Raw genomic sequence first — 57,671 nt, forward strand, 5'->3', positions numbered from 1 at the left:
ATTATTCTTTAAATTTTTAGCTTCGTTCTTAGCACAAATAATTACGGTAAGTGGTATGTGCTTTTTAAATTTGGTTTGAGCGGGCTTTCCAGAAAAAGCGTAAAGAAAGACTGTATAATAAATAGCTTGAATACTAACAACAACTATAAAAGTTATGAATAGTGCAGTAGCAAGACTCATTAAAACCTAAGAGTGTTGAGGTTCAGTACAGTTTTTGAATTGATCTGGAGTTTTTCCGCAAAATCCACAAGCTTCACCTTCTTTATTTAACATAGGATTTTGGCTTGCACATGTACCAGCAAATTCACCATCTTTTTTTGCCCAAATTTTTATGGCAATTCCGGCAAAAGCTACAGCTAACATTCCTAAAGTAAGAAGTAATAATTTCATTTTGCTTTAAAGTTTGGTGCAAAGATAAGGCTTTCAAATAAATTTGGTGGATTAATATTATGTAGTTTTTTATCCAAAATTGATTTGGCAAAACCTTAAACAAAAAAGAGACATGATTCATGTCTCTTTATATATTTATGGAATCTAATTTTAGTTATTCTTTAGAGAAATTTCTGCTACTTCCGTATTATTTTCGTTGGCTTTGTCACCATCCTTACCAATTTTAATACTCAAAGCTAAAGCGTCTTCCATGTATGGGATTTGCTTCAATTTACGGTCAGACTCGTCCAAAATTCCTAAATTAACCATTCTGTCTTGTAACTCAGCCCAAATCTGATAATGCTGATCCTCAGGTAGCTCAGGCAGTTTAACAACATCTATCATCGACGTTTTCTCCACGGGATTAATGTAGGCTACTGTCTTAAGGTCCTTCGCTCTATCATTACCATTAATGATATATTTTCTGGCATCAGGATCGTTCAATCTGTTTAGCTCTACCGATAGCTCGGACAACATAGCATTGTTCTTTGCTATATCGCTTCTCAGGTCATAAATCTCATCAATCACCACATTATTTTCATCTAACAAAATCTGATTTTTTTGGTAAAGGAAGAAGGTTGAAGCTGCAAATAAAACCGCAGCAGCCGTTGCCGCAATGCTAAACCATGAGGTCTTTTCGTGTTGTACTAACTGAATAACCTTAGTGTTGTTGGTGTCATCCAGTGCTTCTAATATGTTTCCTAAGATATGTTTAGGAACATCAACAGCACCTGCCTTAGCAATGATTTCTAGATTATTCTGTAGCTTTTCGTAAGCTTCTTTGGCTTTAGGATAATTACGAATAAAAAACTCTACTTCCTCAGTTTCTTTTTGGGAAGTTTCGCCTACTAAGTATTTATTTAGTAGGTCCGAATTTAAAAAGGTATGTAATTTTGTTTCCATAATTAATGCTATTCTGGATCATAAACTTTTTTAAGTTCTCGTAATCCAATTTTTAATCTCGATTTTATGGTACCTAACGGAATGTTTAGTTCGTCGCTTGCTTCTTGTTGCGTCATACCTTGAAAAAACAAGGCTTCTAACACAATTTGATACTTTTTATCGAGTCGTCCAACATGCTCTTTAATATCCAAGACATCTTGGTTTAAATTACTTGAAGGTAAGATATATACGTTTGATTTATCGATTTGGACTTCTTTATGATATCGATTATTAAAACTTCGTAATTTATCTATAGCTGTATTTCTTGCAATTCTGAACAACCAAGTAAATAATTTGGCCTTACTGGAATCGTATTTGTGCGCATTTTTCCAAACTTTAATAAAAGTTTCCTGCAAGGCATCTTGAGCAATTTCTTCGTTTATGGTTATTTTTAAAATAACCCCATAAAGGCTATTAGAATAATTTTCGTACAACAAGTCCAAGGCGTGTTTATCGCCATTGTCTAATAGTTCGATTATTTTCTGCTCGGTTGGTGTGATACTCAAAATGTTAAAATCTTGTTTATTTGATTTTTAAAACATCCAAAAGGGATTAATAGACGTAAATATACTTAAATACAGCGATATAGGTATTTATCATAAAATTAGAATAATCATCTTTTCAGAGATTGGTTAATAGCATAAACACAAGGTTATTCTATATTCAAAAGTCGTAATGAAAATTGCGGCTTTTGTTTTTTAAATAATATTCACTTCTGTTTCTATACTTATGTTGAACAATCGTTCTACGGTGTTCTGGATTAATTTAGCCAACTTTTTAATATCACTGCCTTTGGCATCACCATAATTAACCAAAACTAAGGCCTGTTTATTGTGTACACCATAATTTTTAAATCGCTTCCCTTTAAATCCAGCTTGTTCAATAAGCCATCCCGCAGGTACTTTTACTAAAGTATCAGAAACTTTATAGAAAGGTACTTCAGGGAAATTGGTTTGTAATTGTTCAAACTGACTAATAGAAATCACAGGGTTTTTAAAAAAACTCCCACTATTGCCAATATCCTTTGGATCAGGTAATTTACTTTGTCTAATGGCAATCACTGCATTAGAGACATCCTTTATCGTAGGGTTTTTTATGCCCAATGCACTAAGATGTTCTTGTATGGCACCATAGTTTGTGTGAAGTTTATGGTTGTTTTTACTTAATCTAAACGTAACACTTGTAATAATATATTTACCTTTGAGATCTTGTTTAAATATGGATTCTCTATAGCCAAATTTGCAATCCTCTTTTTTGAATATCCTTTTTTCTTGATTCGAGATATTAATAGCCTCGCAATTTTCAAAGACATCCTTAAGCTCGGTACCATAGGCACCAATATTTTGAATAGGAGAGGTGCCTACATTACCAGGAATTAATGATAAATTTTCAATGCCACCATAGTTGTGTTCTAAACACCATAATACAAACTGATGCCAGTTTTCGCCTGCCATTGCCTTAACAAAAACGCTGTCATCTATATCTTTTATAATTTCTATGCCTTTTAGGTTAATGTGAAGGACTAAGGCATTAATATCTTTGGTCAGTAACATATTACTGCCACCACCTAGAACAAATAACGCTTGGTCTTTCTCATTTTTTAAGACATCAATTAGCGTTGTTTCGTTTGTAATATTACAGTACGATGTTGCTCTGGCATGAATGCCAAAGGTGTTATAAGGTTGTAGTGAAACATTGTGTTCTATAAGCATTAGTCTTTGTAAACTTTTAAGGCTTCTTCTAAAATTTTAATAGCTATTTTAAGACTGTTTTCATTTAAGACATACGCAATTCTAATTTGATTGCGTCCAACTCCTGGTGTGGAATAAAATCCTGCAGCAGGTGCTACCATAACCGTGCTGTTTTCGTATTCAAAGGATTCTAATAACCAACGTGCAAAGTCGTCTGAGTTCTTTACGGGTAATTCTGCAATACAATAAAAGGCACCATTTGGCTTGGCCACTTTTACCCCTGGAATATTTTCTAAACCTTCAATTAATATATTTCTTCGTTTTACATATTCTGCTTTGACGTCGTCAAAATAGCTTTGAGGGGTTTCTAGAGCAGCCTCACTTGCTATCTGAGCTAAAGTTGGTGGGCTTAATCTTGCCTGAGCAAATTTTAATGCTGTTTTTATGACCTCTCTATTTTTAGAAACCAAATAACCAATACGTGCACCACACATACTGTAGCGTTTAGAAACAGAGTCTATAACAATGGCGTGGTCCTCCAGTCCTGGTTCTTGTAAAATGGAATAATGCTCAATGCCATCGTAAACAAACTCTCTGTACACCTCATCTGCAATTAAAAACAAATCATGTTTCTTTACGATTGTTGCTAACTTATTGATTTCCTCTTTAGAGTAAAGATAACCAGTTGGATTACCAGGATTGCAAATAAGAATAGCTTTGGTTTTTGGGGTTATTAATTTTTCAAACTCTTCTATTGGTGGCAAGGCAAAGTTATCCTCTATTTTAGAGATTACAGGAACTACTTTGATACTGGAAGCCGTAGAAAAACCATTATAATTAGCATAAAATGGTTCCGGAATAATAATTTCATCTTCTTCGTCCATGATACTACCGAAGGCAAAAAGCAAGGCCTCACTACCTCCTGTCGTAACAATGATGTCATCGTGCTCTACTTCAATATTATTTTTTAAATAATACTTTGCAATTTTCTTTCTATACTCTTCAGACCCTTCAGATCTTGAATAGGCAAGGATATCAAGCGAGTGCACTTTAACGGCATCTAACGCAATGGTTGGAGTCTTAATATCTGGTTGACCAATGTTAAGGTAATATACGGTCTTTCCTTTTTTGTGTGCTTCTTCGGCATATGGAACCAATTTTCTAATTGGCGATTCTGGCATATTGATGCCTTTTTCAGAAATCTTTGGCATGATAAAATTTTTAAAGGTGCTAAGTTCCGAAATTTCTTAAAGTTTATGTAAAAATAGTATTGAAAAAGACATAGTTTAATAAAGATTTGTAAATTCATTTAAAACAAGGCCTCATTGAATAGACTAAATAAGCATATCATTTTACTTCTTTTAGTATTGAGTAGTAGTCTTTCCATTGCTCAGGGTCAATTTTTTTTGAAAGACAAGGTCAGTCAAAAAATAAAATTTGAATTTGCAGCTAACCTTATCATAATTCCGTTAGAAATAAATGGTGTTGAGCTTTCTTTTGTATTGGATACAGGTGTAAGTAAACCTATTTTATTTAACCTTTCGCATAATGATTCACTTGATTTAAAAAACACAAAAACATTTTATCTGCATGGTTTGGGTGCAGAAGGCAAAATTGAGGCTCTAAAATCTAGTTATAATCGATTTAGACTTGGAGATGCTGTTGGAAATAATCAGGATTTATACGTTGTTTTTGATTCTACTATTAACTTCACACCTCGATTGGGAATTGTAGTCAATGGCATTATAGGTTATGATGTTTTTAAAGATTTTGTTGTTGAAATTAATTATGCATCCAAATTTTTAAGATTACATAAACCCGAAACGTTTAGACCAAAAAAATCAAAAAAATGGAAACAAATTCCAATTGAAATCTACAGGAAAAAACCATATTTAGATGGGCAGGTAGTATTGAAAAGTAATGTTGAATCCGTAAAACTACTTATGGATACAGGTAGTAGTGATGCTTTGTGGCTGTTTGAAAATAAAGAGAAGGGTATTTTGCCCAACGACTCATTATTTTTTATGGACTATCTGGGTAAAGGGCTTAGTGGGTCTGTTTATGGTAAACGATCTAAAATAAAGAATTTTAGGATAAGTGATTTTAGTTTAGATAATGTGAATGTTGCTTATCCAGATTCTTCGTCCATAGATATCAGTAAGATTTATAAAGACCGAAATGGTAGTATTGGTGGTGATATTCTTAAGCGTTACAATATGTTTGTGGATTATGGTAATGAAATGTTATATCTTAAGAAGAATAGCTATTTCAAAAAGCCTTTTACATACAATAACAGTGGCATCGTTCTAGAGCATAATGGTACTATGTTTGTAAACGAACGTATAAAACTTCCTTCAAGTGATGGCTATACTAAGAGCCATAATCCAAATGCTGTAAAAATTGACCTCTCTATCAGTCACAGAATGTTACTCAAGCCAATGTACAAAGTAGTTGAGCTGCGCAAATCTTCTAACGCTTTTGCTGCTGGTCTTCGCGTAGGTGATATTTTATTGGCTATTAATGGTAGGGAAGTTTATAATCTTAAATTAAATCAGATCAATGAGATTTTACATGGTGACACTGGGCGATCAGTTAGGTTAAAAATTGAACGTTATGGTAAAGTAAAAATCTTCAGATTTAAATTAGATAATGCCTTTAAAAAAAATGAGCCTTCAAATTGAAGGCTCACTAATTTATTGAATTTACCTTGAGCTTATTGCTCAATCATACTCTTTTCTTTCTTTTCTAAAACACTCGTCTTACTAGGATCTACAACTAAACCCTTAATTTTAAGTGCAACGGTTGGAGTTTCAGCATTAGAATAAACAGTAATTGTTTTTCTAATAGGATTAACTCTATTAGTATCGTATTTTACTTCAATCTCACCGGTTTCGCCAGGCATGATTGGCTCTTTTGGTTTTTTTGGTACTGTACAACCACAGGTTGATTTTACATTAGAAATTACTAATGGTGCGTTTCCAGTGTTTGTAAATTCAAATGTTCTTACCCCATCAGAACCCTTTTCAATCGTTCCATAATCAATAACGGTGGTCTTAAACTCTATCTTAGCTACTTTCTTATCCTGAGCAGAAGCACCGAAGCCAATTAAGCCTACAAATAGAATTGCTATTAAATTTTTCATCATTTAAGTTTTAAATTGATATTACCAAAACTACTTACTTTTTTACTCTCCTCAAAATTAATTAGATGTATAACATGCTATTTAACAAAATTCAAACGCTTATAACTATATAAAACAGTCTAATAATTTTTCAAAAAAAGAAATATAAGTACTTTTGTCAGTTACTTAGCAAAAACAATACCAAAACATGGAAATTCCATCAAAATATAATGCATTGTCAGTAGAGAAGAAGTGGTATGACTACTGGATGAAGCATAATTTTTTTCATTCTACACCAGATGTAAGAGAACCTTATACTATAGTAATTCCACCACCAAATGTAACGGGAATTTTGCATATGGGTCATATGTTGAATAATACCATTCAGGATGTACTCATACGCCGTGCAAGATTATTAGGGAAAAATGCCTGTTGGGTACCTGGGACAGATCATGCTTCTATTGCAACTGAGGCTAAAGTGGTAGCCAAATTAAAGGCAGAAGGTATTGATAAGAATGATTTAACTCGAGATGAATTTTTGAAATATGCTTGGGATTGGACGCACGAGTATGGTGGTGTAATATTAGAACAATTGAAAAAACTGGGGTGTTCTTGCGATTGGGATAGAACCAAGTTTACGATGGATGACGATATGTCTGAAGCTGTAATCAAAGTATTTGTTGATTTGTATAATAAGGGCTTGATATATAGAGGATACCGAATGGTCAATTGGGATCCTGATGCTAAAACAACCCTTTCAGATGAGGAGGTAGAGTACGTTGAAAAACAAGGCAAGCTTTACTACGTAAAATATAAAATAGAAGATTCCGACAAAACCTTAACTATTGCTACGACGCGACCTGAAACTATTTTAGGAGACTCAGCAATTTGCATCAATCCTGAAGATCCTAGACATCAAGACCTTAAGGGCAAAAAAGCTATAGTTCCAATTTGCAATCGCGTAATTCCAATTATTGAAGATGATTATGTTGATGTAGAATTTGGTACAGGATGCTTAAAAGTTACACCTGCGCATGATGAAAACGATAAAGTCCTAGGTGATAAACATGACTTAGAAATTATTGACATCTTTAATGAAGATGCGACATTGAACAGTTATGGATTGCATTATGAAGGTCAAGACCGTTTTGCAGTACGAAAGGCCATTGTTAAGGAATTACAGGACTTAGGTCATATAGAAAAAATTGAAGATTACACCAATCGTGTCGGTATCTCAGAGCGTACCAAAGCCATAATAGAACCACGTTTAAGCGATCAATGGTTTTTAAAAATGACAGATTTGGCAAAACCTGCTTTAGATGCTGTTCTTAAAAACGGTGAGGTCAAATTGTTTCCAAAAAAGTTTGAAAACACGTATCGTCATTGGATGGAAAACATCAGGGATTGGAATATATCTCGCCAACTCTTATGGGGACAGCAAATTCCTGCTTACTATTATGGTGACGGAAAAGAAGATTTTGTAGTTGCTGAAAACATCAATGAGGCACTTGAATTGGCTAAGACTAAGACTAACAACCAACACCTAGCAGCTAATGATCTGCGTCAGGAAACTGATGCCTTAGACACCTGGTTTTCTTCTTGGTTATGGCCGATAAGCGTTTTTGACGGAATTCGTAATCCTGAAAATGAAGATATCAACTACTACTATCCAACTAACGATTTGGTCACTGGTCCAGATATTTTATTCTTCTGGGTAGCACGTATGATTGTGGCTGGTTATGAATACAGAGGGGAACGGCCATTTGAAAATGTATATCTAACAGGTTTAGTTAGAGATAAGCAAAGGCGTAAAATGTCCAAGTCGCTTGGTAATTCGCCTGATGCCTTAAAATTAATTGAACAGTATGGCGCTGATGGGGTACGAGTTGGGTTGTTGTTGAGTTCTGCAGCTGGTAATGATTTGTTGTTTGATGAAGACCTGTGTCAGCAAGGAAAACAGTTTGCGAATAAAATATGGAATGCCTTTAGATTAATTAAAGGATGGGAAGTGGATGCAAGCATTGAACAACCAAAATCTAGTACAATAGCTTTAGAGTGGTATGAGTCTAAATTTCAAAAAACGATTGACGAGATAGAAAATCACTTTAGCAAATATCGCCTTAGTGATGCTTTAATGGCAACTTACAAATTGATTTGGGATGATTTTGCGTCTTGGTTATTGGAAATTATAAAACCAGCTTATCAAAAACCAATTGATAAGGAAACCTATGACGATATTATTAGATTGTTTGAAAGCAACTTAAAAATTCTTCATCCGTTTATGCCATTTTTAACCGAAGAAATTTGGCAATATATTGATGAGCGTTCACCAGAACAAGCCTTGATTGTTTCAAGATGGCCAGATAAAAAGGCGATTAATGAAACCTTGATTTCGGAATTCGATTTTGCGTCAGAAGTTATTTCAGGCATTAGAAATATTAGAAAGCAAAAAAATATCGCCTTTAAGGATGCGATTAGTTTTTCAGTTGTAAACAACGAAAATACGGCTTCAACTTTTGATGAGGTTATCGTAAAAATGGGAAATCTAAAGCACTTTGATTATGTAAAAGAACCTGTAGATGGTGCATTAACTTTTAGAGTAAAGTCTAATGAGTACTTCATCCCAATAGAAGGAAGTATTGATGTTGAGGCTGAAATTAAAAAGCTAACGGAAGAATTAAATTATACTCAAGGATTTTTAAAATCGGTGCAGAAAAAGTTGTCGAATGAACGCTTTGTAAATAATGCTCCAGAACAAGTTGTGGCTTCCGAAAAGAAAAAGGAGGCAGATGCCCTGGCAAAAATCGAAACCATTAAAGCAAGCTTAGAAAGCTTAAATTAATTAGGATAAAATTTTAGTGAAAAAGCGGCTATTACAAAATAGCTGCTTTTTTTTACCATTCATTTATTTTATTACTATCTAACTTTACAAAAATGAAAAGTAAGATGGTAAAGCCCCAGAGTCCTGAGCCACCATAACTAAAGAAGGGGAGCGGTATGCCTACAGTGGGTATTAAACCCATAACCATTCCTATATTAATTGTGAAGTGCACAAATAGAATAGAGGCTACACCATAACCGTAAACGCGGCTAAACTGTGATTTTTGGGCTTCGGCTAAGTATAAAATCCTAATAATTAGAAAAACAAATAACAGTACAACGGCACTACTGCCAAGAAAACCCCATTCTTCACCAACAGTACTAAAAATATAATCTGTTTCCTGTTCTGGAACAAACTTTCCGGTAGTTCTTGTCCCTTCAAGAAAACCTTTGCCTGTAAGTCCACCAGAGCTTATAGCCTCTTCAGATTGGATAAGATTGTAAGCTTCGGCTTTCCTCATTTTTTCAAGTTTAATAGGATCTTTTTCTAAACGTAACCATAAACTAATTCTATTTTGCTGATGTATTTTCAATCCGTGATCATAAAAAAGCTTTACGCCATAAGCAAAGCCAACGGCCATTAATAGTACCGTGACATACTGAATCAAAGATGCACGTTTTTTTTGTCTCATGAAATAGCGAATGGTGAGGACCAAGGTTGTAAGTGCAGCGGTTATTACAATTCCAAATTTTAATGAAAGTACGGCTAGAAGGATAAGTGATATGGCGACGATTAAATAGATCTGCTGTAAGCCTTCCCTATAAAAAACAAAAAAGAATGCAAAATATACGATGGTACTCCCAGCATCATTTTGAAGTAAAATAAGCAGTGCCGGTATAAAAATGATTGCCGCAACGCGAATTTGGTCTTTTAAAGTTTTCATGTTTGTTTGCAAGTCGCTAATATATTTGGCGACGGCCAACGCTGTAGCGAATTTAGCAAACTCACTTGGTTGAATGGTCATGCTTCCAATACCATACCATGAGCGTGCGCCATTAACATCCTTACCAAAGATGAACAAACCAACTAAAGATAAAATTGCCACTACGTATATGATACTTGAAAACCGTTCATAAAACTTGGCTTCGAGGGATAGAATTAAAACAATAATGACAAAAGTTAGACCAATAAATACAAGTTGTTTTCCATAAAGTTCGGACATATTTAAGTAGCTCGTTACCTCACCATCATGAGAGGCGGAAAGAATATTTACGTAACCAAAACCAACCAATAAAAGGAAGAGGATAATCGTAATCCAGTCAAATTTAAAGCGTCTTTGGTTTTCTCTGAGCATTAATTATTATTTTAAGGATTTGGCTCTTCAGGTTTTATGGCATAATTATCAATAACCTGAAGTGTGGTTTCCCCATTTATTTTAAAAGATTCGCCAGAAAGCGGTTTGGCATATTCATTTTCAAGGCTATGCGTCAGAATCCAGTTTTCTAAGTCTGTTCTGGTTATGTGCCCTTTAATATATTTTTCAATCATTAAACTGGCCATTCTTCCCGCAAAACGACTTCCCCAATACCCATTTTCGACAAAAACTGCAATAGCTATTTTAGGATTATCTTTAGGTGCAAAAGCTACAAATATAGAATGGTCTGTTAACTGAGTTTTTTTTCCATCAATAATTGCAAAGTTTTCTGCAGTACCCGTTTTTCCACATATGTCTATACCTTCAACTTTAAGTGCTTTTGCTGTTCCGTCGTTAAATACGTCAAACATGCCTTGAATGACAGGTTCAAAATGTTGTCTGTCAATAGTAGTATATTTTGGAGTTGTAAATTCAGATGGGATCGTATCACCTTCAATATTTTTTATGATATGAGGAGTGTAATAATACCCGCGATTTCCAATGGCAGCAGCCATGTTAGCCAATTGAATGGGTGTAGCCTCTACCTCGCCTTGACCAATAGCATTGGATACAATGTATGTAGAGCCCCAACGATTATCACCGTAAGCGCGATCATAGTAATCTCCATCTGGTATGCGACCAGGGCGACCTACTGATAAATCATTATTTAAAAAATTACCCAATCCAAAACTTTTGGCGTGTGCCGCCCACTTGTTCATACCTTCGCCTGCATCATCATATTTATCTATGATACGCCTATAAACATTAATGAAATAAGCATTACAAGATTGAGCAATGCCCATATTCATATTTACGGGACTTCTGTGGTGATGACAGCCAGTTAGACGTCTGCCGCCATAGTAATAACCCATTCTACAAGTAAACGTATCATGCTCATCTACAACACCTTCTTGCAAACCTATCAAAGCATTGATGACTTTAAAGGGTGAGCCAGGCGGATATTGGGCTAGCAAACCTCTATCGAAGAGTGGTTTAGCAATACTATCATAATGGAGTTTGGTATAATTTTTCGATCGATTTCTACCAACCAAAATATTTGGATTGTAACTTGGGCCTGTAACCATAGCCAAAATTTCACCACTGCTGGGCTCGATAGCTACAATCCCACCGCGTTTATGTTTCATTAAAAGTTCACCGTAGGCTTGAAGTTCTGAATCGATAGTGATTTTGATGTCCTTGCCAGGAACAGGCAGTGTATCTAAAATACCTTCTTTAAAAGGACCAATATTTTTGTTGAATCTGTCCTTTTGAATAAACTTAATCCCTTTTGTACCGCGCAGAACTTCTTCGTAAGATTTTTCAACACCTTCTTTTCCTATTAAATCGCCTAGTTTATAATAGGGTTCTCTTTTTATGGTAGATCGATTTACTTCTCCTATACTGCCTAATACGTTAGCTCCAATAGACGTCTGATAAGATCGTAACGAGCGTTTTTGTATGTAAAAGCCTTCGTATTTTCTCATTTTTTCTTGCAGTACAGCGTAATCTGATTTTGATAATTGAGGCACAAAAGGAGACGGTAGTCTAGGTGAGTAGTTATTGGCGCGTTCTAATTTTTTACGAAATTCTTCTTCAGTGATTTTTAGCAGGTCACAAAACTCCTTTAGATTTGACGAATCCATCAATTTAACCTCTCTAGGGATGACCATCACATCATAGGAAGGTTGGTTGGCTACTAATAATTTACCATTCCTATCATACACATAACCACGTTTTGGGTAAGTATATTCGGTTTTGATAGCTGTATCCTCAAAAATATCGTATTCATAACCTCCATAGACTTGTAGATAGAAGAGGCGTGCTAAAAACACAAGGCCAACAAGTATAACAGTGGTTAAGAGTAATAGTTTTCTCATTTTTTGTTTCTACTAAATAGAATTATAATCAGGATACAAAGTATTATAGTGAAAATACTAGAGAATAACGTTTTTTTTAAGATTAAAAGTATACTAGTTACGCTAAAAACTTCTAGCGAAAAGAGCATGATATGATGAGTTAAAGTGCCAAGTGTAATGTAAGTAATTAAACTACCTAATTCTGTATTAGTGAATTTAATACTTTGATGCTCATACAACATCCCAAACGATGTCTTTAGAAATACGGGCCTTGCATATGCCAATAATACAGAGGCCGTTGCATGCACACCGCCTGAATCTAAAAATATATCTACCAATAGACCCAACAAAAAACTAATTACCAGCAGTACCAATCGATTTTCTCTAATTGGAAACAGAAAGACAAATATGATATAGATGTAAGGATTAATGTAGCCCATAAAATTTATATGACTACAAATAATCACTTGCGCGAGCAGTAGAATGACAAATCGAATACTATTTGCACTGAGTATATTATTCATTCCCGCTTCTTTGAAGTGTTAACATCTCATCTCTATCTAAATTTTGAAGAATATATATTTTTCCAATATTAGTCATGTCATTGAACAATCTTACTTGTATGGTATAAGTATCGCCACTAATATCAGTTTCAAAACTATCAATAGAACCTATGTTAATTCCTTTTGGAAATATTGAAGATTGTCCGCCTGTAACTATGGTATCACCAACTTTTACTGGAGCAAATGTTGAAACATCTACAAGTTGCACAAACTCTGGTGACTTTCCATTCCATATTAGAGAACCAATATGATTGGATCTCTTTAGCTTTGCATTAATCCTGCTCTTTTTACTTAAAATGGAGAGGACTCTGGCATAATTGCTTGAAGTGGCATCGATAATGCCTATTATCCCTTTTGATGTAATAACACCGAAATCTTGTTTAATGCTATCGGTCGTACCTTTATTTATGGTCAAATAGTTATTGGTTAGTGAGTAACTATTTTTATAAACTTCAGCGATTGTTATTCGGTATGTTTCATTTGAAAATGACGAATCCACCACAAAATTAGCTTGTGAATCACTCCTATTGAAAAGTTGCTCACGTAGATATTTGTTTTCTTCAGCTAAAATTTCATTCTCCCGCTCTAAACTGAAATATTTATCAATGGAATTTACGGTTCCATAAACTCCGCCCGATAACGAATTTGCAGAATTTATAAACTTGCTTTTATGATAGGAATGTGATTGAATAGTTAGTGCTAAACCAACACAAAAAAGGAATAAAAACAACAGAAAAGTTTTGTTTCGTATAACAAAATTGATGATTTGTTGCATTTATTAACCTTTTATTTTATCAATACGCTTTTGTATTTAGCTAAGTTTTTAAGTACAATTCCCGTACCTCGTACTACGGCTCTTAATGGATCTTCAGCAATATATACTGGTAAATCTGTTTTTTGGGACAGACGCTTGTCTAAGCCTCGTAACATGGACCCGCCACCTGCAAGATAAATACCTGTATTATAAATGTCAGCTGCCAATTCTGGTGGGGTTTGTGATAGGGTCTCCATTACGGAATCTTCAATTCTTAAAATAGACTTATCCAGAGCTTTAGCAATCTCTCTGTATGAAATTTGAACTTGCTTTGGTTTACCTGTCAGTAGATCACGTCCCTGAACGCTCATATCCTCAGGTGGTAATTCTAAATCTTCTGTTGCTGCACCAATTTGAATCTTTATTTTTTCAGCAGTTCTGTCACCCACGTATAAATTGTGTTGGGTGCGCATGTAGTAAATGATATCATTTGTAAATACATCTCCTGCCACTTTTACGGATTTATCACAAACAATCCCACCTAGTGCGATAACTGCAATTTCTGTAGTACCACCACCAATATCCACAATCATATTACCTTTTGGTTGCATGATGTCAACGCCAATACCTATAGCTGCAGCCATGGGCTCATGAATAAGATAAACCTCTTTTCCATTAACACGTTCACAAGATTCCTTTACAGCTCGCATTTCAACTTCGGTAATTCCCGAAGGGATACAAACCACCATTCGTAGCGCTGGGTTAAAAAACTTTTTCTTTAAGGCAGGTATGTTCTTTATAAACATACTAATCATCTGCTCAGAGGCATCAAAATCTGCAATAACCCCATCTTTAAGAGGTCTAATGGTTTTGATATTCTCATGCGTTTTACCCTGCATCATATTGGCTTCCTTGCCAACTGCAATTATTTTGCCGCTAATGCGGTCTCTTGCAACAATAGACGGGTTATCTACAACAACTTTGTCGTTGTGTATTATTAAAGTGTTTGCGGTTCCTAAATCAATGGCTATTTCTTCCGTTAGGAAATCAAAAAATCCCATGCGCGTTTATAATATTAATTTGGGTTATTCTAGTCAAAGTTAATGACTATGCGTAAATGTAATAAATTATACGTTATTTCTGCGACTATAGATGTTTTTACTAAATATATTTTTTAATGCTTAAAATGACGTGTGCCTGTAAAGACCATAGCTACATCATTTTCATTACAATAATTGATACTCAGCTCATCTTTGATGGACCCTCCAGGTTGAATCACCGCTTTAATACCTGCTTTATCTGCGATCTCTACGCAATCTGGAAAAGGAAAAAATGCATCACTCGCCATTACTGCTCTATCTAAATCAAAATTAAATGACTTAGCCTTGTGAATGGCCTGGTTTAAGGCATCTACACGACTTGTTTGCCCAGTGCCACTAGCGCAAAGTTGTTTGTTTTTTGCCAACACAATAGTATTGGACTTGGTGTGTTTACATAATTTGGAAGCAAAAATTAAATCGTCTATTTGCTCAGGTGTCGGCGCAACCTTGGTCACAGTTGTCAAATCATCTTTGCCATCAGTCTTGGCATCACGTTCTTGCACTAAAACACCATTGAGACAGTTTCTTACCGTAGTTTTTGGAAGCTCTACATCGTTTAATACTAAAAGAATTCGGTTTTTCTTTCCTTTCAAAATTTCAAGAGCATCTTGACTAAATGAAGGAGCAATGACCACTTCACAGAACAGTTTGTGAATTTCTTCTGCGGTCACCTTATCTATTTCAGTATTACAAATCAAAATACCTCCAAAAGCGGATACAGGATCTCCTGCCAACGCATCTACATAAGCTTGATGGACGGTTTCACGTTGTGCAAATCCACAAGCATTATTGTGTTTTAAAATGGCAAATGTTGGCGCTTCACCTTTAAATTCTAAGATAAGATTTACAGCGGCATCAACGTCTAAAAGGTTGTTATAGCTTAGTTCTTTACCATGAAGTTTTGTGAACATAGCATCGAAATCACCAAAGAAAAATCCTTTTTGATGAGGATTCTCACCATAGCGAAGTACTTTACCTTTGGTTTCACTAATCTTTAAGGCAGCTTCATCGTGGTTTTGATTGAAATAATTAAAGATGGAGGTGTCGTAATGTGAAGACACATTAAAAGCCTTAGTTGCAAAACGTTTACGATCGTCCTCAGAAGTCTCTCCGTTTTTTGATTCTAGTAATTCTAAGAATTCGGCATAATCGTCTACAGAGGATACACAAGTCACATCTGCATAGTTTTTTGCAGCTGCCCTGATAAGGGAAATACCACCAATATCAATTTTTTCAATAATATCTTGATTGCTCGCTCCAGAAGCTACCGTTTTTTCAAATGGATATAAGTCTACAATAACCAAATCTATTTGTGGAATATCAAACTCAGCAAGTTCGGCAACATCACCTTCATGATTTTGACGATTTAAAATACCACCAAAAACTTTTGGATGAAGTGTTTTAACGCGGCCACCTAATATTGAAGGGTATGAGGTAACATCTTCTACGGGTACGACATTAATACCTAAATCTTTAATAAATTTTTCTGTTCCACCTGTAGAATAAATGGTAACGTTAAGATCATTTAATTTTTTTACGATCGGTTCTAATCCGTCTTTACTAAAAACTGAAATTAGTGCTGAGGATATGGTTTTGTTGCTCATAGTGTTGTGTTGTGATTTTGATGCTGCAAAAATAAAATAAACCATAGGATTATCCTGTGGCTAATATGAGTTTCTTTAAGTTTTTTGTAACAATAAATTGTTGAAAACGTCCTATCTTTAAATTGTTTCAAAACAACTGGATTCATGCTTGTTTATTTAAGAGTAATCAAAGAGAGTTTTTCTTTTGCATTAAATGCCTTAAGAAATAATAAGTTGCGCACTTTTTTATCCCTTTTAGGGGTTACTGTGGGTATCTTTTCTATTATTGCGGTTTTGGCCGCTGTTGATTCCTTAGACAGAGACATCAAGGAAAATCTGTCTGGATTAGATAAAAATACCATGTACCTCACCAAATATTCTTTTGGGCCGACTAATGTGCCGAGATGGAAACGTGATAACTTTCCGCAAACCGAATATGATGATTACGAGTTTGTAAGACGAAATATACCAGATATTGAAGAGTCTGCCTACGTAATTTTTGGCGGTATGGAAACAATTAGGTATCAGGCTGAAACCCTTAGTAATGTTGAGGTTACGCCTATTTCTCATGGGATTTATACTATTGATGATTTAAAAGTTGAAAAGGGGCGATTTTATTCAGAGTTAGAATCAGATACTGGTGCTCCTGTAATTGTGATGGGTTCTGAGCTAGCCGAAAATTTATTTGGTGAGTCTAACCCAATAGGAAAAGTAGTGAGAGTCTACGGACGAAAATTAACAGTTATTGGTGTGCTTAAGAAGTATGGTGCTGGCTTGGGAGATTCTCCAGACGGCAAAGCCTTTGTTCCCGCAAATTTTGTAAGACAGTTTAGAAATGGTGGAGTAAACGGTCTTCCAGGTGCCATAGTTATAAAACCAAAAGCGGATGTAGATATAGGTGCTTTTGAGAGTGTATTAAAGCAAAAATTCAGAAATTATAGAGGGCTCAAAGCAGATGAAGATGATAATTTCTTTGTGAATAAATTATCGGGATTGGTATCTTTTGTAGATGCAATCATAGGTACACTTAATTTAGTTGGTTGGGTGATTAGCGGTTTTTCGCTCTTAGTTGGTGGCTTTGGGATTGCAAACATTATGTTTGTTAGTGTTAAGGAACGTACCAATCTTATTGGAATACAGAAATCTCTAGGTGCCAAAAATCGTTTTATTTTATTTCAGTTTTTGTTTGAAGCCGTAATCTTAGCTGTTGTTGGTGGTTTAATTGGACTGTTTCTAGTATGGATGACGGCTTTAATAATGAATGGGGTTGTGGGTGATGACTTTACCTTTGTCCTTTCTTTTGGAAATATGTTTTTAGGTTTTGCACTATCAACGTTTATCGGATTACTGTCTGGCGTCATACCAGCATTTTCTGCTTCGAGATTAGATCCTGTTGAGGCTATACGTACAGGAATGTAAATTTAAATTATTAAAAATAAAGATCTTCCAATTCCGTAATTACTTTAGAAGCGTTTATCTTTAGGCATTGTATAAAAAAACTTTATGCTTTTATATTTACGCCTTCTTAGAGAGAGTTTCTCGTTTGCAATAAATGCATTGAGAAACAATAAATTAAGAACTTTTTTATCGCTATTGGGTGTTACAGTTGGTATTTTCTCAATAATTGCGGTTTTAGCGGCTGTTGATTCTTTAGACAAGACGATAACCTCTCAGCTTAGTGCCTTGGATAGTAATACCATGTATCTTGCCAATATTTCATTTGGCCCAACACAAGTTCCACGTTGGAAATATGAACAATTTGATGAAATATCCTATAATGAATACAGAAGTTTAAAGTCATCTTTGACCGAGGCAGAACACGTTGCTTTCCAAATTTTTGTAAGAAGAGAGAATATTAGGTACGAGTCTGAATTGGTGCAGAGTGTTAATACAGTTGTAGTGTCTAATGAATTCACGGATATTCAGGTATTAGAATTTGAAAGTGGACGATTTTATAATGAAGCGGAGTCCAATGCTGGTAAGGCCGTAGTTGTTATTGGATCAGAAATTGCAAAATCACTTTTTGGAGAATTTGATCCCATTGGTAAAAAGGTCAGATTATATGGTCAAAAGTTCACTGTCATTGGTGTGGTAAAAAAGGAAGGATCTGGATTGTTCGGTGATAGCAACGATATTTCTATATTTCTTCCAGCAAATTTTGTGAGAAATAAACTCGGGAAAAACAACCCGTTTTTTAAAAATATAGTCATAATAAAACCTAAAAAAGGAGCTGACATTGCAGGTTTGAAATCTGAAGTTATACAGATTATGCGTTCAAGAAGAGGACTAAAACCAGATGAAATAAACACATTTTTTATTAGTGTTATTTCTGGACTACAGGATGCTATAGATAATATTATTGGGACGCTTAATATGATCGGTTGGATTATTAGTGGTTTTTCATTGTTGGTTGGTGGGTTTGGAATTGCAAATATCATGTTTGTAAGTGTTAAGGAGCGTACCAATCTTATTGGTATACAGAAATCATTAGGAGCTAAAAACCGCTTCATCCTATTTCAGTTTTTGTTTGAAGCAGTGATCTTAGCCATCGTCGGTGGAGTGGTTGGTTTATTCTTGGTTTGGATAGGAACATTAATTGGTAGTAATCTCACCGAAGATTTCACCTTTGTGTTATCACCAAAAAATATGATTATAGGCTTTTTTATTTCTTCTTTCATTGGGCTATTGTCAGGAGTAATTCCCGCATTGACTGCCTCAAGATTAGACCCAGTAGAGGCTATTAGAACTGGAATGTAAGACCCTTATGAAGAAGCAGTTTTGGAAATACTTTTTTATTGTATAAATAACTTTAATCCTAGTGATGTTTAGTTATTTTTATGACGGAGTCATAGGAATAAATAAAACCGTACATTGGGCTTGGGATTTTACCAATTTTATGTTTTGGCTTAATCTTATCTACTTAGTCGTTTTGTTTTTGGTAGCAAATATTATTACTAAGGTATCAATGAGAGTTGTTAGTTATTTTACTAGATAATTTGAGCTACTTCTGCACAAACAAACTCTAAAAAGCGCTCATCAGCTTCAGTAAATGGGTCAGGAGTGTTAGAGTCTATGTCTATCTGACCAATATTTTCACCATTTACAAATATTGGGATTACAATTTCTGCTTTAACGGTAATACTACAGGCAATATAATTGTCTTGAGCAGACACATCTGGTACCACAAAGTTTTTGTTACTCACTGCTACTTGGCCACAAATCCCTTTCCCAAACGGAATAATCGTATGGTCGGTCGGTTCACCCACGTATGGGCCTAGCTTCAACTCATTTTTATCACCGTTTTTAAAATAAAAACCTACCCAATTATAATAATCAATATTCGCTTCTAGTAGTTCACAGATTTTAAGTAAACGTTCATCCACAGAAAGTTTATCATTTAAAACAATCGTTTTAATTTCGGGTTTAAGGCTTTCAAAAGTCATAATTGCAAATTTTTGGTAAAAATATCTAAAAGCTTGAATTATGAATTGGGCTTTTCATAAATTTAACAGCCGACATGAAATAATTTTTCCGATTGAGAGAACTTCTTACAAAATATAAGCTTGTTATTAAATTCATAATTACATTTTTATTGGTGTATAGTGTCTTAACGATTGGGTATAATTTATATTTGAAATTATCAGATGGCTCTAAATATTATCCGGATTACATGACCAATTTGGTCGCTAGGCAAACCGACGCTTTACTAAATAGTGTTGGTTATGAGGCCAATGTCTTACCACATCCAAAAGAGCCGTCTATGAAAGTTATCATCAACGGCAAATTTGTAGCAAGGGTTATAGAAGGTTGTAATGCTATAAGTATCATTATTTTGTTTCTGTCTTTTATTATTGCCTTTTCAGGTAAACTTAAAACAACCTTTTTTTATTGTTTTGCTGGAAGCATTATTATTTACTCGTTTAATCTCATACGTATTGTCATTTTATCTGCAGGTCTATATCACTATCCATGGAGGCGAGAGGTGCTGCATAATGTCATCTTTCCTATGTTGATTTATGGAACGGTGTTTTTACTATGGATGTTTTGGGTCAATCGATTTTCTAAAAATTTAAAAGCAAATGCCTAAACTTACACGTTACATATTAGTGGTTTTGCTTCTTCTTGTTTTAGTTGCTATTAGAGGGTTTGAAGATTATTTGTTTTACGATCCATACCTTACGTTTTTTGAAAGTGATTATCTCTATATAGACAACCCAAGGCGTGAAGTGGCTAAATTGGTGTTCTTCACGAGCTTACGGTTTTTATTAAATACTTTGGCGTCATTAGGAATTCTATATTTTATTTTTGATGACAAAGTGATGATAAAATTTACAGTATTGTTATATGTTATTGCTTACATATTTCTATTAATTCCGTTTTTATACTTTGTGATTAACCCAAGGCAAGAGGACTATTATTTGTTTTTTAATATACGTCGCTTTTTGATTCAACCTATTGGGTTAATTTTATTATTACCAGCGTTTTACTATTATAAGCTCAATCGTTAAGGATTTTATAATTTTATTATTACGTCATTGAATTTTGTAACTTTGCCATGTGAAAATAGCTTTATCTCATAGAATAGTTTCTTCAGTATTGTCATTTGTCATATTGTTTTCAACAATGTCTTTTAAGGTTGAAAAGCATTATTGTGGTAATACTTTAGTTGACGTTGCCATTTTTACAGCTAGTGAAAAATGTGGTATGGAAATGGTAGAAATGTCATCAAATACTTCAATAAAAAATAAGAGCTGCTGTAAGGACGAGGTTGATGTTATTACCGGACAAGATGACTTAACATTAAAGTCTTTTGACGACTTACATAAATTTCAGAAGACAGTTTTATTTGCCTATGCCTATTCCTATGTAAATCTTTATGAAAGTTTACCAAAGCAAATAATACCTCACCGGGATTATTCACCTCCCACACTCATTAAGGATATTTACATTTTAGACGAAACCTTCCTCATTTAGTCGATTTAAAATTACATGGACCATGTATTCTGATAAGAATACAAGACAATAGATAATTTTAAATCAAATCATTATGATACATACATATAAGGTTACAGGCATGACCTGTAACGGTTGCAAGGCATCAGTAGAAAAGGCACTTTCAGATTTACCAGATGTAGACCATGTAGAGGTAAATTTAGAAAACCAATCTGCAACCTTAAAAATGACAAAGCATATAGAAGTTAAGGAGCTTCAAAAAGCACTTCCAGATAAATATACGCTTTCGGAAAAGGAAACTAAGAATGTTTTTGGTTCTGAAAATTCTGTGAATGAAAAAAGTGAGTTAAAACAGCTAATACCGTTATTTCTAATATTAGGGTACATTTCAGTGGCATCAATTCTATTACATAGAACGACCTGGAATATTGAGAGTATGATGCTTGATTTTATGGGTTTGTTTTATATCGTTTTTAGCTTTTTTAAGCTATTGGATCTTAAAGGATTTCCAGAAAGTTTTAGAATGTACGACCCATTGGCAAAAGCTCTTCCTGCTTATGGTTGGGTATATCCATTTATAGAGACTGTTTTGGGCTTATTCTTCCTTTTACGTTTTCAAATAGATATTGCACTAATCGTAACACTAATAATTTTGGGTATTACCACTTATGGTGTCACTAAAACCTTATTAGACAAGAAGTCCATTCAATGCGCTTGTTTGGGCACCGCGTTGAAGTTACCAATGACTAAAGCAACCTTTATTGAAAATGCCATTATGATAGTCATGGCAATAGTAATGTTGATTAGAACCTATACCGCATGAAAAAGCTGACTTTATTTCTAATGTGCATATTTCAGGTTTTTGTTCATGCACAAGACGAACAATTGAAAGGAGTTATTTTTGAAGCTTCTAATGGGACTGAGAGTCCACTGCCAGGTGCCAATGTCTATTGGTTAGGGTCTTCAGTAGGTGCCATAACTGCAGAAGATGGTACATTCTCTTTGCCTTATAAATTCTCATTCAACAAATTGGTAGTTAGCTATGTTGGGTTTAAGACCGATACGTTAACTGTAAATAAAAACAGGTATATCAAACATGTTTTAAAAGCTTCTGAAGAATTAGATGCCGTAACGGTAACATCTAGAAAACAGTCTACATCAAAATCGTTTTTAAAGGCTACAAATACCATGACAGTGAGTGCGGATGAATTACTGAAGGCTGCTTGCTGTAACCTATCTGAGAGTTTTGAAACCAATCCATCCATCGATGTTAATTTTGCAGATGCCGTTTCGGGAACAAAACAAATTAAAATGCTAGGGCTTAATTCCCCATATATTTTGATTGCCACCGAGAATATTCCAGCAATTCGTGGTGCGTCTCAAGCCTATGGATTGAGTTTTATACCAGGCACTTGGGTAGAAAGTATTCAGATTACAAAAGGAGCAGGTAGTGTTATTAATGGTTACGAAAGCATTGCCGGCCAAATCAATACGGAATTGGTCAAGCCCGCAACAGATGATAAATTGTTTGTAAACGCGTATGCAGGTGCTAACGGTAGATTAGAATTGAATACACATTTTAATCAAAAAGTTTCTGATAAATGGAGTACAGGTATATATGTTCACGGCAATCTCAGGAATCAAAAGTTTGACAGAAATGATGATTCCTTCTTAGATGTACCTCTAAAAGAACAGATTAATGTTATGAACCGTTGGCAATATGCAAGTCCAGAGAAAGGTCTGGTAAGTTTTATTAGCCTGAGATATTTGAATGATCATACCCAAGCAGGACAAATAGATTTTGATCCCGACAGAGATAGAGGTACAACTAATTTCTGGGGAAGTGAAATCAATACCGAACGGTTCGAGGTCATGACCAAGCTAGGGTATGTAAATCCAGAAATTCCATATCAAAGTTTAGGGTTTCAGACCGCATTTAGCTATCATAAGCAAGATTCTTATTTTGGACTAAATATTTATGATATTAACCATAGTAGTGTATATTCTAACTTAATCTACAATAGTATTATATCAGATTCGCGCCATAAAGTAAAAACAGGATTGAGTTTTACTTACGATCGTTATGATGAAGTGGTCAATACTTCAAATTATGAGCGTATAGAAAATTCGATAGGTGGATTTTTTGAATATGCTTTTGATAATTTAGATGACTTAAGTTTAACCGCTGGCGTTAGGGTAGATCAGCATAACCGATTGGGCTTTTTTGTTACCCCAAGACTTCATGTGCGTTATACACCATGGGAAAAATCGGCATTAAGGGCATCTATTGGTAGAGGTAAACGAAGCGCTAATATTTTTGCGGAAAATCAAAATTTATTCGCCAGTTCTAGACAAATTAACATTCTTAATGCAAGTGGAAAAATTTATGGTTTAGACCCTGAAATTGCTTGGAATTACGGAATCAGTTATTTACAAGGCTTTAATTTTTTTGGTCAAAAAGCAGACGTCACTTTTGATTTTTACAGAACTGATTTTCAAAATCAGGTGGTAGTCGATTGGGAAAATCCTTTTGAAATTAACTTCTATAATCTTGATGGAGAAAGTTATGCTAATAGCTTTCAGTTTGAATTTAATTATAATGCTTTTAAAGGATTTGATATAAGAACAGCTTATAAGTATTACGATATTAAAACCGATTACAATTCTGGTAAGTTAGAAAAACCGCTAATACCTAGAAACCGATTGTTTGCGAATGCAGCTTACGAAACAGAAGCAAAAAGCAATGGTTCTCAATGGAAGTTCGATGCCACTTACAATTGGTTGGACTCCCAACGATTTCCAAGTACCGAAATAAGTGTACCCGAATTTCAGCTGGATGAGTATTCACCTACGATTGGTACTTTAAACCTTCAGGTCACTAAAGTATTTTCTCCAAATTTTGAAGTATATTTAGGTGGTGAGAACATCACCAATGTGAGACAAACAAATCCTATCATTAGTCCAGATAACCCTTTTGGGTCAAACTTTGATAGCAATTTTGTTTATGGTCCAATATTTGGTAGTATGTATTACGCAGGAATTAGATATCGATTAAACTAAAAAAAATATAAATAATGAAAAATGTAATTTTAATAATAACGGTAATGTTCACTTCAATGACATTTGCTCAAAACAAAAATGCAAAAGCTAGTATGGAAGTTGACGGAGTGTGTGGTATGTGTAAAGAACGTATTGAAAAGGCGGCTATTAAAACCAAGGGTGTTAAATCCGCGGTTTGGAATATCGATACACATGAGTTGAAGCTCATTTATGATGAGCGCAAAACCGATTTAAAGACCATCTCCAAAAACATTGCTGCAGTAGGTCACGATACTAAGGAGATAAAAGCAACCAAAGAAGCTTATGAATCTGTTAATGCCTGTTGTAAGTACCGTGATAAGGAGGTAGTTAAGAACCATAGTAAAGAATAGTAATTAATAATAAAGAAAAAGCCTTTGATGAAAATCAAGGGCTTTTTTATTTCTTTAAATAATGTTTAATGATATCAGCAGTTGAAACGATACCTACTAGCGTGTCATTTTCTAATATTGGTATAGCACGATAACGTCCTTTTGATAATTCCTCTGCAACGTCATCTATAGCCGTGTCTGAGCCAACAGTATACGGGTTTGGTGACATAATATCTTTAACACTAAGTGTATTGTATACCTCTTCGCCATCGTCAAGTCCTGCGCCCTTAATGTGATACATAAAATCGATGAGACTTAACATACCAACTAACTTTTTATTTTCAATTACAGGTATATGGTGATGAAACTTGTTTTTTTCGTAGATATGCTTCACATCCAGTATCTTTTGATTAGGGGAAACGCAAACTACATTTTTTGTCATTATTGATGAAATTAATGAAGATGTCATGACTTTATTATTTTAGTTAATTAAGCTCTAATACAGTAAAAATAAGCTTCAAAACCCATATATGAACTGATTAAAATCATTTCAAGACATTATGTTTAGTAATATCTTGTAGATAGAAATTATTAACCTCAGGAGTCATGAAAACTAAGACACTAATAGAATTAATTACACTATCTTCTAGCTTGTACGTTTTAGCCAGAGATACACATCTTTTAGATACCATTGGAGATTGGGCAGATGTAAAAACCAAGGATATAAATGGTTTGGTTTCTGAACCCATATTAGATAAAGATGGTAACGAGTTACCAATAATGGATAGGTTAAAACTTAAGGCAGATCAGTTAAAATTAGAGTTAGAAACCAAAATAGAAGAGACCGTCTCTAAATTCTACAAAAAGATAAATATTGCACACTTAGATGATATTAAAGCTCTGCAAGAAAAACTTGAAAAAGCAGATGCTTCCATTGCTCTACTCGAAGCAAGATTAAATAAACTGGAATTAAAATCATAACATGAGCCTTTATACAGATATAGGGAAAAGGTATAAATCTGTTACTCGTTACAACCAAATACTTAAGGTATTGGTCAAATATGGGTTTGAAGATTTAGTGCAATATTTAGAAGAGAAAAAACGCTTCGAATTATTAAGAAGACTAGTTCCCAGATCCTCACGTGAGAACGCTTCGAGGTTTACGAAATGGGAAAAAATGAGGTTGGTCTGTGAAGAGCTTGGACCAACTTTTGTAAAGTTTGGACAAATATTGAGTAATAGACCAGATTTAGTTCCGCTAAAACTTACGTTTGAATTAGAAAAATTATTAGATAATGTGCCACCCATGCCAGAAGAAATTGCAAAGAAGATGGTAGAGGATGAATTAGGTGACACGGTAGAAAACCTTTTTGCATGGTTTGAACCAAAACCTTTTGCTTCTGCATCCATGGCACAAGTACATAAGGTAACACTAAAAGATGGCAAGCGGGTAGCACTAAAAATTCAACGACCAGGAATTAAGGAAACCATTGAGGAAGATATTAAGGTAATGTACAGCATTGCAGAATTGCTTCAAAAGCGTATTCCTTCTATTAAAACTTTTGATCCTATTGGATTGGTAAAAAACTTTGAAGATGCCATCATAAAAGAACTCGATTTTATAAATGAGTCCATTAATGCACAACGTTTTTATAACAATATTAATGGTGATCAGAGTCCTGATAATTATGCAAAAGCGCCAAAAGTTTATCGAGAGTTTACAACGACAAAAATACTGGCCTTAGAGTTTATATCTGGGACAAAAATTGACAAATTTGACGTATTAATTGAAAAGCAAATTGATGTCAAAGTCATAGCAAGACGATTAACTAAGAGTTATTTTAAGCAAATATTTAAATACGGTTTCTTTCATGCAGATCCGCATCCTGGTAATTTATTGGTCCTTCCAAATAGTCATATTTGCTATTTAGATTTTGGTATGATGGGTAGTATTTTACCGAGGGATATTGAAGTATTTGGTAAATTATTTATAGCAATTACCAGACGTGATGTCAATAGTATAATCAAGGCATTACAGCAATTATCCAATTATACAAATATTAAAGATGTTAGGGCGCTAGAGTTTGACATCAATGAGTTCGTTGAGAAATACTATGTAAGATCAGTTCATAAAAACGAAATGAGTACCATTTTAATAGAATTGAAAGATATCATTATACAGCATGGCTTAAAGGTACCAACTCATTTTTTCTTATTAGCAAGATCTATGGTGACATTAGAAGGTGTTGTGCATAAACTAGATCCAGAACTAGACCAGTATGACATTGCCAAACCATTTTTATTGAGAGCAGTTGCCAAAAGCTTTAGTCCAATTAGGTTTGGTGAAAAAGCACTTAACTCTATCTATGAGTTAGGAAATTATATGGAAGATTTCCCAAGAGATCTAAAAAATGCCATACGGAAGATAAATAGAGGAGAGGTTAAGGTAGATTTAACCCATAAAGGTATTGACCCAATGGTACATACTATAAATAGAATTACAAAACAGATAATCACAGCTTTTATAATGGCGGCACTAATTATTGGTGCTTCTATGTTTATAGTATCAAATATTGAGCCTCTGTGGGGAAATATCTCTATAATTGGAATTGTATTTATTGCCATTGCTATGGTACTGGCCTTTGGTATGATAAAAGATATAAGAAAAGGTGACCATGATGAATGGTGGTATATGAATGAATAATGTAAGAACAATTCTAATATTAAAAGCGCAACGATTTAAATCATTGCGCTTTTGATTTATGTAATTTTAAAGCTTAAGAAGGCTGTGTAAAGGCCTTTTTAAAATGTGTAAACGCCTCAGAAATTTCATCTTGGAAATGTTCCCATTTGGTTTCTTCTTTTTTACCGTATTTAGCTTTAATTTTTTCAATAAAAGTGTTGAATTCAGTTTTACCTTTTTCAAACGATGCTTTGGCATCTTCCTTTCCTTTGATGAATTTTTGTTCTAAGATTTCTAACTTAAGTTTAAACTTTTCTATTTCCAGTAATACAAACGCATAGATATCATTAAGACGTTTATTGGTTTTGATATTCACTTCAATTTCATGAAGTTTAGCAAGTAGACCTTTCTTTTGCTCTTTAAACGCATCAAGGCCTTCTGCTTTACCAAGTTCTAATTGAACGCGCAATTCATCAAATTTTGTGTCTATGTCTTGCGCCACCTCTTTACCAGAATCTATTTTAGATTTTGCTTCATGTAGAACTAGATTAAATTTTTTCTTGATCTCTTCATACTTATTTTTAGCTTCAGCTTTTCCTAACGCAGCTTGCACCTGAAGCTCTTCTATTTCAATCGCTGCTTTTCTCAATGTTTCGACTACTCTGTCAATAAATCGAGTTTCTTCCAACGTTTTCATGGTATTAAATTTTTAGTATATACACAAATATGACAACAATTTCATCCAATTTCAATGAGGAATATCAGCTAAGCGTTTTTTAGTGTTAAATTTTTATATAGTATAAAAAAAGCCCTTGATTTTCATCAAAGGCTTTTAGCTTTTTTGTAGAACTTAATCTATAATTATCTGTGGCGATTTGCCATTACATCATACCTGGCATTCCTCCACCACCCATTGGTGGCATCGCAGGTGCATCTTCCTTAATATCAACTAAAGCACACTCTGTAGTTAAGATCATACCAGCCACAGAAGCTGCATTCTCTAAAGCGATACGAGTTACTTTCTTTGGATCGATAATACCAGCTTTAAGCATATCTACATACTGCTCTGATTTTGCATCGTAACCAAAGTCTTTTTTACCTTCTAAAACTTTGTTTATTACTACAGACCCTTCACCACCTGCATTCTCAACAATAGTTCTCAATGGAGCTTCGATCGCTTTATTCACGATTTGTACACCTGTGGTTTCGTCTAAGTTTTCAGTAGTGATTTTCTCTAGCATCTTTTTAGCTCTTACAAGGGCAACACCACCACCAGCAACGATACCCTCTTCTACAGCTGCACGAGTTGCATGTAGTGCATCGTCAACACGATCTTTCTTTTCTTTCATTTCAACTTCAGATGCTGCACCAACATATAATACAGCAACTCCACCAGCTAATTTAGCTAAGCGTTCCTGAAGCTTTTCTTTATCATAGTCAGAGGTAGTAGTCTCTATCTGTGCTTTAATCTGGTTAACTCTAGCTTTGATATCACTTTGTTTGCCGTGTCCGTTTACAATCGTAGTATTATCCTTGTCAATTGTTACGGTTTCCGCAGTTCCAAGCATAGTTAAATCAGCATTTTCTAAAGAAAACCCTCGTTCTTCTGAGATTACTGTACCACCAGTTAATATAGCGATATCCTCTAACATTGCTTTACGTCTGTCTCCAAAACCAGGTGCTTTAACAGCAGCAATCTTTAGGCCACCACGTAATTTGTTAACCACTAATGTTGCTAAGGCTTGCCCTTCAACATCTTCTGCGATAATTAATAGTGGACGACCAGATTGCGCTACTGGCTCTAAGATTGGAAGTATTTCTTGTAGGTTGGAAATCTTCTTATCAAATAATAAAATGTATGGATTTTCTAAATCGGCTACCATTTTGTCAGAGTCTGTTACAAAATATGGAGACAAATATCCTCTGTCAAACTGCATACCTTCAACAACATCCACGTAAGTATCTAATCCCTTTGCTTCTTCTACGGTTATAACACCTTCTTTACCAACTTTGTCAAAAGCTTTTGCAATTAACTCACCAATAGTATCATCATTATTGGCAGAAATAGCAGCTACTTGTTTTATTTTCTCTGAAGAATTTCCAACTTTTTGGGATTGTTTATCAAGGTTAGAAACAATAGCTTCAACAGCTTTGTCTATGCCTCGTTTTAAGTCCATTGGGTTAGCACCTGCTGCAACGTTTTTTAAACCTTCTTTTACGATAGCTTGTGCTAATACGGTTGCTGTGGTCGTACCATCACCAGCTAAATCATTGGTTTTAGAAGCTACTTCTTTAACCATTTGAGCTCCCATATTCTCTAGCTCATCTTCTAGCTCAATTTCTTTCGCTACAGATACACCATCTTTAGTCACTTGAGGTGCGCCAAATGATTTACCAATAATAACATTACGACCCTTTGGTCCTAAAGTTACTTTTACTGCATTTGCTAAAGCATCAACTCCACGTTTAAGTCCGTCGCGTGCTTCAATATCGAATTTTATATCTTTTGCCATTTTATTTTAATTTTAAGCTTTTTGCCTCTAGCTATTTGCTATTGGCTTATAAGTTTATTGATTAATTTTTAAAGAGCTAAAAGCCTTAGGCTAATAGCTGATATTATTATACAATTGCTAGTATGTCGCTTTCGCGCATCATTAAATAGTCTTTACCTTCTAACTTTAATTCAGTGCCACCATACTTACCATATAAAACAGTGTCACCAACTTTAACAGTTAAAGGTTCATCTTTTTTACCGTTGCCTACTGCAACTACAGTTCCCTTTTGCGGTTTTTCTTTTGCATTATCAGGAATAATAATACCTGAAGCCGTTTTAGTTTCAGCCTCCATAGGTTCTACCAGAACTCGGTCTGCTAAAGGTTTAATGTTTAAAGCCATTTGTTATAATATTTTTAGTTATTGGTTAAAATTTTACGCTTTATCGTATTTCGAAAATTATGCCAAGGCATACGGACTGACAAACTTGCAGATTTGTTTTTTTCTAGAATGTAGGCAATTAAAAAAGCCAGCATAACAGCTGGCTTTTTACATATGAATTGAAAATTCAATATTATTCGTTTTCAGTACCATTTGAGGTATCTGTATCGTCTGGATTTGACGGTGTGGATATAGGCATTTCAGTTGCTTCATTTTCATCTAAAGCTTTTGAATCTATAGCATTACTTGAATCAATAGTCAGGTTTGAGGCTAAGATTAAAACGATTAAGGCTGTACCTAAAAACCAAGTAGCTTTGTCTAAAAAGTCACCGGTCTTTTTTACACCACCTATTTGTTGGTTGCCGCCGCCGCCAAAAGACGATGATAAACCTCCACCTTTAGGGTTTTGTACCATAATCACAACAACTAGAAAGAATGCTACTAGTACGATTAATATTAAAAATATAGTGAAATAGCTCATTTTATATTGTATTATTATCTTTTAGTTCTACTATCAATTTTATTTGGTCTGCAAAGAAACTACTTTTTTCTGGATATTTCAAACTTAAAATTTTATAAGATTGAATAGCTTTATCGTAGTTTTTCTGCTCTAAATAGATACGAGCCAAAGTCTCCGTCATTAAACTGTCAGAAACATGGTTGTCATTGTTTACCAACTTCGGTTTTGGTGCCTGGTTAGAAACAGGTTTTATCTTGGGATTTTCACTTATAAACTTATTAATAATATCTAGTTTATTGGTAAGTGGTTCAGAAGTTTTATCTGTTTCTTTTTTGTTTTCTGTTTCTTTGTCTCTAACGATAGGTTTAAAACTTGTAATCTTTAGCCACTCTGTAAACGAATGGCTTTCATTTTTATCAAATTCTAATGGTTTACCTATATTTAGTTTTGCTTCAGTTGTAATATTATCAACATCAACATCTATAATAGAGTCTTCAATTCTTGGTGTATCCGTTTTTGAAATATGTAGCTGTTTAGCTTCAAACAAATTCGGGTCTAAAATACCTTCCGTTGCCTTGATATGTTCCTTTAAAGCATCGTCAATAGTTACACTTTTATTGACCGAAATATCATCAACATCGTTAACTTCTATGGATTTTAGGTGTTCTGAATTCTGCTTAATTTGATTTGAAATCTCATTCTGATTGAAAACAGCAGACGTGATGTAATCAAATAATACACTGCGATCTGCCGTATGCGCAGCGGTAACTTTTAATGCATTGTTATACTTGTAACTTTCTTTTTGTTTAAGACCTTTTAGGTATAAGGCACGTAGCGGCTGAAAATAAGGGTATTCTTTAATCTTTGCTAAAAGCGCATCGGTTTGGGAGGCTGTAACGGCCTCTGGATGTTGTAATAGATATGTCAGTTCTTTTAGCTGCATAAAATTACCAATTAGCCAAAGAGGTATTAAAAATATCTTGTGTTAAACGCTCAAAAATAACTTCAAAAGCTTCGTCTTTTGTACCACCAATAAGTTGTGCGTTGGCATCAAAATCGTAAAAGAATGAGAAGCGTTGTTCAAAATCTTTTTCTTCGTCTAGTGTATTAAAATAACGGACGTTCACGCTTATGGTGAGTCGATTTTGTGCCGCTCTACTATCTGCTGTAGCGGTCATAGGTGCGATTCGATATTCTACGATTTCACCTTCAAAGAGTAAATCACCACCCGAATTGACGAGGCTCAGATTAGTTTGGTTTTGAATTAAATCCTGTAGTGCGTTTGTAAAATCAATATCCAAACCTGGCTCAACCAAATCGGCATTGTTCTGAAAAAAGTTAACCTGAAATGTTTTGGCGTCACCAGTGTCTGCTCCAGTAAAAGAGTAAATTCCACAACTAGTAATGGTTATTGTGAAAAATAGGATGCTTACGTGTTTTAAAAATTTCATTTTTGTTTTTTTATCAGAACGTATCTGTTTGCATATACGTACTGAAGATATCCTAATCTTTTCTTAAAGATCGTATTGTTTAATTTTTCTGTAAAGTGTACGCTCGCTTATTCCTAATTCTGCAGCTGCCAATTTACGTTTTCCGTTATGACGTTCTAGCGATTTCTTAATAAGCTCTAATTCCTTGTCTTGTAAAGATAAAGTTTCTTCTTCTTCTATTTCTTCTGCAAAGTGATATTTGTCGTCGACATCAATAGTCGTGGAATCATCATTTTCTGTGTGCTCAGGTATAGATAGAACTTCTAGATTTTCAATTTCTGATGCCGTTTCGTAATCATCTCCTTCATCACCATATATCTTTTGTATCAAGTGTTCGTTTTCTTTCTTAACATCAGATGCACTACCAGACTTCATTAACTCCATGGTTAATTTTTTCAGGTCGTTAAGATCACTTTTCATATCAAACAAAACCTTATAGAGTATTTCTCTTTCACTGCTAAAATCACTTTCAGACTTTGAATTGTTTATTACCGCTGGTAAACTTGTACCTGTATTTGGTAGATAATTCTGAAGTGTTGTGGCATCGATGGTTCGGTTGTGTTCTAATACCGAAATCTGTTCAGCAACATTCCTAAGTTGACGAATGTTACCGTTCCAGCGGTATTTTAAAAGTAGGGCAACTGCATCGTCCGTTAACTTAACGGTTGGCATTTTATATTTTAATGCAAAATCACTAGCAAATTTTCTGAAGAGTAAATGAATATCATCTTTTCGCTCTCGCAATGCTGGCAAATGAATCTCTACGGTACTCAAACGATAATAAAGATCTTCCCTAAACTTTTCTTTCTTAATCGCTTCGAACATATTAACGTTTGTTGCGGCAACAATCCTAACATTGGTCTTCTGAACTTTACTAGATCCAACTTTAATAAATTCGCCATTTTCCAGGATACGTAACAATCTTACTTGTGTTGTTAGCGGTAACTCGCCAACTTCATCTAAGAATATGGTTCCGCCATCGGCTACTTCAAAATAACCAGAACGGGTTTGTGTGGCACCCGTGAACGCACCTTTTTCGTGACCAAATAGCTCACTATCAATCGTGCCTTCTGGAATGGCGCCACAGTTTACTGCGATGTATTTACCATGCTTTCTGTGAGATAGTTGGTGTATGATTTTAGGAATACTCTCTTTACCTACACCACTCTCGCCAGTCACTAAAACAGAAATATCTGTTGCTGCAACCTGAATGGCTTTTTCTATGGCACGGTTTAGCTTAGGGTCGTTCCCTATAATACCAAAACGTTGTTTTATGGCTTGTATAGATTCCATTTTTAATTAACGTAATTAAATCTCTCGTTAATCTCAATCATTAAATCTGGACCAAAATCGTAAGCGATATCGCGGCTTGCAATCCTTCCAGCTGCGTTGTATTGTAAATCAAAAGTAAAGGTGTCTCCGTTAAAAGTTGCACCATTCCAATTGTTAGTTGAGTGAAACTGAGCGATTATAGGTCCGATTTCATCAGAATAGTCGTCACTCAAAAAGTTCAGTAAGTAATTGTCGTTGTAGACTACCTGTAAAGGATTGGTATTGTCATCAAAGTTATAAGTATAGTTACTGTTTAATTCACCAGTACCGACGCTACTATTAATGTTACCAAGACCGTTATAGGTAATTGTTTCTAACTGAATTGATGTTGTGCCATCAAAAGACTCTTTTTTTATAACTCTGTCAAACCCGTCGATGGTGAATACCGTTGAGATGTTAGAGCCTACTTCGGTTCTTGTAATAAGGTTACCATCATAGGTAAAATTGTAGGTGTAATCGTCAAAGTCATCTTCAAAATAATCATAGGTGATTTGCGAGATTTGACCGTTAGAATAGCTTATAATGTATTCGTTAGTAGTAACACCATTAGAATTTACGGATACATTACTGATGATTTGTCCTTGGGCATTACGAGTAAAGCTCTGGTTTTCTGTTTCATTAGGTGCACCTTCTAACTGAAAAACTGTAGTACTCGATACAATTTTATTATCTGAAATATTAATATCAGAATTTGTAACTGTTTGTATGGGAATACCAAGAAAATTAATTGCGGTATCAGTGTCTAGTTCGTAAACTGAAAGGGTTAGGTCTGCGCTATCACTACCGCCATTATTACCGCCACCGTTGTTATTGTCACCGGCAAAGTCAGGATCAAGAGGCTCATTTTCACAAGCGGTTATCAGAGTAAATGCACAAAGTAATAATAAGATTTTTTTCATTGATAGATTGATTAAGAGTTGTTTTTTGAATAGCCTACAGCTTCACCAATAAGTGTCGCACTCGTACAGTCTAAAATTTTTACCATTACGAAATCACCAGGTTTATAGTGTTCTTTTGGGAAAACCGCCACTGTATTTTGGCTGTTTCTACCAGACCAATGTGCGTCTGATTTTTTAGAAGACTTCTCTATTAAAATTTCTTCTACTTTACCAACATGCTGTTGTGTCCTGTATAAACTATGTCTGCGTTGTAAGGCTTGTATTTCATTAAGTCGTCGTTGTTTTACCTCTGCAGGCACATCGTCTTCCATCTTTCTACCAGCAAGTGTTCCTGGACGCTCAGAATAGGCGAACATAAAACCGTAATCGTATTTTACATATTCCATTAAACTTAAGGTGTCTTGATGGTCCTCTTCTGTTTCTGTTGGGAAACCAGCAATCATGTCCTGACTAATAGCTACATCTGGTATGATACGACGGATATTGTCTATAAGTTCAAAGTATTCTTCACGTGTGTGCAGACGATTCATTTCCTTTAGAATCCTATTGCTTCCACTTTGTACAGGCAGATGGATATAATTACAGATGTTTTCAAACTTTGCCATAGTTTCAATCACATCTAAAGTCATATCCTGCGGGTTAGAGGTTGAAAATCTAAATCGCATTTTTGGCTGCTCTTTAGCACAAAGCTCAAGAAGTTTGGCAAAATTTACTGCCGTAGCTTTTTGCAAGTCTGATGCTTTATCGAAATCTTTCTTAAGTCCACCACCATACCATAAATAGCTATCGACATTTTGACCTAAAAGTGTCACTTCCTTGTAGCCTTTGTTCCATAAATCGTTTACTTCTTCAATAATACTCTGCGGATCTCTACTGCGCTCTCTTCCTCTAGTAAAGGGAACCACGCAAAAAGTACACATATTGTCGCAACCTCTTGTTATAGACACAAAAGCACTAACACCATTGCTATTTAATCTTACAGGTGAGATGTCTCCATAAGTTTCTTCTTTAGATAAGATCACATTAATGGCATCCCTACCTTCCTCAACATCAGCTAATAGATTTGGTAAATCCTTATAGGCATCTGGGCCAACAACCAAATCAACGATTTTTTCTTCTTCTAAGAATTTTGTTTTTAAACGCTCAGCCATACAGCCCAATACACCAACTTTCATGCTTGGGTTTTTGTCTTTTATTCTATCGTAATACTTAAGGCGTTTTCTAACAGTTTGCTCGGCTTTGTCCCTTATAGAGCACGTGTTCACCAAAACCAAATCGGCATCTTCAAGATTTTGGGTTGTGTTATATCCTTGGTTAGATAATATAGATGCTACAATTTCACTATCACTAAAATTCATCTGGCAACCATAACTTTCTATAAAAAGCTTTTTGGTATTACCATCCTTTTGGTCTAGCAATAAGGCTTCACCTTGTTTATTTTCGTCAATTATTTTCTCCATGTTTTTTAGCCCTGTTTTTTTGGGAAACTTTTAAAAGTCAATAAGCATGCAAAGATAGTATTATTTTGTAGATTATGACAAAGTGGCAGTTGTAAAAAATAATTTATAATTGCTTCAAATTATTATTTTTACACCATATTTTAAATTGCAGACGCAACCAATTGCAATAAATTGTATCTAATACTAAAAGGTTAACCTATGAAGTTTTCAAGACTTATAATGTTGTTACTTTCTGTAACATTGTTTTTGAACATGCAATGTGAAGATGATCCTGTATCACTTCCTCAATCCAATTGTGTCAATTTAGCTTTGATTGATAGTTTTTCATATGAAAATGCAGCAACCAGTCCGTATACGATTAATGACGTTATCGTTAATGAAGATTGTTTAATTATCACCATAACGGCTACAGGATGTGATGGTAATACTTGGACAATGCAATTTTTGGACTCTGGCAGTGTTGACGAATCTAGCCCGCCACAACGTTATGGAAAGTTCTTTTTAATCAATGATGAATCTTGTCTGGCTGAGGTAGGCAGAACAACATCATTTGATTTATCCACGCTTCAAATTGAAGGTGAAAATGAAATAATAATAAATATAGATGGCTACGAGGATCCTGTAACGTATACCTACTAAGATTGTTAATTATATAATAAATTTTTAAGTCTTGTCGTGTACAAGACTTTTTTTGTGTTTATACGATTCACTATAACAAAGTTGATGTGATTAACGCCCAAATTAGGTTTGTAAATTTTTTTTCATATACATTTGTAACCTCAAAAAAAATAAAGCATGCCGAAGAATCTAGTTATTGTTGAGTCTCCTGCAAAGGCAAAAACCATTGAAAAATTTTTAGGAAAGGATTATAAAGTTGAATCAAGTTTTGGGCACATTTCAGACTTGCCATCCAAAGAATTAGGGGTCGATGTTGAAGGAGATTTTGAACCAAAATATAAAGTCTCAAAAGATAAACGTGATGTCGTTAAAAAACTAAAAGATTTAGCCAAGAAGGCCGAGACGGTTTGGCTAGCAAGTGATGAGGACCGCGAAGGAGAGGCTATTGCATGGCATTTAGCAGAGGCACTAGATTTAGATAAGGAAAAAACAAAGCGTATCGTATTTCATGAGATTACGAAAAGCGCAATCAACAAAGCAATTGAAAATCCACGTAGTATAGATTATAACTTGGTAGACGCTCAGCAAGCAAGACGTGTTTTAGATCGAATAGTAGGGTACGAGTTGTCCCCAGTGTTATGGAGGAAGGTAAAGGGAGGTCTATCGGCAGGTAGAGTACAGTCGGTTTCAGTACGACTTATTGTTGAGCGTGAGCGAGAAATACAAGATTTTAGTCCAGAGGCATCCTATAGGATTGATGCTGAATTTACGTCAGAAGATGGTAAATCGTTTAAGGCGAAATTGCCAAAAAACTTTAGTTCAGAGGAAGAGGCTTTAGAATTTTTGAATGGCAATAAAGGTGCAACTTATCAGGTTGCAGATTTGCAAAAAAAACCAGCAAAAAAATCACCGGCAGCACCTTTTACAACATCTACGCTTCAGCAGGAAGCGTCCAGAAAATTGGGGTTTTCAGTGAGTAGAACCATGAGTAATGCGCAGCGATTATATGAATCTGGTCTCATCACATATATGAGAACAGATAGCGTTAATCTATCGGATGAAGCCAGACGTGGGGCAGAGCAAGAAATTATTTCTGCTTACGGTTCGGAATATAGTAAGCCAAGAAATTACAAGGGTAAGTCTAAAGGGGCACAAGAGGCTCACGAAGCTATAAGGCCAACGGACTTTTCTAATCATACTGTAAATGTAGAACGCGATCAGGCGAGGCTTTATGACCTAATTTGGAAAAGGGCCATTGCATCGCAAATGAGTGAAGCCAAATTAGAGCGTACTAATCTTAAAATTCAGATTAACAGTTCTGCAAAATTAAATGAGCAATTTACAGCGAATGGTGAAATCATAACTTTTGATGGATTTTTGAAGGTCTATCTTGAAGGAACCGATGACGAGGATACTGAGCAAGACGGTATTTTACCAGACCTGAAGAAAGGTGAAGCGTTAGTAAATACCTCAATTACGGCAACAGAACGTTTTACAAGGCCACCTTCAAGATATACAGAAGCTTCATTAGTGAAACAACTCGAAGAATTAGGTATTGGTAGACCGTCAACATACGCACCTACGATTTCTACAATTCAAAATAGAAACTATATCGAAAAGGGGACGCACGAAGGAGATGAAAGAAAGTACAAACAACTCATCTTTAAAAATCAAAACGTAAAACAAAAAGTGCTGAGTGAGAAAGTGGGTTCTAATAAAGGTAAACTTGTACCGACAGATGTTGGTTTTATAGTTACTGATTTTTTGGTCAATCATTTTGAAAGCATATTGGATTATAACTTCACAGCGAAAGTAGAAGAAAGTTTTGATGACATTGCTGAAGGTAAGGAAGACTGGAAAGCCATGATGAAGGATTTCTATAAGGGATTCCATCCACAGGTTGAAGATGTTCAGGAAAATGCCGAGCGTGAAACCGGTGAGCGTATTCTTGGAACAGATCCAAAAACAGGTCGTCAGGTTAGTGTGAGACTAGGTAAGTTTGGGCCAATGGTGCAAATTGGTACGGTCGATGATGAAGAGAAACCACAATTTGCAAGTTTGTCACCAGACCAACAGCTTAATACCATTACCTACGAAGAGGCAATGGATTTGTTTAAGCTTCCAAAGGCTTTGGGTCATTATAAAGATGATGAAGTAGAGGTTAATAATGGTCGTTTTGGACCTTATGTGAGGTATGGAAAAAAGTTTGTGTCATTGCCTAAAGGCGTAGACCCGCTTAGTGTAGAACTTGACGAGGCGATAACATATATTAAGGAGAAGGAAAAAGCAGATGCTCCTATATATATGTATGAAGGTTTGGAAGTGACCAAAGGTAAAGGACGTTTTGGACCATTTATAAAATGGAACAATATGTTTATAAATGTGAATAAAAAATACGATTGGGATAATTTATCTGATGAAGACATCGTAACTTTGATCGAAGATAAAATCCAAAAGGAAAAGGATAAACAAATCCATGTTTGGGAAGAAGAGGGAATCAGAGTAGAAAAGGCACGTTGGGGAAGACACAATGTGATAAAAGGAAAACAGAAAGTAGAATTGGCCAAAACTGTAGATGTGTCTGATATGACTCTGAAGGAGGCCAAAGCTATTTTAGAAAAAAATGCTCCTAAAAAGAAAACCAGAAAAACCACAAAGAAGAAAACGACCACAAAAAAGAAGTAATACTTTATGAATTTTAATTTCCTAACGCCTGTATCAGATGCGGTTTTAGCTCATTCCGAACTATTAGCGCAGCAAGCGCTCGGAAAAAAAATCAAAATTCATTCTAAGCAAAACGGTATTCCAGATCTAGATGGTGTTCAGCTTGCTATCATAGGAGTACTAGAAAACAGAAATGATGTTAATTATATAGGTACTAACATCAACTTCGATTCCATTAGAAAAACGCTCTACACGTTATTTCCCGGAAATTGGAGTACATCCATTGTAGATCTCGGCGATATCTTACCTGGTGAATCGGTTGAAGATACTTATTTTGCGATCCGCACAGCCATAACAGTTTTAGTAGAAAAAAATATTATTCCTATAATATTAGGTGGTAGTCAAGATTTGATCTTTGCTAATTATCGTGCTTATGACAATATAATGCCAATGGTTAATATCGTTAATGTAGATACCAATTTTGATTTGGGAGATGCAAATCTGCCGATAAAAAATAACAGTTATGTTGGAAAAATAATTGTTGATGAGCCCTATAACCTTTTTAACTATTCTACAATAGGTTACCAAACCTATTTTAATTCTCAAGAGGAAATAGACCTTATGGAGAAGCTTTATTTTGAATCCTATCGATTAGGAGAAATTTCAGCTGATATCCACAAGGTAGAACCGTTGTTGCGAGATGCACACATTGTTTCAGTAGATTTAAAATCCATAAGAGCTGCTGAGGTAAGCGATAGCTTAAAGTATTCTCCAAATGGATTTTCAGGTAAGGAAATCTGTGCGATAGCAAGATATGCGGGTATTAGTAATAAAGTATCCTCATTTGGAATCTATGAATACTCTAACTCTAAAAACGATAGCGCTTCTTCAATGTTAATAGCACAAATGATTTGGTATTTTATTGAAGGTGTTAATTGTAGGGTAAAAGATGATGATTTTAATAATGAAAATGAGTTTCAGAAATATAATGTGTTGGTTGAAGATGACGAACTCATATTTTATAAAAGTTTAAAAACGGGTCGTTGGTGGATTGAAATTCCTTTTTTACCAGATGTTAATAATAAATTAAAAAAGCACACGTTATTACCATGCATGCATGAAGATTATGTGTTTGCTACACAAGGGGAAATACCGGAACGATGGTATAAAGCCTATAGGAAGAACAGCTTCTAAAATATACACTTAATCGATAATTTAACATTTAAAGTATCGATGAAATGCATTTTTTAAGGACGAAATGCAAAAAAAAATAGAAAAAAGTTGTTTTTTAGAAAATATATAAATATGTTTACGACCTTAAAATTAAGGACGACTAATTTAACCTCGAGTTACTATGAATATTAAAAGATTTATTTTACTAACCACTGTATTGGTTTTGTTCGCCAGTTGTAATTCTGGAGATCGCGGACAATTGGTAGGTGTAAAAGGTAAAAAATGGCACCCAGAAAAGCCTTATGGTATGACTTTGGTTCCGGGAGGAGCTTTTATTATGGGTAAATCGGATGATGATATTGCGGGTGTGCAAGACGCTCCAACTAAAACAGCTACAGTTCGGGCTTTTTACATGGATGAAACTGAGATTACAAACAGTGAGTATAGACAGTTTGTATATTGGGTAAGAGATTCTATCCTTAGACTTAAATTAGCTGAGATGGCAGACCTCGAAGGTAAAACTCCGGGTAATGGTGATATTGGTGAGTTTGCATATTTAGATTCTAACCCTGAAGATTTAAATGCTTACGAAAGTTACATGCAAAACACTTATGGTAACGAGCAGAGAAAAATAAATCACGATGTTGATTTAATTTTTGATACTGACGATTATCCAGATGAATTGTATGCAGAGGTTATGGATGGTATGTATTTACCATTAGAAGAATCTTACAATGGTCAAAGAACATGGGATGTTAAGCAGTTTAAATTTCAATATACCTATATGGATATTGCTAAAGCAGCAAAAGATAGAAGTTTGAAACGTTCTGAAGTTATCGAGCAAGAAGAAGTAGAGGTGTATCCTGATACGACGGCTTGGATCAGAGATTTCGCTTATTCATATAATGAACCAATGCACAACGATTATTTCTGGCATGATGCTTATGGGGATTATCCAGTAGTGGGTGTATCATGGAAACAAGCACAAGCCTTCTGTCAATGGAGAACATTATACCACAATGGTTATCAAAAGAGCAAAGGAAGACAACCGGTAAACTCATACAGATTACCTTCTGAGGCAGAATGGGAATACGCTGCTCGTGGAGGGTTGCAGGGAGCTTCATATCCATGGGGAGGACCTTACACTAAGAATGATAGAGGTTGTTTTATGGCTAACTTTAAGCCCTTACGTGGAGATTATGCAGCAGATCAAGCTTTATATACTGTAGAAGCTGATGCGTATGATCCAAATGACTTCAACCTATATAATATGGCAGGTAACGTTTCAGAATGGGTAAACGGTTCTTACGATCCTGCTTCTTATGAGTATATGTCAACAATTAATCCAAATGTAAACGATCCACAAAACTCTCGCAAAGTAGTGAGAGGTGGTTCTTGGAAAGATGTAGCCTACTTTTTACAAGTAAGTTCTAGAGACTATGAGTATGCTGACTCTGCAAGAAGCTACATTGGTTTCAGAACGGTACAAGACTATATGGGAACTGAAGTTACCAAAAACGCAGCAACAAATTAAATAAACTAAATAACAACCAAACTAAATTAACTTACTTAAGTTATATCCATTAACTTAAACTATTAAACTAAACAAATTATGGCACAAAAAGGTAAAATCACAGTAACAAACATGGTCTACGGATTAGGGGCAGCAATTGTAATTGTTGGAGCACTATTTAAAATCCAGCACTGGCCTTATGGCTCTTTAATCTTAACGATAGGGATGGTTGTTGAAGCCTTGGTATTTACTTACTCAGCTTTTGAAAAACAACAAGCAGATTTAGACTGGTCTTTAGTATATCCTGAATTGGCAGGTGGACAATCTTTAGGTAAAAAGAAAAAAGAAGAGCCTAAGGATGCTGAAGGCTTATTATCAAAAAAATTAGATAACTTATTAAAAGAAGCTAAAATCGACGGTGAGCTTATGGCTAGTCTTGGTAATAGCATAAAGAATTTTGAAGGAGCAGCAAAAAGCATCAGCCCAACCGTTGATTCTATGTCGGCTCAGAAAAAATATAGTGAGGAATTGTCTTTGGCAGCAGCTCAAATGGAATCTTTAAACAGTCTTTACAAGGTACAAATGGAGAGTGCTAATCGCCAAGCAGCAATCAATGAAGAGGCTGTGGAAAATGCCACGAAATTAAAGGAACAAATGGCGTCATTGGCTTCTAACTTATCGTCATTAAATGGTGTGTACGGTGGTATGCTTTCTGCAATGAACAAAAACTAATTAGTTTTTATAATCAATTTAATTAATTAACACTTAAAAACTAATTTACAATGGCAGGAGGAAAATTATCTGCAAGGCAGAAAATGATTAACTTAATGTACTTGGTATTTATTGCAATGATTGCAATGACTACAAGTAAAGAGATACTATCTGCGTTTAGTCTGTTCAATACAAAATTTGAAAGTGCAAACGAGTTGGCGGTATCAGCAAATACCAATCTTCTTAGAGGTTTAAAAACCCAGGCTGAGGAAAAGCCAGCAGATTTCGGTGTTGCTTTTAATAACGCCCAACAGATTAGCTCTATATCGGATGAATTCTTTACGTATTTAGAAGCTCAAAAGAAAATGATTTTAGAGAAAGGAAATTACGCTTCAAAATATGCTGAAGAAGGAGAGCTACCAGCTGAAGAAATGGATAAAGGTGATGCTTTAGATGAGCATTGGTTCACGGGTGATCGTTTAACCAAAGCAGGACAAGCATTTGTCGATAGAGTTAACAAATACAAAGCGGATATCAACGCTGTTTTAGGAAATGATGTAGCTTACAATCCAGCAAAGGAAACTCTTGAGCGACGTTTTAATACATCTGATGTAACCAACAAAGATGGAAAGAAACAAAGCTGGTTAGATTATAACTTTCAAGGTTTTCCTGCAGTCGCATCATACACTAAATTAACTGCAATGCAAAATGATATTAAAGCTACTGAGGCTAACCTTTACAATGTGTTCTTAGGAAACACTGTTGATGAAGCTACATCTTTAAAGAATTTTGAAGCTATAGTTATACCAGATAAGAATGCGTTTTTTGCTGGTGAGAAATTTACAGGTCGTGTCGTTCTTGGAAAATATGCTAATGTTACACCAACAAAACTTGTTGTTGGAGATGATGAGCAAGATTTAAAAAGAGAAGGTGCAATCGACTCTACTGGAGCTGCACGTATTGAGTTCACTGTAGGTAACGTAGGTGAGCATGAAATTAATGGTCAATTTACGTTCTTAGAAAAAGGTGAGCAACTACCTATAGACTTTAAAGGAAATTATGTGGTTGTACCTAGACCAAAAACAGCAACTATATCTGCAGATAAGATGAATGTGGTATATCGTGGTGTTTCCAACCCTATGACCATTTCATTTGCTGGTGTTACCGATGATAAAGTTAAAGCTTCAGGTAATGGTTTATCTAGAGCGTCTGGTCAAGGAAAATATGTAATGAATCCTGGAACAGGTAGTGAAGTTACTATTAATGTAACAGCAACTTTAGATGATGGTTCAACAGCTAGGGATAGCAAAACATTCAGAATTAAAGATATTCCAGCGCCAACAGGTATGATTTCTGGTCAGACCGGAGTGATAAAGTTACCAAAACGTAATGTTGAAGTTGGTACAGTTGGAGCTAAATTGGAAGATTTTGTCTTTGATTTACCGATCGAAACAACGTCGTTTAAAATCAAAGTGCCTGGTCAACCAACTGTAAATGTTGCTGGTACAAAAATGAATTCTCAGGCTAGAGCTGCTATTAACAGAGCACGAAGAGGGGATAACATTACAATTTTTGATATTAAAGCCAGAATACAAGGAAATGCTACATACAGATTAAAGAATGTTTCGCCTGTAGTAGTAGAAATTACTAACTAATTTATAGTTATAAAATAAGATTTAACCCAAATTATAATTGAGATGAAATTTAAAAGCTTTTTATATACCGGACTATTAGTTTTAGGAGTAAGCAGTGCTTATGCCCAAGCTAATATTCTAAATGCAAAAATACCTGAGGAAATCGGTATGAAAACTGAAGCTGAATTGCTTTTAGACAATGATCAACCGTTAGAGTATGGTTATGTAGGTGATAGGGATATCTTATTCTCTAAAATGATTTGGGAAAAAGTTGTTTTAGACGAACGCGTTAATTTTCCACTGTATTTTCCTGTTGATGCCAACTTAGGGGATGATCGTAAATCCCTATACCAAGTTTTAAAAGAGAATCTTGATAGTGGTATGATTTCAAAGGTTTATGCAGATTCTTATTTTACTGAAGAGCGTACACTTGAAGATTTAGAAGCGTCTTTGACGATGACCAGAATCACAGATGCTGGTATTGATTATATGAATGCTAATGGTGTTAGCGAATCTGAATTACCAGAGGAGTATGTGATAAGAAGATCCATAACACCAGCAGATATTAATTCTTATCTTGTCAAAGGTTTATGGTATTTTGATAAGCGTCAAGGTGAATTAAAGTATCGTATTTTAGGTATTGCACCAGCAGCACCTGATGTTAACTTTATAGACGAAGAGGGATCTGAAAATAGTGAACCAATTGCTATGTTTTGGGTATTCTTTCCAGAGGTAAGAGATATTTTACATGAAGCTAAGGCATTCAATAATAATAATAGTTCATCTCCAATATCTTTTGATCATTTATTAAATAGTCGTCGTTTTCATGGTATTATTTACAAGGAAGAAAACGTCTATGGCGATAGAGAAGTTAAAGAGTATATTGCTGATAATGCATTGATGCAGCTTTTGGAATCTGAACGTATTAAAGACAAAATCAGAGATTTTGAACAAGATATGTGGAGTTACTAAAAACTCATAAACATAAAGTATAAACGCTCACTTTTTAAGTGGGCGTTTTTTATTTTTGTAGGGTGATGAAAAATGTTGATTATATTGTTGTAGGTTGCGGTTTGGCAAGTGTCGCTTTTTGCGAGAAATTAAGAGCCAATAATAAATCATTTGTGCTTTTCGATGATGCTTCACAGCAGTCATCTATTGTGGCGGCAGGTTTGTATAACCCTGTCATTTTAAAACGGTTTACGGAGGTATGGAAAGCTAAGGAGCAGTTAGATATAGCTTTACCTGTTTATAACAAAATTGAAAAAGATTTAAATATTAAAATAGATTACAAGCTTCGTTTATTGAGAAGATTTTCGTCAATCGAAGAACAAAATCTTTGGTTCAACGCTTCTGATAAGTCCAAACTGGGACCCTATCTTTCAACACAACTCGTTAAAAACAATAATCTAGCTATCGATGCACCCTATGGTTTTGGAGAAGTTCTTCATGCAGGACGTTTGGATACCGAAAAACTTATAAATTCTTATAAGGATTTTAGCAAACAAGAGCAATGTTTAGTAGAATCTAGTTTTAGATATGAACGTCTTAGTATACAAGAGAACTCAATCCAATATGATGATATTAAAGCTAGACATCTTGTGTTTGCAGAAGGTTTTGGGGTAAAGAAAAATCCATACTTCAGTCATATTCCTTTAAACGGAACAAAAGGCGAGGTGTTAATTGTAAGAGCACCACAACTTAATATAGACTATGGTATAAAATCATCAGTGTTTATTATTCCAATCGGGAACGATTTATACACAGTAGGATCTACCTATAATTGGACGGACAAAAGTAATCGGCCAACAGAAGAAGGCAAAAATGAACTAGTTACTAAACTAAAGACATTTATAAAATGTGACTTCGAAATTGTACAGCATTTCGCAGGGATTCGTCCTACAGTAAAAGACAGGAGGCCTTTGGTTGGTAGACATCCTGAGCACCAAAATATATACGTTTTAAATGGACTTGGAACCAGAGGGGTGATGATTGCACCTTATGTTGCAGAAAAGTTATATTACTGTATAGAACATGGCGAACCTTTAGATATTGAAATAGATATAAAAAGATTTACTTCTTAGCAAGAGACTTGTCATAGCTCATGAAAATATTAATCCAAATATTTCTTGAGAGCCTCATGATTACAGGAAATAATAATACCAAAGTAAGTACGATACTAATAAAGGCTGTTGTAACTGAAGTTTCAAAAATTATATAACTAGTTATAAATGCGGCAACTGCGAATGCTATACCAACACCATAGCTCACATACATAGATCCATAAAAAAATGAAGGTTCCATTTGATATTTTGTTTTGCAATGCGAACAGTGGTCGTGCATTTTTAAAACTTGAGTAATGGCATAAGGATTCTTATTAATGTACATAGACTCATTGTGGCATTTTGGACAAACACCAAAAAGTATACTATATAATTTCATTCCTTTTCTAATCATAGCTAAAACCTTTATTTTTGCGTAATTAAGGCTTACAAATATAAGTTTTTACCATGCACCGACTGTAACTTTTGTGACAATAATAACGGTTGCAATATTTTAATAATACTATGCTAAATATCCATAATCTATCCATATCATTTCAAGGAAAATACCTCTTTGAAGACATCACCTTTAAACTAGGACTTGGAGACCGTGTTGGCCTTATTGGAAAAAATGGTGCAGGTAAATCTACTATGTTGCGGATACTGGCAAAAGAGCAAGAAGCAGATACCGGGCAAATAGCGACAGACAAGGACCTTAAAATTGGATTTTTAAAACAGGATATTGATTTCGATCATGGTAAGACGGTTCTAGAAGAAGCTTACGAGGCATTTAAGGACATAAAACAATGCGAAGCCAAATTAGCACATATTAATGAGCAACTGGCCGAACGAACGGATTATGAATCGGAATCTTATCACCAGCTTATGGTAGATTTGAATGAAATACAACACCAGTATGAAATTTTGGGTGGCTATAATTATCAAGGCGATACAGAAAAGATACTTCAGGGTTTGGGCTTTACGCGTCAAGATTTTAATAAGTTAACGGACACCTTTTCAGGTGGTTGGAGAATGCGTATTGAACTGGCAAAATTATTGCTTCAGAATAATGATTTATTGCTCTTGGATGAGCCTACGAATCACTTGGATATAGAATCCATCATTTGGTTGGAAAACTTCTTAAAATCCTATGCTGGCGCCATAGTTATTGTGTCACACGATAAGATGTTTTTGGATAATGTAACCAACAGGACCATTGAAATATCATTGGGTAGAATTTACGATTATAACAAGCCCTATACCAAGTTTTTAGAGTTGCGAAACGAAATGAAGGTACAGCAACTTGCTGCTCTAAAGAATCAGGAAAAGCAAATTCAGCAAACCGAAAAACTTATCGAAAAATTTAGAGCTAAAGCATCTAAAGCGACAATGGCGCAGTCACTTATTAAAAAGCTCGATCGAATGGAGCGTATTGAGGTAGATGAAGACGATAATAGTGTAATGACCTTAAACTTTCCGGTTTCTGTGACACCAGGAAAAGTAGTGGTTGAAATAGAAAACGTATCAAAACAGTATGGCAACTTAAAGGTGTTGAATAATGTTAGCTTAACGGTACCACGGGATGTGAAAACAGCTTTTGTAGGGCAAAATGGTCAAGGAAAATCCACCTTGGCAAAAATCATAGTTGGAGAAATTGATTATCAAGGAAAGGTTAATCTAGGGCATAATGTACAAATAGGTTATTTTGCTCAAAATCAGGCAGAGTATTTAGATGGAAATAAAACGGTTTTAGATACCATGATAGACGCTGCCAATGAGACCAATCGCAGTAAAGTACGTGATATTTTAGGAGCATTTTTATTTGGTGGAGATGAGGTAGAGAAATATGTTAAAGTGTTGTCTGGTGGTGAACGTAATCGATTGGCTTTAGCTAAGCTATTACTTCAACCTTTAAATGTTTTGATTATGGATGAGCCTACCAATCACCTAGACATTAAATCTAAGAATGTACTAAAAGATGCCCTAAAGAAGTTTGAAGGGACACTGATTTTAGTATCTCATGATAGGGATTTTCTTCAAGGGTTAACAGAAACGGTATATGAGTTTAAAGATCAAAATATCAAAGAGTATCTGGGTGATATCGATTTCTATTTAGAACAACGAAACATTCAGAATCTCAGAGAGGCTGAAAAGCGAACGGTTATTGAAGAGACACCTAAGGAAAGCAATAAACAAAACTACAAAGACCAGAAGAAAATAAAGTCTCTAAACAACAAACTCAGTAATGTTGAAGCTAAAATTAATCAGCTTGAAAAAGCTATAAAAGAAGATGATCATAGGTTAGAAACCGACTATGATAATACAGCTTTAAACCCTAAGTTTTTCGATGATTATCAAGAAAAAAAGAAAAATTTAGAGCAACTAATGGAAGATTGGGAAGATATTACCCTTCAATTAGAGGAGTTTTCATCATAACATTAAGATTATTTTAACGACATGGCGTCATACATAGAGGTAAATTTGCAGCTTATTAACTACCATCATTATTATGACCAGAAAAGTTATTCTTTCCGCTTTGGGTCTTGCCCTAATAATCGGAGCACTCTTTTTAGCGAAACATCTTATTGATTCAAAAAATAAACCTAAGCCAGTAGTACCAAAAGTGGTTAAGACGGTTTTGGTAGACACTGTTAAAAACACTACAATCCCTGTTGTAATTTCAGCGAACGGAAACCTTATGGCTAAGGAACGAGTTGAGTTGTATTCAGAAGTTCAAGGTATTTTTAGATCCGGGAGCAAACTATTTAAAGCGGGTCAAAAATATAATTCTGGTGAAACCTTGATACGTTTGGATGCTTCAGAATATTATGCTAGCGTACAATCCGCAAAAAGTAATCTATATAACAGTATTGCAGCAATCATGCCCGATTTAAGATTGGATTTTCCTGAGGTATACCCAAAATGGCAAGCGTATCTTAATAATTTCGATTTAAAGAACAACACACCAGAATTACCAGAGATGTCTGGTGAGAAAGAAAACTATTTTATTACAGGTCGAGGCATCATAAGTGCTTACTACAATGTTAAAAATTTAGAACAACGTTTAGCGAAGTATAGAATTGCTGCACCCTTTACAGGAATACTAACGGAAGCATTGGTCACAGAAGGTACACTTGTGAGAAGTGGACAAAAGTTGGGTGAATTTATTAATCCCTCTGTATATGAAATGCAGGTAGCCGTTAGCAAATCTTATGCAGATGTAATTAAAGAGGGAGCAAAAGTAGAGTTGAGTAATCTAGAAAAGACAAAAAACTACCAAGGCGTTGTAGCCCGCGTAAATGGTAGCATAGATCCTACAACACAAACCATTACGGCGTTTGTTGATGTAAAGCATGAAGACCTTAAAGAAGGCATGTATTTAGAAGCCAATCTAAATGCTGAGAATGTTGATGATGCTATTGAAATAGACAGAAACTTATTGTTGGACAGTCAGGAAATTTATGTGGTTAAGGACAGTCTTCTAGACGTTATTCCTGTTAAACCAGCTCACTTTTCTGATAGAACAGTGGTTTTAAAGGATATACCCAACGGAACTGTCATTTTAAGAAAGCCGGTACCTGGTGCTTATGCAGGTATGCAAGTAAAAGCTGCAACAACTGATAATGCCGAGTAATGAGAAAGATTATTGAATATTTTATTAGATATCACGTTGCAGTCAACGTTTTTATTATCGCCTTTTTTGTTTTTGGAATTATAGGTGCACTATCTCTTAGATCTTCATTTTTTCCTTTGGTAGATTCAAAAATCATTAACATTGCTATTACCTATCCTGGTGCTTCTCCTCAGGAAATTGAAGAAGGTATTGTACTTCAAATTGAAGATAATCTCAAAGGTTTAAAAGGAATTGATAGAGTTACTTCAACTTCTAGGGAAAACAGTGGAACCATAACTGTTGAAATCGAAAAAGGTGAAAATCTTGATTTCATGCTACTCGAGGTCAAAAATGCGGTAGACCGAGTGCCATCCTTTCCAACAGGTATGGAACCTTTAGTGGTTTCGAAACAAGAAGCTATTAGAGAAACCATTTCTTTTGCAGTGAGTGGTAAGGACATTCCTTTAGCCACTTTAAAACAATTGGCAAGACAAGTTGAAACCGATTTAAGGGCTATTGATGGGATTTCTCAAATAGAGATTTCTGGATTTCCGGATGAAGAAATCGAAATTGCGGTCAATGAAACCGATTTGCTGGCCTATAACTTGACCTTTAACGATGTTGCCACCGCTGTAAGTAATTCAAATATTTTGGTAACTGGTGGAAATGTAAAAACGGTTGCCGAAGAGTATTTAATTAGAGCAAATAATAGGGAATATTACGGTAAGGAACTATCTAATATTATTGTAAAAGCATCAACAGACGGAAAAGTTGTTCGTCTTAAAGATGTCGCCATCATTAGAGATCGTTTTTCCGAAACACCAAATGCTACTTATTTTAATCAGGAATTGGCAGTTAATATTTCTATAACCAGTACCAATAACGAAGATTTAATTAGCTCGGCAGATAAAGTAAAGGAATACATAGAAGAATACAATCAAAAGTATACCAATGTTCATCTTAGTGTGGTTAGGGATTTATCCATTACACTGAACCAGAGAACGCAATTATTAACAGAAAATGCGATTATTGGTATGCTATTGGTCTTGGTATTTTTATCAATTTTCTTAAATACCAGGCTAGCCCTTTGGGTGGCCTTTGGCTTACCAATTTCTTTCTTGGGAATGTTCATTTTTGCTGGCCAGTTTGATGTTACCATAAACGTATTGTCACTTTTTGGAATGATTATCGTAATTGGTATACTGGTAGATGATGGAATTGTTATTGCTGAAAATATCTATCAACATTACGAAAAAGGAAAGAAACCGATACAAGCAGCAATTGATGGAACTCTAGAGGTAATCCCACCTGTGGTTTCTGCGATTACAACCACTGTTTTGGCCTTCTCTTTGTTTTTCTTTTTAGAAAGTAGAATTGGTGAATTTTTCAGTGAGGTTTCGGTGATCGTAATATTAACCTTAGTGGTGTCGCTGATTGAAGCATTAATCATTCTTCCTGCCCATTTAGCACATTCAAAAGCTTTACGGATCAAGAAGGAAGAACGACACAGTAAGAAATCATCAAACGGCTTTTTCGCTTTTATGCGTGGATTAAACAAGGGTGGTGATCGCTTTATGTCTTATTTGAGAGATCGGATATATGCGCCTACCTTAAAGTTTGTCATGGAATTTAAGCTATTAGCCCTTGGTATTTTTGTAGCACTTTTAGTCCTTACGTTCGGTTCGCTTGGTGGTGGTATTATTGGTATTACGCTTTTTCCTAGAATAGCCAGTGATGCCGCTAATATAGAATTGGTAATGCCAGCGGGTACTAATGTTAGGGTAACAGATTCTATCATTTCTATGATTGAAGAAAAATCTTTTATCGTTAATGAGGAACTTACCGAAAAGTATTTAAAAGGCACTGGTAAACAACTGTTTGAAAATACCATCGTCTCAATAAATAGTAGTTCCTCTGCTAACCTAAGAATCAATTTGTTACCAGGTGAAGAGCGTCCAGATGAAATACAAGCCTTTTTAATTACTAAGCGTTTAGAAGAATTGGTTGGTCCTGTAATTGGGACAGAACGATTGATTTATGGTTCGGGAGGCAACTTTGGTGGTAATCCGGTTTCGGTATCGCTACTAAGTAACAATATCAAAGAATTAAAAGCGTCTAAGGAAGAACTTAAAAAATACTTACAGTCTAATCCATTATTAAAGGATATTGGCGATAATGATCCTGCAGGAATTAAGGAAATACGATTAGAACTTAAGGAAAGTGCTTATTTATTAGGGCTGGATTTAAGAACGGTTATGTCTCAAGTACGTTCTGGGTTTTTTGGTGCGCAGGCACAGCGTTTTCAGCGTGGGCAAGACGAAATTAGAGTTTGGGTGCGCTATGATAAAAACAACCGAAGCTCCATTAACGATTTAGACGATATGCGCATCGTAACACCAACAGGTGAGCGTGTAACGTTAAAAGATATCGCTACTTACAGTATTGAGCGCGGTGATGTGGCCATCAACCATTTAGAGGGTAAACGCGAAATTCAGGTCTATGCCGACTTAAAGGATCCTAGTACGAGTAATACGGATATCCTTGAGGATATTCAAGAGAATTTTATACCGCAGTTACAGTCTAAATATCCTACAATCAACGCTTCTTTCGAAGGACAGAGTAGAGAAGCTAATAAATTAAATTCATCATTAAAAGCAGCTGGAATTCCAATTCTGATTTTAATTTATATTACCATTGCCTTCACCTTTAGAAGTTACTCACAACCCTTGTTGCTAATCTTGTTAATTCCTTTCAGCTTAACAGCAGTAGCTTGGGGTCACTGGTTGTTAGGATTTCCGGTTAATATACTCTCGCTTTTAGGAATTATTGCTCTAATAGGCATTATGGTTAATGACGGGCTGGTGCTCATAGGTAAGTTTAATAGTAATTTAAAGGAAGGGATGAAGTTTGACGAAGCCCTTTCCGAAGCAGGAAAGTCACGTTTTAGAGCCATCTTTTTAACCTCATTGACCACCATAGCTGGTTTAGCACCTTTATTATTGGAAAAGAGTAGGCAGGCACAATTTTTAAAACCAATGGCCATTTCTATTTCTTTTGGTATTGCATATGCTACAATTTTAACCTTGTTGGTATTACCATTATTCTTGTCGTTTAGTAACAATATTAAAAAGAATACCAAATGGCTAGCCACAGGTGACGAGGTGTCTAAAGAAGAGGTTGAACGCGCTATAAAAGAACAAAATGAAGGACATGAGCACTAAACAGATCTTGATAGTATTAGCAGTTTTGTGCGGTATTAATTTGCAGGCACAACAAGTGTTAACTAAGGAAGAGGCCGTCTCAAAAGCTTTAGAAAATAATTATGGCGTACAGATTGCCAAAAATGACGTTGCAGTTGCGGAAAATAATACCAGTATCCTGAACTCTGGGTATTTACCAACGGTTACTGGTAGTGCAGGTGCAACATTTAATATAGATAACACAGAAGCTGAATTTGCTAACGGAGAAAGTACTGTTTTAAATGGTGCGGAAAGTTCAAGGTATAATGCTAGTGTTAGTGTAAACTATACGTTGTTTGATGGTTTAGGAAGACGTTATAATTACAAACGTCTAAAAGAGCAATATCAATTAACAGAGCTACAAGCTAGAGAGACCATAGAAAATACAATTATTCAGATGTTTTCGGTGTATTATAATGTGGCTCAATTAACGGATAACCTTAAAACACTAACAGAAACCTTAAATGTGACCAAGGATCGATTGGTAAGGGCAAAATATCAGTTTGAATATGGCCAAAACACCAAATTGGAGGTTTTAAATGCTGAAGTTGATATTAATAACGACAGTATTAACATCATTAATGTAAAGCAACAATTAAAAAATGCTAAACGCGATTTAAAGTTGGTATTAGGAGAAACGTATACCGAAGATTTTGATGTCGAAACGGAAGTAGACTTTAGGCTTCAATTTCAAAAGGACAGTTTATTTCAGCAGGCCAAGACGCGCAATGTGGCCTTGCTTCAAACAGAGAAAAATATTGCCATAAGTAAGTTGGATATCAATTCTGGCAAATCCGCTTATTTACCAACCATTGGTCTGTCAGGTACTTATGGATGGAATACAAACAATAACAATGCGGCTGCTTTCGTAGCGGTTTTAACAAATACAGGTTTGTCTGGTGGATTGAATTTGAGTTGGAATCTTTTTGATGGCGGATCAACAATTAACAGAGTCAGGAATGCCAAGATTAATCTAGAAACCCAACAACTCCAAAAAGAAAATATACTTTTAAGTATTGAGCGCGATTTTAATAATGCCTGGGACGATTACATGAATAAGTTAGAGATTTATAATATTCAGGAAAAAAATATTGTGACAGCCCAAAACAATTTTGAAAGAACCCAGGAAAAGTTCAAAATAGGTCAAGTGAATTCTATCGAGTTCAGACAGGCACAAATCAACCTATTAACGGCAGAATTAAGCCGTAGCCAAGCAAAATACGATGCCAAATTGGCTGAGCTTACGCTGCTTCAAATCAGTGGTGAATTATTGAATGTTCAGTTTTAAAAAGCGTTTTTAAATGGAAGAATATTTTTTTCAATGTCCTTACTGTTGGGAAGAAATTTCAATGCTCGTGGATGTGTCCCAAAGTCAGCAAAGCTATATCGAAGATTGTGAAGTTTGCTGTAATCCCATTCAAATTTCAGTACTTACCGAAGCCCAAGACATTGTTAATTTTCGAGCTGAAAGTATTGAGCAATAGTAAACTTTAATATACTGATTATCAATATGTTAAATTTTAAGACCTTGTAGTTCATCGAAAAAATTTGCAGTTTAAGGTCTAAGCCACTATATTCGAGTAGTTTATGTGCCCCTCCACAAATCTAGCTATTATGAAAACTTTAAAAATAACCCTACTATGTTGCTTGCTTTCTGCATTTACATTTGCCAGCGTCTCTCAAAACCAAAGAGACGCACTAGTAGCACTTTACAATGCAACTAATGGTAATTCTTGGAATAATTCATGGGATTTAGATAAGCCAGTTACTGACTGGCACGGTTTAACCATTGAGAACGACAATATCGTTGCTATTAGTCTTAGCTTTAATAACCTCAGAGGTAATTTACCGAGCGACATTTCAAAGCTTACACACTTAAGACATTTAAATTTAGCATTTAATAAATTGGAAGGTGAGTTACCAGAGTCGATAACAGAACTTACAAGTTTAGAATCAATACAACTCTTTTCTAACAATTTTTCAGGTTCAATCCCATCTGATATTGGTAACCTTGAAAATCTTAAGGTATTAGAGTTATTCAATAATAATCTTTCTGGTGAGATTCCAGTTTCTATTGGGCAACTCGTCCAGTTAGAAAATTTGAATCTCAGCAGTAATCGATTGATCGGAAAGTTGCCAACGACAATAACAGAGCTTAGTGCTCTCAAAGTTTTAAGTGTATTTGATAATAATTTATTGGGAACCATTCCATCCTCTATCGGTGAGTTAAGTCAATTAGAAGAATTGGTGTTATCTAACAATGCCTTTTATGGTAACCTGCCTAGTGAATTGGCACAATTATCAAATCTAAAAACATTGTTGTTGAGCAATAACGGATTTAAAGGAAATTATGCTTCTTTAAAAGACCAGTTGCCTAGTATCGTAGATTTTGATCTAGACGAAGTTAATATGAAAGGGGCTTTAGCAACATTGGATACTGAGGAAGGTGAAGATTAAGATTTATTAATTATACAATAGTTACAAATATTACAAAGTGTTCAATTGAATTGAACACTTTTTTGTTTCAAAAACTTGCTAAAACTAAAAAGGGTTGTATATTTGCAGTCCAATATCGCGGGATAGAGCAGTAGGTAGCTCGTCGGGCTCATAACCCGAAGGTCACTGGTTCGAGTCCAGTTCCCGCTACAACAAGCCAAATACGAAAGTGTTTGGCTTTTCTTTTATTCATATATGATTTTCAAATGATCATTTGAGCCTGTCATTTGCCATTGCCCTAAGGCCATTGGGATATTGCCCATCGTATTTATGGTATCAAAAAAATCTCTCAAAACGAAGGTTTTGTTTTGAGACTCAAGTATTCTTGCATATTCGGCTAATGAATTTTCCATTAAATATTTACCAATAATATAACTGGTGCCATATCCCGGTTGTCGTAAATATAAGTGCTGCTCAAAAATGAGGAGTTCTTTTTCTGTTTTCATCCAACCTCTAGGAGTGTACTCACTATGAATTCCACCAGCCTCTTCCATCGTCATTTGATTGGCATGCGCATATAATGAACCTAAGCCCCTGGCTGCACGCTGCGCAATCAGGATGTAAACTATCTCTTTAGTTCTCGGACTGTCTTTATATAAACCAGCCTGCATAAACATTTCTTCTACTGCCGTAGCCACCCCTTCGTTTCTTGAGTCGAAAATATTGTATAGTAACGGACCTTTTCTAATCTCACTCTTGTGCGGTTCATTATCCATTCTCGCCAATTCAAACCAATGATAAAAATGTGAGTATAAGGGTCTAGGATCATAGTGTGCCCCAATCCAAAAGAAGTTGCGTGTTTCCTTTGGCACGTAGCTTCCTAAATGTTCGCGTAAGGCAGGTTCAAAGTACGGTTTAACGGTCACAATTTCTTGATCTTCAAGGAAAGTCAACAAGCTTTTTGACGCAGCTTCAGCCATTTGTTCATAGACTTCAGGGGAATCGGCATCGACTAATTTTGGTAAGTTTCTGTTTTTATGCTCTTCTAATTTTAAGGAAGACCAGGCCCGCGCGAGTTCTCTTTTGAGAATCATCACTTCATCTTCCCAGCTTAAGGGCACGAGGTGCACATTCTGCATGTACCAAGTGTAATTGTCTTTGCCTATACCCGAAGGCCCTGTCTTAGATTTGGACTCTGTAATCAACCAACTTGCAAGATCCTTTGTAGATTCGATGGATTCATCAATAAGGCTCATTAGCTCTGTATTATCCTGAATGGAAACCTCCTTTTTCAGTACGGCAAGATCTGTCGCCTGGGTTTCAATATCTCTGATTCCTGCCACCCAAAGGTCTCTTGCATTGCCGGTAAGATTTTTCTTTGCTTGCTTATTTAGGGGCACAATTACTTTCAAGTCTTTTATCAGCCGTTCTCTTTCTTCCGGCGATAACGGAAAGGAATAGGTCCAAAGTTCTGTTGTAGCGTGATGTGTTGGACCTTCATGTGCAGGTACATCACTTCTATAAGTCCAAACCGTTTTATAAAAAGCAGGATCACGCGTCCAAGGTTTCAAGATGCGGTGATTAAAGTCATAACCATTCATCTCAGCCCACACGATCATCCAGTCCACCTTATTTGCTACTGACCAATTGGTGGTGTCTATTTTATTTAAGCTTTGCTGTAATTCGATAAACTGTGGCCAGCGTTGCTCAAAAGTTTTTGCAGTATAATCTGGGGCTCCATTGAGGAGCGGAGGCTTTTCAAACGTTCTCCATTCCTTGAATAAGGCAACCAAATCTTCATAATCGTTAGAAGTGAAGTTTGCAGTTTTAGCTGAGCTTTGAGCTGTTTTTTCTTCCTGTTTAGTTTGGCAGCTGACGAATATTAAGAAGAAGAGGCAAAGAATAAGGCTATTTGTTCTCATAGGTTTGTGTACTAATTTATATGGCTTATTTGAATGTTGACAACATTACTTTAAAAGAAAGGAAGATATGCATTTTTTATGATCATTGTTTTAAATCTTAATTTACCATTATCAGTAGGCAAGGAGAGCGATTTCAGTGTGCTCAAAACCTCTAACAAAAGTTCTTGCAAATAGCTAATCTGTCGACATGCCTAGGTGTCGGTCAAAGTAT

Annotated in this window: 53 protein-coding genes and 1 tRNA gene (2 of these 54 only partly in view); 27 read left to right on the forward strand and 27 right to left on the reverse strand. The window is 35.2% G+C overall.

Annotation, left to right across the window (positions count from 1 at the left end; genetic code table 11):
* The 6 genes from ACFQ1K_RS01840 to ACFQ1K_RS01865 form a co-directional block, all read right to left on the reverse strand.
* Positions 1–180: the 5' end (the start) of a glycosyltransferase gene (locus ACFQ1K_RS01840; RefSeq protein WP_320555363.1), read on the reverse strand. It extends 933 nt beyond the left edge of the window; the window shows 180 of its 1,113 coding nt (coding positions 1–180); its start codon is at positions 178–180; its stop codon lies beyond the left edge, outside the window.
* A gap of 6 nt (positions 181–186) precedes the next feature.
* Complete coding sequence (locus tag ACFQ1K_RS01845; protein ID WP_320555362.1) at positions 187–390, reverse strand: membrane or secreted protein; 204 nt, start codon at positions 388–390, stop codon at positions 187–189.
* Positions 391–540: 150 nt separating this feature from the next.
* Positions 541–1,332 (reverse strand): anti-sigma factor, encoded by a 792-nt coding sequence (locus ACFQ1K_RS01850; protein WP_320555361.1) that lies wholly within the window; start codon positions 1,330–1,332, stop codon positions 541–543.
* Between the two features lie 8 nt (positions 1,333–1,340).
* Complete coding sequence (locus ACFQ1K_RS01855; RefSeq protein WP_320555360.1) at positions 1,341–1,877, reverse strand: RNA polymerase sigma factor; 537 nt, start codon at positions 1,875–1,877, stop codon at positions 1,341–1,343.
* 192 nt (positions 1,878–2,069) lie between these two features.
* Positions 2,070–3,083, reverse strand: coding sequence for a UDP-N-acetylmuramate dehydrogenase (gene murB, locus ACFQ1K_RS01860; protein ID WP_320555359.1), 1,014 nt, complete (start codon positions 3,081–3,083; stop codon positions 2,070–2,072).
* Positions 3,083–4,273, reverse strand: a complete 1,191-nt coding sequence (locus ACFQ1K_RS01865; RefSeq protein WP_320555358.1) for a pyridoxal phosphate-dependent aminotransferase — start codon at positions 4,271–4,273, stop codon at positions 3,083–3,085. Before ACFQ1K_RS01865 ends, murB begins: the two co-directional genes overlap by 1 nt.
* A 114-nt stretch (positions 4,274–4,387) precedes the next feature.
* On the opposite strand from ACFQ1K_RS01865, the gene ACFQ1K_RS01870 reads away from it, so the two are divergent.
* On the forward strand, positions 4,388–5,743 hold the full coding sequence (locus ACFQ1K_RS01870) for a retropepsin-like aspartic protease (protein ID WP_320555357.1): 1,356 nt from the start codon (positions 4,388–4,390) through the stop codon (positions 5,741–5,743).
* Positions 5,744–5,775: 32 nt separating this feature from the next.
* Here the strand turns inward: ACFQ1K_RS01870 and ACFQ1K_RS01875 are convergent, their stop codons facing one another.
* A complete protein-coding gene (locus ACFQ1K_RS01875; RefSeq protein ID WP_320555473.1) occupies positions 5,776–6,204 on the reverse strand; it encodes a DUF1573 domain-containing protein in 429 nt (142 codons plus the stop codon).
* Positions 6,205–6,391: 187 nt separating this feature from the next.
* Between ACFQ1K_RS01875 and ACFQ1K_RS01880 the strand changes: the two genes are divergently transcribed.
* Positions 6,392–9,025 carry a valine--tRNA ligase gene (locus tag ACFQ1K_RS01880; protein ID WP_320555356.1) on the forward strand — a complete coding sequence of 878 codons (2,634 nt, stop codon included), beginning with the start codon at positions 6,392–6,394 and terminating at the stop codon, positions 9,023–9,025.
* 52 nt (positions 9,026–9,077) lie between these two features.
* Here the strand turns inward: ACFQ1K_RS01880 and rodA are convergent, their stop codons facing one another.
* The 6 genes from rodA to purH form a co-directional block, all read right to left on the reverse strand.
* Positions 9,078–10,358 carry a rod shape-determining protein RodA gene (rodA, locus tag ACFQ1K_RS01885; RefSeq protein WP_320555355.1) on the reverse strand — a complete coding sequence of 427 codons (1,281 nt, stop codon included), beginning with the start codon at positions 10,356–10,358 and terminating at the stop codon, positions 9,078–9,080.
* An 11-nt stretch (positions 10,359–10,369) separates the two neighbouring features.
* Positions 10,370–12,295, reverse strand: coding sequence for a penicillin-binding protein 2 (mrdA, locus tag ACFQ1K_RS01890; RefSeq protein ID WP_320555354.1), 1,926 nt, complete (start codon positions 12,293–12,295; stop codon positions 10,370–10,372).
* Positions 12,292–12,798: a rod shape-determining protein MreD gene (mreD, locus tag ACFQ1K_RS01895; RefSeq protein WP_320555353.1), complete on the reverse strand. Its 507-nt coding sequence runs from the start codon at positions 12,796–12,798 to the stop codon at positions 12,292–12,294. Before mreD ends, mrdA begins: the two co-directional genes overlap by 4 nt.
* Complete coding sequence (gene mreC / locus ACFQ1K_RS01900) at positions 12,791–13,612, reverse strand: rod shape-determining protein MreC (RefSeq protein WP_320555352.1); 822 nt, start codon at positions 13,610–13,612, stop codon at positions 12,791–12,793. Before mreC ends, mreD begins: the two co-directional genes overlap by 8 nt.
* A gap of 11 nt (positions 13,613–13,623) precedes the next feature.
* Positions 13,624–14,652, reverse strand: a complete 1,029-nt coding sequence (locus tag ACFQ1K_RS01905) for a rod shape-determining protein (protein WP_320555351.1) — start codon at positions 14,650–14,652, stop codon at positions 13,624–13,626.
* Between the two features lie 113 nt (positions 14,653–14,765).
* Positions 14,766–16,295, reverse strand: a complete 1,530-nt coding sequence (purH, locus tag ACFQ1K_RS01910; RefSeq protein ID WP_320555350.1) for a bifunctional phosphoribosylaminoimidazolecarboxamide formyltransferase/IMP cyclohydrolase — start codon at positions 16,293–16,295, stop codon at positions 14,766–14,768.
* A 144-nt stretch (positions 16,296–16,439) separates the two neighbouring features.
* Between purH and ACFQ1K_RS01915 the strand changes: the two genes are divergently transcribed.
* Complete coding sequence (locus ACFQ1K_RS01915; RefSeq protein WP_320555349.1) at positions 16,440–17,693, forward strand: ABC transporter permease; 1,254 nt, start codon at positions 16,440–16,442, stop codon at positions 17,691–17,693.
* 84 nt (positions 17,694–17,777) lie between these two features.
* The gene (locus ACFQ1K_RS01920; protein WP_320555348.1) at positions 17,778–19,031 is read left to right on the forward strand and encodes an ABC transporter permease; all 1,254 of its coding nucleotides are present in this window, start codon (positions 17,778–17,780) and stop codon (positions 19,029–19,031) included.
* 230 nt (positions 19,032–19,261) lie between these two features.
* On the opposite strand, the gene ACFQ1K_RS01925 is transcribed toward ACFQ1K_RS01920, so the two are convergent.
* Positions 19,262–19,717: a GAF domain-containing protein gene (locus ACFQ1K_RS01925; RefSeq protein WP_320555347.1), complete on the reverse strand. Its 456-nt coding sequence runs from the start codon at positions 19,715–19,717 to the stop codon at positions 19,262–19,264.
* 92 nt (positions 19,718–19,809) lie between these two features.
* Between ACFQ1K_RS01925 and xrtF the strand changes: the two genes are divergently transcribed.
* From xrtF to ACFQ1K_RS01955, 6 genes are all read left to right on the forward strand, one after another.
* Positions 19,810–20,361 (forward strand): exosortase family protein XrtF, encoded by a 552-nt coding sequence (gene xrtF / locus ACFQ1K_RS01930; RefSeq protein WP_320555346.1) that lies wholly within the window; start codon positions 19,810–19,812, stop codon positions 20,359–20,361.
* Positions 20,354–20,782, forward strand: a complete 429-nt coding sequence (locus tag ACFQ1K_RS01935; protein ID WP_320555345.1) for an exosortase F system-associated membrane protein — start codon at positions 20,354–20,356, stop codon at positions 20,780–20,782. The genes xrtF and ACFQ1K_RS01935 overlap by 8 nt, the downstream gene beginning before the upstream one ends.
* A 49-nt stretch (positions 20,783–20,831) precedes the next feature.
* Positions 20,832–21,248 carry an HYC_CC_PP family protein gene (locus ACFQ1K_RS01940; protein ID WP_386133659.1) on the forward strand — a complete coding sequence of 139 codons (417 nt, stop codon included), beginning with the start codon at positions 20,832–20,834 and terminating at the stop codon, positions 21,246–21,248.
* Positions 21,249–21,321: 73 nt separating this feature from the next.
* Entirely contained in the window at positions 21,322–22,050 is a 729-nt protein-coding gene (locus ACFQ1K_RS01945; protein ID WP_320555343.1) for a heavy metal translocating P-type ATPase, read from the forward strand.
* On the forward strand, positions 22,047–24,287 hold the full coding sequence (locus ACFQ1K_RS01950) for a TonB-dependent receptor (protein WP_320555342.1): 2,241 nt from the start codon (positions 22,047–22,049) through the stop codon (positions 24,285–24,287). The genes ACFQ1K_RS01945 and ACFQ1K_RS01950 overlap by 4 nt, the downstream gene beginning before the upstream one ends.
* Before the next feature lie 14 nt (positions 24,288–24,301).
* A complete protein-coding gene (locus ACFQ1K_RS01955) occupies positions 24,302–24,658 on the forward strand; it encodes a heavy-metal-associated domain-containing protein (protein ID WP_320555341.1) in 357 nt (118 codons plus the stop codon).
* 46 nt (positions 24,659–24,704) lie between these two features.
* On the opposite strand, the gene ACFQ1K_RS01960 is transcribed toward ACFQ1K_RS01955, so the two are convergent.
* On the reverse strand, positions 24,705–25,106 hold the full coding sequence (locus tag ACFQ1K_RS01960) for a CBS domain-containing protein (protein WP_386133663.1): 402 nt from the start codon (positions 25,104–25,106) through the stop codon (positions 24,705–24,707).
* Between the two features lie 137 nt (positions 25,107–25,243).
* On the opposite strand from ACFQ1K_RS01960, the gene ACFQ1K_RS01965 reads away from it, so the two are divergent.
* The gene (locus ACFQ1K_RS01965; RefSeq protein WP_320555340.1) at positions 25,244–25,618 is read left to right on the forward strand and encodes a hypothetical protein; all 375 of its coding nucleotides are present in this window, start codon (positions 25,244–25,246) and stop codon (positions 25,616–25,618) included.
* A 1-nt stretch (position 25,619) separates the two neighbouring features.
* A complete protein-coding gene (locus ACFQ1K_RS01970; RefSeq protein ID WP_320555339.1) occupies positions 25,620–27,341 on the forward strand; it encodes an ABC1 kinase family protein in 1,722 nt (573 codons plus the stop codon).
* Positions 27,342–27,414: 73 nt separating this feature from the next.
* Here ACFQ1K_RS01970 and ACFQ1K_RS01975 read toward each other — a convergent pair whose 3' ends face one another.
* The 9 genes from ACFQ1K_RS01975 to miaB all read right to left on the reverse strand — a co-directional run bounded on the left by ACFQ1K_RS01975 (position 27,415) and on the right by miaB (position 35,895).
* A complete protein-coding gene (locus ACFQ1K_RS01975; RefSeq protein ID WP_320555338.1) occupies positions 27,415–28,017 on the reverse strand; it encodes a hypothetical protein in 603 nt (200 codons plus the stop codon).
* Positions 28,018–28,201: 184 nt separating this feature from the next.
* Positions 28,202–29,833: a chaperonin GroEL gene (gene groL / locus ACFQ1K_RS01980; protein WP_320555337.1), complete on the reverse strand. Its 1,632-nt coding sequence runs from the start codon at positions 29,831–29,833 to the stop codon at positions 28,202–28,204.
* 106 nt (positions 29,834–29,939) lie between these two features.
* Positions 29,940–30,215, reverse strand: a complete 276-nt coding sequence (locus tag ACFQ1K_RS01985) for a co-chaperone GroES (RefSeq protein ID WP_243472811.1) — start codon at positions 30,213–30,215, stop codon at positions 29,940–29,942.
* Between the two features lie 172 nt (positions 30,216–30,387).
* Positions 30,388–30,735, reverse strand: coding sequence for a preprotein translocase subunit SecG (gene secG / locus ACFQ1K_RS01990; protein ID WP_320555336.1), 348 nt, complete (start codon positions 30,733–30,735; stop codon positions 30,388–30,390).
* A gap of 1 nt (position 30,736) precedes the next feature.
* Positions 30,737–31,657 carry a hypothetical protein gene (locus ACFQ1K_RS01995; protein WP_320555335.1) on the reverse strand — a complete coding sequence of 307 codons (921 nt, stop codon included), beginning with the start codon at positions 31,655–31,657 and terminating at the stop codon, positions 30,737–30,739.
* A 4-nt stretch (positions 31,658–31,661) separates the two neighbouring features.
* A complete protein-coding gene (locus ACFQ1K_RS02000; protein WP_320555334.1) occupies positions 31,662–32,165 on the reverse strand; it encodes an LptE family protein in 504 nt (167 codons plus the stop codon).
* A gap of 63 nt (positions 32,166–32,228) precedes the next feature.
* Entirely contained in the window at positions 32,229–33,497 is a 1,269-nt protein-coding gene (locus tag ACFQ1K_RS02005; RefSeq protein ID WP_320555333.1) for a sigma-54 interaction domain-containing protein, read from the reverse strand.
* Positions 33,498–33,499: 2 nt separating this feature from the next.
* On the reverse strand, positions 33,500–34,435 hold the full coding sequence (locus ACFQ1K_RS02010; RefSeq protein WP_320555332.1) for a hypothetical protein: 936 nt from the start codon (positions 34,433–34,435) through the stop codon (positions 33,500–33,502).
* A gap of 11 nt (positions 34,436–34,446) precedes the next feature.
* The gene (gene miaB / locus ACFQ1K_RS02015) at positions 34,447–35,895 is read right to left on the reverse strand and encodes a tRNA (N6-isopentenyl adenosine(37)-C2)-methylthiotransferase MiaB (RefSeq protein WP_320555331.1); all 1,449 of its coding nucleotides are present in this window, start codon (positions 35,893–35,895) and stop codon (positions 34,447–34,449) included.
* A 198-nt stretch (positions 35,896–36,093) separates the two neighbouring features.
* On the opposite strand from miaB, the gene ACFQ1K_RS02020 reads away from it, so the two are divergent.
* The 8 genes from ACFQ1K_RS02020 to ACFQ1K_RS02055 all read left to right on the forward strand — a co-directional run bounded on the left by ACFQ1K_RS02020 (position 36,094) and on the right by ACFQ1K_RS02055 (position 46,292).
* Entirely contained in the window at positions 36,094–36,534 is a 441-nt protein-coding gene (locus ACFQ1K_RS02020; protein WP_320555330.1) for a hypothetical protein, read from the forward strand.
* A 156-nt stretch (positions 36,535–36,690) separates the two neighbouring features.
* Positions 36,691–39,198 (forward strand): type I DNA topoisomerase, encoded by a 2,508-nt coding sequence (gene topA / locus ACFQ1K_RS02025; RefSeq protein ID WP_320555329.1) that lies wholly within the window; start codon positions 36,691–36,693, stop codon positions 39,196–39,198.
* 6 nt (positions 39,199–39,204) lie between these two features.
* Positions 39,205–40,371 (forward strand): formimidoylglutamase, encoded by a 1,167-nt coding sequence (locus ACFQ1K_RS02030; protein ID WP_320555328.1) that lies wholly within the window; start codon positions 39,205–39,207, stop codon positions 40,369–40,371.
* Positions 40,372–40,537: 166 nt separating this feature from the next.
* The gene (gene porK, locus ACFQ1K_RS02035; RefSeq protein ID WP_449361582.1) at positions 40,538–41,884 is read left to right on the forward strand and encodes a type IX secretion system lipoprotein PorK/GldK; all 1,347 of its coding nucleotides are present in this window, start codon (positions 40,538–40,540) and stop codon (positions 41,882–41,884) included.
* Between the two features lie 78 nt (positions 41,885–41,962).
* Positions 41,963–42,595, forward strand: a complete 633-nt coding sequence (gene porL / locus ACFQ1K_RS02040) for a type IX secretion system motor protein PorL/GldL (RefSeq protein WP_320555326.1) — start codon at positions 41,963–41,965, stop codon at positions 42,593–42,595.
* 50 nt (positions 42,596–42,645) lie between these two features.
* Positions 42,646–44,229 (forward strand): type IX secretion system motor protein PorM/GldM, encoded by a 1,584-nt coding sequence (porM, locus tag ACFQ1K_RS02045; RefSeq protein WP_320555325.1) that lies wholly within the window; start codon positions 42,646–42,648, stop codon positions 44,227–44,229.
* 42 nt (positions 44,230–44,271) lie between these two features.
* Positions 44,272–45,180 carry a type IX secretion system ring subunit PorN/GldN gene (gene porN, locus ACFQ1K_RS02050; protein WP_320555324.1) on the forward strand — a complete coding sequence of 303 codons (909 nt, stop codon included), beginning with the start codon at positions 44,272–44,274 and terminating at the stop codon, positions 45,178–45,180.
* Between the two features lie 65 nt (positions 45,181–45,245).
* On the forward strand, positions 45,246–46,292 hold the full coding sequence (locus tag ACFQ1K_RS02055) for an NAD(P)/FAD-dependent oxidoreductase (RefSeq protein ID WP_320555323.1): 1,047 nt from the start codon (positions 45,246–45,248) through the stop codon (positions 46,290–46,292).
* Here ACFQ1K_RS02055 and ACFQ1K_RS02060 read toward each other — a convergent pair.
* Entirely contained in the window at positions 46,282–46,665 is a 384-nt protein-coding gene (locus ACFQ1K_RS02060) for a DUF983 domain-containing protein (protein ID WP_320555322.1), read from the reverse strand. The two genes, ACFQ1K_RS02055 and ACFQ1K_RS02060, sit on opposite strands and share 11 nt — an antisense overlap.
* A gap of 110 nt (positions 46,666–46,775) precedes the next feature.
* Between ACFQ1K_RS02060 and ACFQ1K_RS02065 the strand changes: the two genes are divergently transcribed.
* The 7 genes from ACFQ1K_RS02065 (at position 46,776) to ACFQ1K_RS02095 (ending at position 55,748) form a co-directional block, all read left to right on the forward strand.
* Positions 46,776–48,686 (forward strand): ABC-F family ATP-binding cassette domain-containing protein, encoded by a 1,911-nt coding sequence (locus ACFQ1K_RS02065; RefSeq protein WP_320555321.1) that lies wholly within the window; start codon positions 46,776–46,778, stop codon positions 48,684–48,686.
* A 73-nt stretch (positions 48,687–48,759) separates the two neighbouring features.
* Entirely contained in the window at positions 48,760–49,884 is a 1,125-nt protein-coding gene (locus tag ACFQ1K_RS02070; protein ID WP_320555320.1) for an efflux RND transporter periplasmic adaptor subunit, read from the forward strand.
* A complete protein-coding gene (locus tag ACFQ1K_RS02075) occupies positions 49,884–53,084 on the forward strand; it encodes an efflux RND transporter permease subunit (protein WP_320555319.1) in 3,201 nt (1,066 codons plus the stop codon). The genes ACFQ1K_RS02070 and ACFQ1K_RS02075 overlap by 1 nt, the downstream gene beginning before the upstream one ends.
* The gene (locus tag ACFQ1K_RS02080; protein ID WP_320555318.1) at positions 53,074–54,390 is read left to right on the forward strand and encodes a TolC family protein; all 1,317 of its coding nucleotides are present in this window, start codon (positions 53,074–53,076) and stop codon (positions 54,388–54,390) included. The genes ACFQ1K_RS02075 and ACFQ1K_RS02080 overlap by 11 nt, the downstream gene beginning before the upstream one ends.
* A gap of 13 nt (positions 54,391–54,403) precedes the next feature.
* A complete protein-coding gene (locus ACFQ1K_RS02085; RefSeq protein ID WP_320555317.1) occupies positions 54,404–54,586 on the forward strand; it encodes a CPXCG motif-containing cysteine-rich protein in 183 nt (60 codons plus the stop codon).
* Positions 54,587–54,716: 130 nt separating this feature from the next.
* Entirely contained in the window at positions 54,717–55,559 is an 843-nt protein-coding gene (locus ACFQ1K_RS02090) for a leucine-rich repeat domain-containing protein (RefSeq protein WP_320555316.1), read from the forward strand.
* Between the two features lie 116 nt (positions 55,560–55,675).
* A tRNA-Met gene (locus ACFQ1K_RS02095) sits at positions 55,676–55,748 on the forward strand.
* Positions 55,749–55,783: 35 nt separating this feature from the next.
* Here ACFQ1K_RS02095 and ACFQ1K_RS02100 read toward each other — a convergent pair.
* Positions 55,784–57,157 (reverse strand): hypothetical protein, encoded by a 1,374-nt coding sequence (locus ACFQ1K_RS02100; protein ID WP_320555471.1) that lies wholly within the window; start codon positions 57,155–57,157, stop codon positions 55,784–55,786.
* A gap of 477 nt (positions 57,158–57,634) precedes the next feature.
* Positions 57,635–57,671: the 3' portion of a S9 family peptidase gene (locus ACFQ1K_RS02105; RefSeq protein WP_320555315.1), read on the reverse strand. The gene runs 2,123 nt beyond the window's last position; the window shows 37 of its 2,160 coding nt (coding positions 2,124–2,160); its start codon lies off the right edge, out of view — the gene reads right to left on this strand; its stop codon occupies positions 57,635–57,637.

Source organism: Winogradskyella aquimaris, assembly GCF_042676105.1.
In the GTDB taxonomy this organism is placed as follows: Bacteria; Bacteroidota; Bacteroidia; order Flavobacteriales; family Flavobacteriaceae; genus Winogradskyella; species Winogradskyella aquimaris.

Bases quoted from the DNA above. Each gene is read 5' to 3' on its own strand.
- ACFQ1K_RS01845 (WP_320555362.1), bottom strand. From the start codon at position 390: ATGAAATTATTACTTCTTACTTTAGGAATGTTAGCTGTAGCTTTTGCC.
- ACFQ1K_RS01850 (WP_320555361.1), bottom strand. From the start codon at position 1,332: ATGGAAACAAAATTACATACCTTTTTAAATTCGGACCTACTAAATAAA.
- murB (WP_320555359.1), bottom strand. From the start codon at position 3,083: ATGCTTATAGAACACAATGTTTCACTACAACCTTATAACACCTTTGGC.
- ACFQ1K_RS01865 (WP_320555358.1), bottom strand. From the start codon at position 4,273: ATGCCAAAGATTTCTGAAAAAGGCATCAATATGCCAGAATCGCCAATT.
- ACFQ1K_RS01875 (WP_320555473.1), bottom strand. From the start codon at position 6,204: ATGAAAAATTTAATAGCAATTCTATTTGTAGGCTTAATTGGCTTCGGT.
- ACFQ1K_RS01880 (WP_320555356.1), top strand. From the start codon at position 6,392: ATGGAAATTCCATCAAAATATAATGCATTGTCAGTAGAGAAGAAGTGG.
- rodA (WP_320555355.1), bottom strand. From the start codon at position 10,358: ATGCTCAGAGAAAACCAAAGACGCTTTAAATTTGACTGGATTACGATT.
- mrdA (WP_320555354.1), bottom strand. From the start codon at position 12,295: ATGAGAAAACTATTACTCTTAACCACTGTTATACTTGTTGGCCTTGTG.
- mreD (WP_320555353.1), bottom strand. From the start codon at position 12,798: ATGAATAATATACTCAGTGCAAATAGTATTCGATTTGTCATTCTACTG.
- mreC (WP_320555352.1), bottom strand. From the start codon at position 13,612: ATGCAACAAATCATCAATTTTGTTATACGAAACAAAACTTTTCTGTTG.
- ACFQ1K_RS01905 (WP_320555351.1), bottom strand. From the start codon at position 14,652: ATGGGATTTTTTGATTTCCTAACGGAAGAAATAGCCATTGATTTAGGA.
- purH (WP_320555350.1), bottom strand. From the start codon at position 16,295: ATGAGCAACAAAACCATATCCTCAGCACTAATTTCAGTTTTTAGTAAA.
- ACFQ1K_RS01915 (WP_320555349.1), top strand. From the start codon at position 16,440: ATGCTTGTTTATTTAAGAGTAATCAAAGAGAGTTTTTCTTTTGCATTA.
- ACFQ1K_RS01920 (WP_320555348.1), top strand. From the start codon at position 17,778: ATGCTTTTATATTTACGCCTTCTTAGAGAGAGTTTCTCGTTTGCAATA.
- ACFQ1K_RS01925 (WP_320555347.1), bottom strand. From the start codon at position 19,717: ATGACTTTTGAAAGCCTTAAACCCGAAATTAAAACGATTGTTTTAAAT.
- ACFQ1K_RS01935 (WP_320555345.1), top strand. From the start codon at position 20,354: ATGCCTAAACTTACACGTTACATATTAGTGGTTTTGCTTCTTCTTGTT.
- ACFQ1K_RS01945 (WP_320555343.1), top strand. From the start codon at position 21,322: ATGATACATACATATAAGGTTACAGGCATGACCTGTAACGGTTGCAAG.
- ACFQ1K_RS01950 (WP_320555342.1), top strand. From the start codon at position 22,047: ATGAAAAAGCTGACTTTATTTCTAATGTGCATATTTCAGGTTTTTGTT.
- ACFQ1K_RS01955 (WP_320555341.1), top strand. From the start codon at position 24,302: ATGAAAAATGTAATTTTAATAATAACGGTAATGTTCACTTCAATGACA.
- ACFQ1K_RS01960 (WP_386133663.1), bottom strand. From the start codon at position 25,106: ATGACATCTTCATTAATTTCATCAATAATGACAAAAAATGTAGTTTGC.
- ACFQ1K_RS01965 (WP_320555340.1), top strand. From the start codon at position 25,244: ATGAAAACTAAGACACTAATAGAATTAATTACACTATCTTCTAGCTTG.
- ACFQ1K_RS01970 (WP_320555339.1), top strand. From the start codon at position 25,620: ATGAGCCTTTATACAGATATAGGGAAAAGGTATAAATCTGTTACTCGT.
- ACFQ1K_RS01975 (WP_320555338.1), bottom strand. From the start codon at position 28,017: ATGAAAACGTTGGAAGAAACTCGATTTATTGACAGAGTAGTCGAAACA.
- groL (WP_320555337.1), bottom strand. From the start codon at position 29,833: ATGGCAAAAGATATAAAATTCGATATTGAAGCACGCGACGGACTTAAA.
- ACFQ1K_RS01985 (WP_243472811.1), bottom strand. From the start codon at position 30,215: ATGGCTTTAAACATTAAACCTTTAGCAGACCGAGTTCTGGTAGAACCT.
- secG (WP_320555336.1), bottom strand. From the start codon at position 30,735: ATGAGCTATTTCACTATATTTTTAATATTAATCGTACTAGTAGCATTC.
- ACFQ1K_RS01995 (WP_320555335.1), bottom strand. From the start codon at position 31,657: ATGCAGCTAAAAGAACTGACATATCTATTACAACATCCAGAGGCCGTT.
- ACFQ1K_RS02000 (WP_320555334.1), bottom strand. From the start codon at position 32,165: ATGAAATTTTTAAAACACGTAAGCATCCTATTTTTCACAATAACCATT.
- ACFQ1K_RS02005 (WP_320555333.1), bottom strand. From the start codon at position 33,497: ATGGAATCTATACAAGCCATAAAACAACGTTTTGGTATTATAGGGAAC.
- ACFQ1K_RS02010 (WP_320555332.1), bottom strand. From the start codon at position 34,435: ATGAAAAAAATCTTATTATTACTTTGTGCATTTACTCTGATAACCGCT.
- miaB (WP_320555331.1), bottom strand. From the start codon at position 35,895: ATGGAGAAAATAATTGACGAAAATAAACAAGGTGAAGCCTTATTGCTA.
- ACFQ1K_RS02020 (WP_320555330.1), top strand. From the start codon at position 36,094: ATGAAGTTTTCAAGACTTATAATGTTGTTACTTTCTGTAACATTGTTT.
- topA (WP_320555329.1), top strand. From the start codon at position 36,691: ATGCCGAAGAATCTAGTTATTGTTGAGTCTCCTGCAAAGGCAAAAACC.
- ACFQ1K_RS02030 (WP_320555328.1), top strand. From the start codon at position 39,205: ATGAATTTTAATTTCCTAACGCCTGTATCAGATGCGGTTTTAGCTCAT.
- porL (WP_320555326.1), top strand. From the start codon at position 41,963: ATGGCACAAAAAGGTAAAATCACAGTAACAAACATGGTCTACGGATTA.
- porM (WP_320555325.1), top strand. From the start codon at position 42,646: ATGGCAGGAGGAAAATTATCTGCAAGGCAGAAAATGATTAACTTAATG.
- porN (WP_320555324.1), top strand. From the start codon at position 44,272: ATGAAATTTAAAAGCTTTTTATATACCGGACTATTAGTTTTAGGAGTA.
- ACFQ1K_RS02055 (WP_320555323.1), top strand. From the start codon at position 45,246: ATGAAAAATGTTGATTATATTGTTGTAGGTTGCGGTTTGGCAAGTGTC.
- ACFQ1K_RS02060 (WP_320555322.1), bottom strand. From the start codon at position 46,665: ATGATTAGAAAAGGAATGAAATTATATAGTATACTTTTTGGTGTTTGT.
- ACFQ1K_RS02065 (WP_320555321.1), top strand. From the start codon at position 46,776: ATGCTAAATATCCATAATCTATCCATATCATTTCAAGGAAAATACCTC.
- ACFQ1K_RS02070 (WP_320555320.1), top strand. From the start codon at position 48,760: ATGACCAGAAAAGTTATTCTTTCCGCTTTGGGTCTTGCCCTAATAATC.
- ACFQ1K_RS02075 (WP_320555319.1), top strand. From the start codon at position 49,884: ATGAGAAAGATTATTGAATATTTTATTAGATATCACGTTGCAGTCAAC.
- ACFQ1K_RS02080 (WP_320555318.1), top strand. From the start codon at position 53,074: ATGAGCACTAAACAGATCTTGATAGTATTAGCAGTTTTGTGCGGTATT.
- ACFQ1K_RS02085 (WP_320555317.1), top strand. From the start codon at position 54,404: ATGGAAGAATATTTTTTTCAATGTCCTTACTGTTGGGAAGAAATTTCA.
- ACFQ1K_RS02090 (WP_320555316.1), top strand. From the start codon at position 54,717: ATGAAAACTTTAAAAATAACCCTACTATGTTGCTTGCTTTCTGCATTT.
- ACFQ1K_RS02100 (WP_320555471.1), bottom strand. From the start codon at position 57,157: ATGATCGTGTGGGCTGAGATGAATGGTTATGACTTTAATCACCGCATC.